A 54699-nucleotide genomic window follows, 5' to 3' on the forward strand; every position below is an offset into this window, starting at 1 on the left:
ATGGCCAAGTCCTCGATCTTCAAAAAGACCCGCAACATCGCCCTGGCGGTCGCCACGTCCACGACGGTTCTATGCTGGACGGCCAATGTTCAGGCTGACGTGAACTCCAGCATGAACGCCTATTGGTCGAGCTCTCTGGGATCTGCGAACATCACGGGCCCTACCGCCTACCAGGGGCAAAGTGCGGGCTATTACACCCTCGGCAACGCCGCTTTCCGTGGACCCCAGGAAACGTCGCAGATCGCGTCAATCCAAATGCCCTCCGTAAGGGCAGGGTGCGGCGGGATCGACATATTCAGCGGCGGGTTCAGCTTCATCAACTCTGACCAGATCGTCGCACAGATGAAGGCGATCGCTTCCAACGCAATCTCCTATGCCTTCATGCTGGCGCTCAAGACGCTTTCTCCGATCGTCGCTGACCAGATCGAGAGCCTATCGAAGCTCGCGAATGACGTGAACCAGTTCAACATGAACAGCTGCCAGCAGGCCCAGACGCTTGTCGGCGGCCTGTGGGGTCGTTCGGACACAGCGTCCAACCAGATCTGTCAGGACCTCTCGACGCACAGGGGTTATTTTTCGGACCGGGTTGCCGCAAAGCACGGCTGCGGAAAAAACCTGACGCAGAACCTGAATCAACTGCCAGACGCCGATAAGGCAGTCCTGCCGATCAACAAGAACCTGGCGTGGGAAGCCTCAAAGCAGCACCCCCTCCTCAAGAGTGACCGTGGCCTTGCAGAGCTCTTCATGACGCTGACCGGCACGATCATCTATCGGTGCCCTAACGACAACGGTTGCATCGTGGACGTGCTGCCTGGTGTCGGATCGGATGACGGCGTCATCACAAAACTGCTCGATGGCGGACCGTTGCGTCTTCACCAATGCAACGAACTCGAAGCCTGCCTCCAGCCGGTGAAGTTTGGAAAGACCGAAACGGTTTCTCAGTCTGCAGCCCTGCGTCGCCGGGTTGAGGTCATGCTGCGTTCGATCACGACCAAGATCCAGGCTCGACAAGCGCTATCGGCTGAAGAGCAAGACTTCCTGAACATGGTCACGCTGCCGGTCTATAAGATGGCCAGCGTCTTCGTTGCGCATGAACGATCGCTGGCCGGCAACACAATGGCTCAGTATTCGGACATCATCGCGCTCGATCTGACAATCACATGGATTGAGCGGTCGGTGTCGCAGCTCGAAGCTGGATCCCGCAATCTGCAGGGCATCGACCAGGAGCAGCTTCGCGACTGGCGAGCGAGCATCGACCAGCTGCGCAGCCAACTGACAGAAAAGCAGATGTTGCTTCGCGGACAGACGACTTCGGTCGAGGCGATGATTGCCCGATCGCAGGCGGCCGAACGCGTGATCGCCGCGCGTGTCGGTAGCCGGATCGCTGATAGCGTCACCTTCGCCTCAAACCTTGTCCCGGCTGGATAAGACAGATGCACGAGATCGTTGTTTACGGCGGCGGCGCCATCTACCGCGATGTCCTCCAGGGCGTCGCGCTTATGTCGGGCGCCAATGGCCTCTCGACGCTGCTTCGCATTGCGATGCTGCTCGGGCTGATCATCACCATTTTCAAAATGGCCTTCGACCTCGACGTGAAGTCGGCGTTCAAGTGGTTCCTGACCTCTATGGTGATCTTCAACCTGATGTGGGTGCCGAAGGCGCAGGTCCACATTACGGATCGCTTCGACCCATCTTTGACGGGCGCGGATGTGGCGAATGTGCCGATTGCCCTGGCCGTCGTCAGCAGCATCACGTTCAAGGTGGGCGACCGGGTGACGAAGCTCGCGGAGCAGGCCTACTCGCAGCCTGCAGACGTGGCCTATACGAAGACAGGAATGATCTTCGGCGCGAAGGTGTTCGAACGTCTGCGGACGGCTCAGATCTCAGATCCGCGCTTTGACCAAAACCTTCGTAGCTTCGTCAAAGGCTGCATCTATTACGACCTTCTGGAGGGGCATTACACAGCCGGGGAGCTGGCGAGACAGAACGACCTTTGGACCTACGTGACAGTCACAAGAGGCACGAACCCTGGCCGCTCGCTGGAATACGTGAACACCTCGGGAAGCTCGGATATCATCAGCTGCACCACGGCGGCCCAACGTCTGAACTCCGAATGGAGCGCTACGCTTTCGAGCTCCATCAGCCTGTTCCAAAAGCGGCTTCGGCCGGAACTGCCCGAGTCTCAGCTTCAGAGTGCATTTCTTCAGGAAATGGGCGCCCTGCACCCAATGATGGTCGGGGCATCCCGCGACGCCACCAACACCTTCCAGCAGGTCTTGATGATCAATGCAGTGCGGCGCGGCGTGCCAGGTTTCTCGGCGGAGGCCGGTAACGACGCGATGGGAGTCTTTGCGGAAACGCAGGCTGAGCTTCACACCCGCAACCAGCAACGCCTTATGGGCGGCGTCGCAGAAAAAGCCGTGCCGCTTCTGAAGATTCTTACAGAGTTGCTCATCCTCGGGATCTTCCCGGTGATCTTCCCGGCCATGCTCCTGCCAGGCATGACGATGCGGATCATGCAGGGCTATTTCGGCGGGTTCCTATACCTGCAGCTCTGGGGTCCGATGTACGTGATCCTCCACACGATCATGATGTGGAAATCGGCCGTCGATACCGCGGCTGCAACATACATTCCCGGCGCGACGGCGGGGCTGAAACTTGCGAACCTGGAGGCCGTTAGCGGGCTGAATGCGGAGATCGCATCGCTTGCTGGCTATCTGTCTCTCTCGATCCCTGTCTTGGCTTCGACCATTGCATTTGCCGGCGCTGCAGCTGTCGGCAAGGGCGGTGAATCCTTCATGGCGAGCTTCAGGGGCGGCGCCGAGGCGGCGGCGGGAACAGCCACCACTGGCAATGTCAGCATCGGCAACACGGCCTATGCGAACCATTCGTTCAACAACCTGTCTGGGATGCGCCAGAGCACGTCGGCCGAGCTCGACTTTGGCCGTACCGGCTATGTCGATAGTGGGCTGAACCGGATCGAAACCAACGCCGACGGATCTGTCAGCGTGACGAAGGCTGCACAGTCTCAAACGGCGGTGAATGTCCGACATAGCGAGGGAATATCCGCAGCCGCGGTCCAGGCCGCGTCTGAACGGCGGCAAGAGTCGGTCGATATTCAGCACTCATATTCCGAAGCAAGGACCAGAGCCGGATCGGAGCTAACCGAGTTCACGCAAAACTGGGCGAAGGGAACCTCGTCAACCTGGACACAGGGCCGAGATAACCGGGAAAGCTGGGGTGCAACGGAACAGCAGATGGATAGCCAGGCTCAAACTCTATCCAGAAACTTCGGCATCCAACACCAAGACGCCAAAGCCATCGTCGCAGCAACCGCCCTTGAAGCGTATGGGCAAGCCGGGCTCAGCTCCGGGATCTTCAAGCAGGCTGGTATCGACGTGTCGGCTGGCGGTAAGCTGAGCATGAGCGCCAGCGGTTCCAGGTCATCGACAGCCTCAGAAACCGACGCGCTCAATGCGGCTCGTGCCTCGTTGTCTAGCCAATCCTTCACTGACCGCTTTGACCAATCAACGGCCAACTACGCCTCAGAGGCCTTTTCTAGAACGCAAAGTGCCTCAACGTCTGAAGCGCTTAAGCGAACTGACACATTCACCTCCTCGCGCTCAGTAACGGACGCTATTAGTCGTGCTGAGGGGCTGGCCCGTGCATATGAGGAACGAGCAGATCTAACCCGGAGCCAAGGGGCCTCGGCCGAGATCAATTATGCCAATGCGTTTGAAGGCTACGCGATCAACCAACTGGTCGGCCGCCGAGACGCCTACGGTGCCGAAATCGACGCAGACAGGGCGAGAGGTATCCTTGCAGGCCATTCCATGGCCGATATGAACCTGGTTCACGAGGTCACAGGCAGTTTCCACAGGGACATGGCGACCCGCATCGACACGCCCGAACTGATCGAACGCAATCAGAACCTTGCTCAGAAGGCAGAAGCTGCCGATCCCGGACCTGTTCGTGTTCTTCAGGAGGTGACCGGCGCAGACCTGAAGGCCGGCCTTGGGCGCGGATCAGAAGGCCGTCCTGGCGAAAGCTTCCGAATGGACGAACCAGCACAGGCGACGTCAAACACAACGCCATCTCAATCAACAGCGAGACCGTCTGGAAGCGGGCTGAGAAGCATGGAAATTCAACCGCCCGAGGCTGCAGCACCCGGACCAGGATGGGCGGGTCCCTCAGCCCTTCAGCCCGGTTTCTCGTCTCCGCTCCGGGACAGCATCCGTGGTGACACCGCTGCTGTAGGAGAGGCACTGGCTGCACGGCGGACGCCTGACTTCGCCAAAGGCGGCGGCCGTGCATTGGGTGAAGTATTTAGCGATGTCGATCCTAAGACTCGTGTGCTCGCCAACGCGACCGGCGCGCTGTTTGACCGCGAAGGAGCGCACCCCCAAGGCCACCAGGCCGCCCAAAATGCTGGTGGGCGATTGGGTCGGCGTTACCGTGGACAATGAAAAGGGGGCGCTGCGTGAGCAGCGCCCCCCTCAGGCCTTGCGAAGAGCTAAGTCTATTTTGGCAACGCCTTCATAATCCGCAGCAACCTGAAGACGATGAAAATCGGGATCCCGGCGAAAATGCCGGGAAAGAGGAAGAACGATAGCCCAACAAGGCCGGCGACCCAGCCGCCGCCCAGGAAACCAATCACTGTCGCGCCAAGTCCGATCAGAAAGAAAATCGAGATGAAGACACTGCAGATGCAGATGCCGACTATGCAGTTGGTGCGATGGATCTTTGGGTCAAGAACCACGCCTGCCAGGGCATTCATCGTCGCCTGAGCACGGGGGTCGAGCTGCATTCCAGGACTCGTATTCATGTCAGCTCCTCCTTGAGCAATGTTCTCCGAATGTTCTGACACAGTTTCTCAACCCCCGCTAGTCAGCGCAACCCGAAATCACACGCGATGAAATCTGCAGCCGCAACCTAGAACCCGCATATGTCGGGCATGTATTACAGCTAAGCATAGCAGGAGATGCACATGAAGAACTCCCTTAAAGCCCTGGCCCTGGCCGCCGTCGTCGGCGTCGGCATGGCCTCGGCCGCCGAAGCGCAAAACAGAAGCCGCTCGTATCAGGCCTACGCGGTGATCGACCTGCAGACCGATGCCCCAAAGGCTCGCCTTATCGACGCTGCAGAGCGTGCCCTGAGCGGATATGCCTCCGACTTGAATACCTCGCGCCCGATCGCCGTCCAGACGCCGGAACGCCCTGGCCGCTTTAAGCTCGAAAATCCGCTGGGAGAGAATAGCCGTCTCGGCGCGCTGGCGGCCCTGGGAGGCGTCAGCGCCCAGTCGTTTATGATCGCGACGTGCGACGGCGCCGTGTGGGTCGCCAACCTGACGAGATCTATTTCAGGGAGCCAGCAGATGCGGGCGACGCTCTGCCTCTTCCCCTATGCGAATGATCAACGCCAAGGCTACCACCTCAATCTGTTCGTCAATGACACGGCTGAATCTGGCGGCGGGCTGTCCCAGCGCTTTGGACGTGCGGTCGCAGGCCGTCTGGTCGGCACCCCACAGGAGTTTACCGAACGGATGCTGAAGGACACCGTTTTTGCGATGGAAGGGGCTTCAGGAGCCTCTGCCGTGCTGATCGAGGGTGAACCTGAAATCCCCGGCCTCGCCTGGAAGCGGTAAACCCGATTGGACAAAGGGGGGGGGCGGCTGATCCGGTTCAGTCGCCCTTTTGAATTCAGCGACAAACCGAGGGCGCGATGACCGAAACTCTATACTACATCGACAGATATTCCGACGAGGTGGTGCCCTGTGATTGCCGACTGCAGTCCTGGGCGGAATGGCTTTCCAAGCCTGATGAACAGTGGGAACGCCCCGAAGCTGCAGCAGACGGTGAGACGTTTAGCGCCTCATCGCTCACGGTCCTGGGTGACGTGCGAGTGGAATGGATCGACGGAGCATGGCGAGCTGCTGGCCCGATCCCTGAAGGCACCGACAGCTACCATCTTCGACCCTACGAGGGCTCTAAAGGCTGGAACGCCGACTTCGCGGGCCCAACCATTGCTGATGCGACGGATTGCATCGAGCCCGATGAAGGCCCCCTCTGGTTCGCCTGCACGCGAACCGATCCCGACGTAGTCCTGATCTATCGCGCGGACGGCCCCGCACTCAGCATCGCTGAACGGAACTGAAACAAAACCGATTCTGAATTAGAGCAGGCCAACCGCTCCCTGAGCGGTGGCGGCGAGAAAAAACCTACCGAGAGGAAGGCTCAAGGGCAGTGAAGGGAAGGGGCCTGGCTGCAGCCGCAGGCGAAGGCGGGAAGGGCCCCTGCACTGCGCCGCAGGCGTCCCCTTGAACCATTCCTAGTCTCCTGCGGGCCTTGGCCCGGCGCCCACAGATACCCCGGCTTGAATCTCTTCAAGGCTTTGCCGAAGTGCAGCCAGAAGCCCAATGGCTCGCGGATCTGGGATGCCAGCAAGAATGCTCGCCCGCACCCGTTTGCATGTCCTGGGCGCGATCCCAGTTAAATCGGACAGGGGGATAGCCCAATGTTCGCCCCACAGCCGACTGCAGGCGCCCTGCAGCGCGAGTTCCTCTGCAGAACTGTCGGGTTGAATATCCGCCATAGAGGCTGACCCTATCAATGAAATCGCTTCGTCAGGACTTCTGGCGAAGAGACGCCCTGCGGGCAATGTCCTTCAGGAGTGGCCGCAGCTTCTCGATGTCATAAGGATCGCAACCCGCCGCTCTCATCTCGGCTGCTGTCGTAAGCCCTGCTTCTTCGAGCACCTCTGCAGCCAGGGTGTCGTCATGATCAACAATCTGAGCTGCAGCCACGACCATGCCAACGGGTATTCCCTTTTTGGCTTCGTCTGACAGGGGCATCATGAACCTCTCACTGGAATTGTGACGATGCAGGTGTTGATGTTCGTGCCGACGCTCGCGAACGATCGAGCGGGTAGATCACGGATCCGTCCACCCGATGCCTCGATCAACGAGCGCAACTCGACATAGTCAGCGTCTTCCTTGAAGACGATCCCGGCTGACATGATGGCCACGAGGCGCCCACCTGGTGCGACAAAACGCAGGGCGTGCCTAACGTGGTCAACGTCTCGGCCGTCGCAGAATGGTGGGTTCATGATGACGCGGTCGAACCGCCCGATCACTGACGGATCCTGAGCGAGGAAATCATCATGGATCACCCGAACGACGCCGGCGAGATCCTGCAGCTTCCCGATGTGTTGTTGATCGAGCTCCACGACCGTCACCTGCGCGCCGGCGTCGATGGCACGGCGGGCGAGATTACCGCACCCAGCGCTGGGCTCGAGCACGCTCATGCCGTCTTTGATCATAGCCGCATCCATGACCTCGGCCGCGGGGGCATCGGGTGTCGGGAAGTAGCTGAAATGGCGTGCGGGAGCGCGCTGCTCTGGTGCGGCTGCTTTCTTCTGACGGCTATCAGCGAGTACGGCGCCGTAGTAGTCGGCCAGGAGCTCGTTGACCTTCAGTAAGAGGTCATCCCGCTTGAACCACACATGAAGGTTCCCGTTTTTGAAGACGCGCACCCGAAAATAATCGTCCTCGGCCGCGAAAGCGCTAGCGTGCAAGCTGCTCGGCCGAGCAGCGTCGATCACACCCAAGATTCCGTCGCCGCGATCAGGATGTTGTTTCCTATCGAGCACGTAGAAGGTCCGCTCGACGTCCCGGAACTTTGCCTCAGCTCCATATCCGTAGGCCCAGGAGCCGTGTTCGTTGAATGCACGAGTGAGCACGATCCGCGACCCAATCTTAAAGCCATCGTGAGACTTGAACCTGCGGTCGAGGCTTGAAAAGGATTCAGCGATCCCGCGCTTGAAGATGGTGGGCGCATCCGCGAAGAGCCCCCCCATCGTAGCGCGGCATGTGTCAGCCGAAACTTCTGGGGGATCGTCCCGGAGCTGGGCCTCAAACTGCTTCTTGGTCGTCTGGTCCATGAGCCGCTCCATGCCGCTGACAGACAGAAGATGACGCCATGCCGCCCGATCGAGGTCCTGCCGCGTCTCCTTCAGGAATCGCGCCCGGCCCTGCGGCCCTCGTTCAGAAAGGCGCTGGCCAGTGCCACGAAAATAGGGGGTGGGCTGTGAAGGCGCTGCCTTTGCCATGTGTTCAAGGGCAAGCTCGATCATGTCGAATGCCTCGCCGAAGAGGCGCAGGCTTTCGTTACGGTGGCCCTCGATCAGTTCGAGGGGCGCAGCGAGCACCAGGTCGGATCCGGGCGTCATTGCGCCACCTTTGCGATCTTCGGCCTGTCGAAGTAAGTCTGGCCATCCAGCTCAGCGCCGCCTTTGTCAGCACCCCGGCCGCCGTTCTGCTTGAAGTTGAACACGCGTCCAAGGTCTAGGCACTGGCCGCGCATCGAGCGCGGCCAGGCGGGATCCATCCGCCTCGCATTCGGTCCGCTTTCGCCGCCGACGATAATCCAGTCAGGGGCGTTCCGATCGAGGACCACAGGGCCAAGCAACGGCTCGAAACTGGCAAACGTGAAAAGCGGTGATCGCTGGGCGGCCACGGCCACAAGCTTGAGCCGGTCGCGGTCGTATTCAGCCTGGTTCGCCATTGTCGCGCCGATAGCGACGTTGCGAGGTAGGGCGTGCCCACCTCGTGCGGGATCGGTCATCTTGAGGACGTTGCCAATCCGCTTCGTGAGCAGCAGCCACACCAGATTCGGCGTCGCCTCGATCAGGTCGAAGAGATCCTTACGCCAAGCTGGGTCAACCTCGTTGTCGAAAACATCGGCCAGGGAAGCGCAGAACACGAACGGACGGTTGTCGTCCTGGGCTGCGGCTCGGTCCCATTTGCGCGGGTCTTTCCAGTTATTGTCGCTTGTGCGAACACGCGCCGCGCCGGGGCCCCAGCTGACCCGCTTAAGCCGATGGTCCATCCGCTGTTCTGCATAGCAGTGATCGCAAGCCGGACTGACCTTTGTGCATCCCATCCACGGATTGAACGTGTGGTCGCACCATTCGATTGTAGAAAACTGACCCATCAGTGAATATCCGCCGGATAGGCGCGAACGGTCTTTGCCCGTCCAGCCAGACGCGCAGCGTGCGTCAAAGGAAAAACATAGACGTGGTTGCCCGGGTGCCTGCGGCGTCCGAGGAAGCCACTGGCAATCAGGCCCGCGTACCACTCTCGCAAGTCGTCGGCCGAGGGGGGCGCTGGTGCGCCCGCCCGAACAAGTTGGTCGACAGCGTATCGGTAACCCTGCTCTCGGTTCTGGATCTTCGACGCCGCCCGCCCGGAAAATATCTGCCCGGAAGGCAATACGTGGTGGGTGCGCGGACCTGCGCGCCCTCGATATTGCGCGGACATTGCCTGATAGACCCGCCCTATGTGACCCGGCTTGATGACCTGGCCAGAAGCGTCACGGCGCTCGATGGGATCAGCGTATGATACAACGCTAATAATCTCGGGCTTGGTCTGCCGGAGAAGCCTATTGGCACGCGATAGGAAAAAGGTTTCGCCGTTCCCTGCCACGTCGTCCAAAAGCACAAAGCGCCCCAGCTCGGCCCCGGCGTTTGCGTCAACGCCTGTATGGACGGGGACAACCTTGTTGTTCATTGGAACGGAGTAGGTGGCAACACCTACAAGACGAGCCTTCCGGCCGGTCTGGTCGAACAAGCCGACCGACAAGCGCGAGGCCGGAAAGCTGCTAGAGTAATGGTGAGCCTCCACAAAAGGCCTCGCCTGACGGTCGCAGTCGATCAAATCAACGGCGTAATCCGAAACACGAATAGTCGAACTAGCTTGAACGAAACGGGTGCGTCGTTCGCGCCAGCGCTGAGAGCGGGAAGTAAGCATTACGACTAACCGTCAGTGCAGTTCGAGAACAGTTACGTCGTCCTCGTCATCCGCCCCGGCGTCTTCGTCTTCCGCTTCCGCAGTTCCGGCCCCCAGGTCGAAAACCTCTGCGATTTCGTCAGAGCTCCAGCCAGCGTCGACGCAATAGCCGATCCAGACGGAGCGTCGGGGATGGGGGCTCAAGGCATTGGTCATTCTGTTCGGTCCTTCCGAAGGCCGCGCGGCAAAGGCCACTTGGCGCTGTGAAAACGATGGGTTCAGAGTGGCGCTAGCTGGCCAGCGCACCAGTTGGGATCAGCGCAACAAGAGTTCGGTATTCTGGAAGCCGCTGGGCCGATATTCGCTGTCGGGTGGCAGTGGCGCCTTCGTTGCCGCCCCAAGCCAGCCGCCATAGCGTCCTGTCGCCTGCTGGCTTGGCTGAAGCATAGAACCGCCCTTTGCGCCCATCACGTAGATCGACCTGGATCTCTGCCCGTCGCCATACAGGGTCGCCCGCAAGCGCAATCCGCGCCTTCAGCCCGGCCCCGCGCAGCGCCCGATAGACATTAGGGATCGAGTGCGGATCTGCGATCACCTTGGCGGGGACAATGGTACGACGCCGCCTAACAGCCGGATCGGGGTCGAAGTCCTGGGGACGGGGGCGAGCCATAAACGACGGCGACGCCACGTCGGCTTGCCACAGATCCTTCAAGGAAGGCGGAGCATTGGAAGTTAGCGACCAGCGGCCTTCAGCCCTGACCCATGCCCTTTTGCCGCTGGCCAGAGAGATGCGGTCTGCAAGATCATCGAACTGCCGCACGAGCTGCGCCTTGCGCTCGATGTTCACCTCGGAGCCTATCGCGCGGGCCAACCGCTGCAGCCGGTATTCGAAATCCATAGCTGTTACTGGCTCAGATCCAGGAAATCTCTCGCCCCTGGAATGGTGGTGCCGTTCGGATGATATCGAGGCCCATGTTTTGATGACCTCGACTGAATCCACCAGGTCGGCAGTCAGTGGGCCAATCGTGGTGTCCAGGAGATCGCCGGGCACCCGAGTGAGAAGAAAGGCCATGCCGGCGACGCTCATATAAGCGCCGTCATGGACCAGGCCGTCACGCATCCGAACGCGAATGCGATCCCGAGTCTCAATGCCCGCAAAAGAAGGATGATACGCCGCGTTGGCGTCAATGTGCTGCACGTCCGCGAGCAGGCTCATGTTCGGTACTTCCAAATCACCGCGCGGCTCAAGCCACTTGGATAAGACCAGAACCTAACAAGAACACACATGAAATGCAACGGTGAAGCCTGAAGAAGAGCACCGCCCCCCTGATCCAAAATAAGAGCAGGCCAACCGCTCGCTGAGCGGTGGCGGCGAGAAAAACCTACCGAGAGGAAGGCTCAAGGGCAGTGAAGGGAAGGGGGCCTGGCTGCAGCCACAGGCGAAGGCGGGAAGGGCCCCTGCACTGCGCCGCAGGCGTTCCCTTGAACCTTTCTCTGCCTGGAGAACGGCGCCCGGTGCCATTTGAGTTGCGGAATGGTGCGAAAATATTGCGCAAACGGCCATAATCATTGCGCGGACCCATTCGAGGCCAGCGAGACGATCAGATCTGCCCTCCAGAACAAACGCGGAACAAACCGCTTGAACTCCGTGTTTGGACGCCGTAGAGCGCCGCCCCTGATGGACGCGGAACGGAGCTGAAGAATGAGCGCCCCTGCTGCACCCCTGATCCCGTTGATGGGCGCCCACGTTTGTGCGGGGTTCCCGTCGCCTGCAGACGACTATGTGGAAGAAGCGCTGGACCCTGCTTCGTTGATCGTTACGAACCCGATCAGCACCTTCATGTGGCGCGTGGCCGGTGAAAGTATGATTTCCGCCGGCATCCTGGATGGAGATTACATCGTGGTCGACCGCAGCCTGAAGCCGAGAGACAAGGATGCGGTCGTAGCGATCATTGACGGCCAACCAAGCGTCAAACGCGTGGTGAAGCGAGGCCGAGGGCTGGCCCTGGAATTCGCCAATCCTGCGATGGTGCCACTCGAATTGGACGAGACCTCGGAGGCAAGCATCTGGGGGGTGGTGACCTGGTCATTGACCCCGCACCGCCCGTTGTCACGATGAAGGTCTATGCCCTGTCAGACGGCAACAGCTTCTATTGCAGCTGTGAACGGGTATTCGATCCACGCCTTGAAGGGCGACCAGTGATCGTCCTTTCGAACAATGATGGCTGCGCGGTAGCCCTGACGCCCGAAGCCAAAGCGCTCGGACTGAAGATGGGAGACCCGTGGTTCCAGATCAGAGACCAGTGCTCCGCCCAGGGCGTCGAGGCCCGATCTTCGAACTACGTCCTCTATGGCGACATGAGCCGCAGAGTGAACGAGATTTATCGCCAGTTCTCCGACGAGGTTGAGGTGTATTCGATAGACGAGTCCTTTCTTGATTTTTCGTCGGTCGCCGACCCGGTCGTCCTTTCGAAGGAGATGAAGGCACGTGTGCTGCGCTGGACGGGCATACCGACGCGGATTGGGCTGGGCCCGACGCGAGTGCTGGCCAAGGCCGCAAATCACCTCGCCAAGAAGCGCGCCGAACTCGAGGGCATCTGCGACCTGACCACGGCGGCGGCTCGCAATCGCTATCTTCGGCTGCTGCCGATCGAGGATGTCTGGGGCGTCGGCCGAGCGTCAACGACCAAGCTGAAGAAGTTGGGCCTGACGACTGCCGCAGACCTGAGGGACATGGACCCTCGCCATGCCCGAGCTGTTCTGAGCCTGACCGGCGAGCGCCTGGTGCGCGAGCTGAACGCCGTTCATTGCTCAGACCTGGAGTTGGAGCCGCCGACGCGAAAAGGGATCGCTGTTACGCGTTCATTCGGCAAGCCAATCACGACCCTGGATGAAATGCTGCAGGCGACGGCCTTCTATGCCACCCGAGCCGGGGAGAAGCTGAGAATGCACGGTGTGCAGACGACCCATGTGCAGGTCTTCATGCACACGAGCCGGTTTTCAGATGGCCCGGCGCGATCCGTGTCAGGGATCGCGCGAACCGTGGCGCCGACGGCGGACACGCTTGAACTAGTGCGTGCTTCAGGAGAGGCGACGCGCAGGCTGTGGGCGCCTGGCTATCGCTACGCCAAAGCGGGAATTCTGCTCAATGACCTCGTGCCGGCCGCCGATGTATCTGGGACGTTATTCGACCGGCCGGACCCGCGCCGCGAAGCATTGATGGTGGCGATCGACGACGTGAACCGTCGGTTCGGACGCGGATCAGTTTCACCAGCAAGGGGCGGCCTATCGCGGCGCTGGGCACTCAAAGCCGAAATGAAAAGCCCAGCCTATACAACCCGCCTTTCGGAAACACCGATAGCAAGGGCCTAGCCGTAAGGGACTGCGTCACTCGGAAGCCCATTGTCCACGGCCAAGATTACGATCTCTCCAATACTGCAATAGAGTAATGTTACGATACCATACTGAGCCTATCTCATCAGCGACATGAGACGGCGTTCCTATCCCGTAATGGCCGCCAAAAAAATGTCTGAGTTGTTCCATTCGCTGCATTCCAATGGGGTCGGCTGTATATTCCTCGACCCCCCATCGAAAGAAATCGCGACACACAATAAAGTCGTGACGCTGACGCATCCAACGAGTAAGGCCCGCGACCAAATCACGGGGCCGACGAGGACAACTATCAAGCGCCATGTCTAATACATCGTCCCCATTGTCTATAGGGCGAAGAAAAAGGTCAAAAAGCGCTGCAGCCTGCCATGCCCTGGGCGAAGGGACGAAGCCAATAATCCCGTCAGGAGTGATCCCGATGAAACGGCCGAGCTGCTCTCCATCTACGATTGATACGGCCTGGCATAAAGGCTCAGCCTGCCAGCGAGTTTTGGCATTTGTCTGGTAGTCCGAGAGGACCTGGTGAGCCTCGGCCTTCAAACCCTCGCGTCTAACGTCAGCTTCGGCTTGCTCCGCGGCCAACTGGCGCTGTCTTATCTCTGCGCTTTTACGTCTCTGATCTAACTCCGCCCACTGTCGCCTCCTTACGTCGGCTCTATTTGCAAGTTCAGCGTTGATGTCCCTGGTGGACCGCGCCCGCGCGTCCGCCTGCGCGCGAAGCCTGCGCCGTTGTTCTTTGACGAAGACCTTCCTGGCATTGCGAAAGGCGGGGCGCGCCTTTGCGCGCGCTAAGCGGGCATATCTGTCACCCGTCGGATCACTAATCCACCGACGACCTGCGGTCATACAAAGATAGTCCCTGGCTTCCTCATAAGTCATAAGGGCCAGTCGGGACGAAACGTGAAGTTCTATCGCATGGTAGCCGTGGTGCCGCAGGGCCGCTCCTTTAGGGTTGTCGGTTTTATGTGCGACATGGATTTCGATGGCGAGCGCGTGGGGGGAGCGATTGGCTCTCCGTGCAGTGGTCATTACGTCCACGCGGTGACCGCTCCCTATAGTAACCTCCTGGCGGCCCTGCTGAAGAGTGACGTAGGCAGGTGCCGCAAGCGTCTCAGTAGTAAGGCTTCCGTTTGTATTGGGCCAACGGCGGCAAATCCGCGCTGGCAAAAGCAGCGTCAGCCCCTCCGATAGAATCTGCTTGGCAACACGATGTGCGACGGACTCTAAGCCGCCGCCACAGTTAAGGTCGACAGAATGCCGGAAATGCTTCGCTCGTATGTCTGGAAGCACTGGTACGATCGCGTTTAGGCATTCAGGACACCGCAGCCCGCGCAACACGGTCAAATCACCTGAGGTAATACAGTGAAGCTGGCGCGTAACCGGGTGTTCACCCCAAGCGAAACGGACCGTCATGTGACGGCGCCCCATTCGCGATCTTCGGCCTCGTTGCCGATAGCCTCGATCCAGCGCCTGCAGTTCTCGATAGTAAAGTCTAAAAACGCCACGTCGATTCCGTAGGGATTTGTGACCCATAGCAGGTTGTCGGGAGCTAGGCCGAAGACATAGCCGTCAACTTCGGCTCTCCGATCCTCTCTTAACAGTCCGTAGAGCGCCTCTGCCGGCAACTGCGATCTGATTGACAGCGTCGTCACTGTTGCAGTGCCCGATCTCTTTGCTAAGGTCGCGTGCCGCCAATCAGGCGGTAACACGACATCCTCCACTGGAAGGGCTCGCGCCTAAATGCGCGGGCCCTTTTCAGCCAGATCGCGAGCCAATCGCGGCAAGTTTTGTTGTCGAGAGGTTCTGACCGGCCTTGCTAGACACCGTGTCCGAACGATCCGACAGGACGCCGATAAGCGCCTGGGCCAAAAGGCCAAGGATGATCAATAGAAGGAGGATCACCGTGAACCACGCCGAAGGGCAGGTATCATTGTCGGGAACTCCATTTCCTCGTTGATTATTGTTTATCGCCGTCAAATCCCTGCGCTCCCTGCACCTTGGCCGGATCTCTCAGGATTGCAGACATGTCGGCTCACACCTTCAGCGTCCGGCGCCGTGCGTGGGGTGAGCACCCCACCCTTCATCGCGAGCCACTCACAACCATTCCTGTTGTCGAGATAGATCGCAACGTCCGATGTCCCACGGTCAATTCGTGTGAAGCCGTTGACTGCATCATCAGCGATCCGCGCAGAGTAGGCCGCCTTCTCAGCGGCCTGGCGAACGAGATCAGCCTTCGTCATCGTGTGGATATAAAGAAAAGAACCAGCAAAGAGAACGACTACCAGGACAGAGACCTGGAAGGCGTAGTTGGTAAGTATTCGAACTAATGAAGCCCTGAACGTTCTCGTTCGCGCGACTGGACGTTCACGGCTCACGCGGCCATCCCCTCGACGAGGGTTAGTAGCGCCGCCTGCTTATCTCTCGAGAGGATACTGTAACCGGCTAATAACCTCGCCGCCCCAGGCTGTGCGATCATGGCCGAAGGGCCGTTTGCGTGCTCCAGTTCGCCCAAGAGATCTGAGCCAGTAGTTTTCAGGACCGCTGCAATACGAAGCAGGCGAGCCGACGAGATACGGTTGTTGCCGCGCTCGTATTTCTGGACCTGTTGGAACGTGACGCCGACGCCATTGGCTAGTTGCGCCTGGGTTATTCTTAAGGCCTCACGCCGGGCTCGAACTCGACCGCCGATTTCAATGTCGACTGGGTCAACTAGCGCCTGGGAGGGGATTGCTGGTCTAGAACGGGCCATCAGTAAGTCCTATTACTTCGCACGGCAGATCGGGTTGCCATTTCCATCCAAATGCTGAGACAGTGAGCGGATACTCTGACCGCTCCACTCGCATCCGGTCGCTGTATTCAAATAGATGCCGATCGGATCGTCGGTCGAGTTAAGGCGTTCCAGACCATTCGGAACCTGGGAGGAGGGGAACAACTTACCCCCGAAGTCCGCACTGGCGACCACCACAGCTAGCACCGCCGCCAGAATGGCAAGCCAAATGGGAATCTGAGTATCCAACTTTAATCTCCAAGTGGTCATAAGAATGCGCAGGCATAACCGTAACTATGCAATCATCACACGCGCTAGTGGAGTGATACCAGACTGAATCCCTAAGCGCATATTGGGCGCATTTTTACGCCACGCATCGTTACAGCGGGCTTGAGCAAGCCTCTTAAGCGTCCAGATCGACGGGAACGGGCCTGACTTCATCATGAAAACGATCGAGCATCGCCACCCTTAATCGTCCGTCGCTCAGGCCCGCGAAAGAAGCCTGCAGCTGGTCGTTCAAATCCATCCCAGATGGCGGAATGGCAAAGGCGCAACCCGTGCAACCGGCGCTCAACCAAGCATCAGCCGATAGGATGGCGCAGATAGCGGCCCTGGATCTCCCGTCCAGCTTCATCAGCGTAAAATCTGAGCCCGTATGCGTTCGCGCCTTCACCTGGATCTCGTTGTTGTCCATGTCGAGGCATATGATCGGGCCGTCCCACGGGTTGTCGGGCGGACTCGGCCAGACAAACGCGGGGTACGCCGGGTTCGACCGAAGATCCGAGAGATCGACCCGTCCTAGATCGTCAGCGAGCCAGAGGCCCTGCAAGGCCTTCAGCCCCAGGGTGGCGACGGGTCGGGCAGGGGCGCCATACATGATGGCGGCGGATCCAACCGTCTCGATGCCTTCGCCGACAATCAGCTGACCTGGGCCGTTGGGTGGAGCGAGCCACACGCCGCCATATCGCAAGACACCGTTTGGATCCGCGCGGCGCTCTGGCCCCCAAACCTTCTTTTGAGGAACAAGGTCGGACTTACCCTGACCATCCTTCGCAAGGTAGGTGACCGCTACGCCCCCGGTGGGGCCCCAGGGCGTCATGATCAATCCGATCAGCGCCGGCGCATATCGTTTTTCCTTGCCACGACCGGAGTGATAGGCGGCCGGATGAAAACGCAGCACTGAAAGGGCGTTCTGCAGGACTAGGCCCCGGAAGCCCCGAAACCGTAGATAGACCTCCGCCAAGGTCCCGGCCGCGCCAGTCGCGTCCCGCCACAGGCGGACGGCTTGCTCGTTTTTGAAAGCCTGTAACGCGGCGTTGGCCTTCAAAGTCCTGTCGAGGTCAACGTGCTTCCTGTCCGTCTCGGAAATATCCATGTTGAGGAGGCGCATGGCGGCGTCCCTTGCCGTCTGGCCTTCCTTGCCGCGAAGAGCGTGTTCGAGGTCGATCACGTCTCCGCTGTTGGGATGGCACGAATGACAGCGCCACCGCGTGTCATCCTTCTCGACCTGGAAGGCGCCAGCCCATTTCTCGCCAGCCTTGTAGCGCGCCAATGAGGCCGCGCAGATCGGGCAAGGGCCGCGGAGTCCCTTTCCCTCACGATGAAGGAGCTGGACCCCGAGAACCTGCGAGATCGCGACCCGGCGCCGCGCATCGGCAAAGAGGGTCGAATCCGACATCTTAGGCGACCTGGGGGAGTTGCCAGTCTCTAGGCAAGCGGAGCGTCAGTCCATCGTCTGTCGAATGGACGTCCAGGTTGACGCCTTTTTCCTGATCGGCCGTCGGCCGCGTCGGCCGCAACTCCAGTGAGGAGAGAACCAGGCTCTTGCCACGCGACACCAACCGATAGTCGCCGTCTTTCGTGGACTCGATACGAATATAGGTGTGCCTGCCATCAACGGCGGTCAGGACGCTGACCTTACCAGCTTCCAGACCACACTTTCCCAGCAACTGCTCAGGCAGGGTGAGCGTAGCGACCTTGGCCTTTGCGGCGAGCCTCGGCGCGACATTTGAGCCGAAACGGGGGAGGGGCTTAAATTCCATTTTTGTAGGCCTTCTATTGATTGGAGAGCGATGAACGGGACGGGGTGATTTCCTGGTCGGCCCAGCGAGACATGACCTCAAGCAATCGCTCCGATGCTGGGAGGCTGACTGCGGGCGGGTATTTCGCACGCCAGACCGACAGGATGTGGTCGACTTCGGGACGCTGCGGCGCACTGCTGCACATCTCGTCGTCACCGAACCGGAGACGAGTGTGCAGGCTGTGCGCGGCCATTGCCGCCTCAAGCGGATCGCGCTTGGCCCATTGGCGGATGATGGAAGCTTCTAATGCGTCAGGCCGGGCCTGCAGGGCTTCAAACAGCACAACGGGCATGGCGCAATTGTCGTTTGCGGGCATTGAAACAGTGGTCCTGGAAAGAAACTCAAGCATCGAAAAGCGAGGCCGCCCATTCGTCGCAGGCGCTTAGTTGCGCCTCGGGCGCCATAGGCTGGCCTGCAGGCTCGCGCAGTGCCTTCCAGTCCCTGAAGGCTTGCTTCTGGGCGCGCTGCGCCGCCATACGATCAGTGTCGCCCTGGTCGCTATCCTGTAAAGCTCGCAGAAGAACGTCCGCCTCCTGAGCGGCTGTTACTGGATCAAGGGCCTGAAGCTCGCGAATGATAGCCGCGACTTCAGATGGCGTCCTTTGATCCCGAAGGAACGCATTCAAACGAGGTCGATTAAGCGACTTCATTGCCATGGCCCGCTGTAGTCGCGAGTAGCGACCATACGCTTGACGCGCAAAAACATTACCACAACAACTGCGGCCGTTATTACCTGATTGACTAGAACGACAAGCGCGAGCCGGTAAGCCAGCTCAACCGTAGCGGGATTCTTGGTAAGAAAACCAGCTATGGACATTGCACCGAATAGAAAACAGACAAACCAAAGAGTGGTGCTCGCCCAATAACCCAAAACCCGATCATGCAACCTATTCGAGACCAAAGAGGTCAGCCCGCAAGCCGTAAGAGCCATAATCGTCAATGACGGCACATGCACTGCAATACCTAAAGCCAGCATCATTGAACTGATAACAAAGCCCAACCCCGATGCCCGAAGTCCATTATGGTCGCTAACTTGTACTCTGCTATTCATTCTGAAGGTCCTCGAGGTCATTCATAAACGCCTTGCCGAAGGGTAACCCCTTGATGTTCAAGGGAAATATCCTCTAATTATGATTATACGAAACCGGGACTGTTCCAGTTAGAACGGGTTTCCGAGTTTGATCTGCAGTAGCCCCAACAGGCCCAGGCAGACGGGAAAGCCGATTAGCGCCACCCGCAGTACAGGGCGCGGATACAAGAATGGGATCGCTCGACCGGCCCAGGTCGCCATTACGGTCAGCAACCAAACGGTGCCGAAGAGAACACCGACATAGGCCCTGACAGCCGGATCGTCGGTGCGGGCGATTAAGGCCCCAACGAGCACGTAAGCACCGGCCTGAGCTGCGAGGATCACGAGGTGGATTGGCCGCAGCGCCAACCTCTCCCTGAGCGTCGGGCCTGGTCCGAAAGCACGGGCACGGCTCGCAGCCTTGCTCTGCCACTCGATCATGACAGCGCTCCGTCCGCTGGCAATTCGAGATTGTAGTCGCTGAGCACCTCCGCGCCGCGATCAAGGAAATCGGCGGTCGCTTCGGGGTGCTCGATCAGGAAGAACAAAAACGTGCCCGCAAACAGAGAGCTCGTGACGCTACTTCCAGCCGCAAGATCGGTCGCGACTGATGCAATCTTACTCATCAAATGGTCAGGCATAGCTTGGGTCGTCGTCATGTAATGAACCAGTCCAGGTGAAAGCCGAGGCGAATACGACTGATAAAAGAGGTCAGCCGCGAGCTGATAGTCGGGGGGTTACAAACTGTAGTCGTTGCCCTTCTCGGGCTCCTTGGTCCGGGCGAGCTCAGGTGTTTTCTGTGGCGCCAACTCAAGCGACCGCTCCGGCTGTTGCTTCGGTGCGCCGTCCTTGGACAAGTCTGGCGTCTCTGGCGTTTTGGGCGATTGCTGACCGGGCGCGGGCGAGAGCGTGGCGTCTTTTGCAAGCGCGGGCTGCTGGCCAGCCTGGTCTTGGGCGATAGCCTGCACAACGGACGAGAGCTCGCGACTGGCGATCAGGTTGAGGCCGTCCTGCTTGTTCAGCCGCATCGTGAGACGCTGAACATCATCGGTGATCAGGCGGAACCCCTCGGCAGTACGGGAAAGCTGCACATAGAGGCGGCTGGCCGTAGCCGCCTCGCCGTGGTTTGAGCCCAGCGCGGCGATCACGTCCCGATACGTCTTGCCCTGGGAACGGTCTGCAGTTTCGGCGTAGCCGTAGCTCACAAACTTCAGCGCCGGGTCGTCAGCGCGGAGAACGTGCTGTTTTCCGTCTTCATCGCGGATCGTCCATTTGTCGTCACGGACCCCTTCAACGGTGAAGCGCTGGCCGACCTTGAACTCACGTTCAACGGCGCCGGTCTTCTTGTCCTTGGACTGGCTATGACGATCCCAGACCATCTGGTCGCCCTGACGGACCTCCAGGTCTTTCTTCAGATAGGGCTCAAAGTAGGAATTACGTGACGCCTCCATCGCGCCCAGGTCGACGTTGAACCCCTTCCCCGCCTTGTCCTGAAGGAGCAGGACGTTGTTTCGCAAATCACGACCGACAACGGTCACATGCGCGTCGCGCTTGACGCCGCTGGCCGTATGGGCGCGATGGAAAACGAGAATGTGGCCTTCTCTGTAGTTTTCGGCGCGGTGCTTAGCCGCTCCTGACATTCGTGCAGATCGGAGCGCGTCATGCTGCTGGCCATCACCCAGCACGCCCTCCTCGATCAGGGTCTTTCGCACCTCGGCGGCCACCGCCCCGCGCAATGCGTTGGTCGGGACGATTATGCGCGGATCCTTGCCCTCGGCTCGACCAGCGGACCAGGCCGCATGAATGGCCTTTGCATAGTCGCGGTCACCAACATTGAGGCCGATCGCTGAGATGTGCCGCTGAATGCCTCGAACGGCCGGCGACACATTGCCCTTCGAAAGGTGCTTCACGGCTTCCAGCAGAACGGGATCCTTCTGGCGCCGAATATTGTCCATGACGGTATGCTGAAGACCGTTGGCCAGGGCGTGACGGAAAGGCGCGCCCGCTTCAGGCGACCCGAGTTGTCGTTCGTCGCCGACAAAGATGGCGCGCTTGATATTCGTGACCTCGACCGCACGCTGCAGCCGGTCCATCTGGGAATTGCTCTGCATGGACGATTCATCGACCAGCAGCGTCTTTGAACTGTACGAGGCCCTCATTTTCTCCAGACCGACGCCGCCACGCGCAACCGTCCGTTCGACGTTGAGGAGGAACGATTCAATCGTGCGGCTCTCGATGCCAGCTTCTTTGAAGAGCACCTGGGCGGCGTCGTGCTGGGCGGCGAGCCCTATGAATTCGTCGTTCTTGGCGGCGACCTTGAGCACCTTGAACATGGTGGTCTTGCCGACGCCGGCCGACCCCTGAACGCCCACATAGCGATCGGCGCTGGTGAGCACTGCGATGGCGGCCGAGCGTTGGCTGTCATCTAGCTTGATGCCTACGGACGGATCATTCTCGGCACGAGCAATCTGAACAGGGGCCGTCGCCTCGGTGAACGACGGGGTAACGTGACCCTTGGTCGCCTCGATCCGCGAGATGACCTGTCTTTCGAGAGCGAGCGCATTTTTGGTTGTAAGGCCATCCAGAACGGTCTTGTCCGCCTTTTGCAGACGCCCATCGCCCTGCAGGGCATGACGGGAGGCTAGAATCTGACCGGCCGTGATCCCCGCTGGAGCAATTCGAATAGCCTCGGCCAGGACCTCATGTTTCGAGAATACGGTTTTGGACTGCTCGAAAACGCGCACGGCATAGCTGAAGGCACGAGCTGCGCCTTTGCGTTGAGGTGCCTGGCTGTTGGGATTGGAGTATTGGTCATCCCCTGAAGGCGAGTACCCAGCCGATGCGCGCTGCTGAGCAACCCTGACAGAAACCTCGTCGGAGGCGATGCCAGAGGTTTGCGGCGTCAGATCATGTCCCTGCGACTTGCCTTGGGCGTTACCGACGATGGATCCGAGGTCCAGCCCGACTTGCTTGGCTGTCTCTTGCCAGCGCGCCTCCAACTCCTGGCGCGGATGATCGAGTTTCTTGGGCCTGTCCTTCAGCACCATCACTTCACGCTCAGAGGGCGTCAGAGGCCGACCCTTTTCGCGTTCCGCGGTCTTAATCTTGGCCTCGATGTCGAGATGCCGCTGGGAGAAAGCCTCAACCTTAGCGCGGTTGACGCCCGCGATCTCGAACGTGCCCTCCCTATCCTTCACAACGTCGTAGCCCAGCGCCATGACGCGGCTGGCCAATGACGCCTGATAGACAAGGCCAGGGGTCTTGAAATTCTTGTAGAGGTGCGATGTTTCGAGCGCGCGCCAGGTCTTGGTGTCGCTGTCGTAGGTCCGATTTGCCACGACGTTGTGAGAGTGAACCTGCGGGTCGCCTGCACGCGAGGTTTGGTGTTCGGTTGTGGCGAACACGAGATTGCCAGTCCGAACCTCCTTGACCGTGCCATCGCCTTGGCGGACGCGGGTGATCGAGAAATCCTTTTCGACGTACCCCATGGCATCTTTGACAGCCTCGCGATGGGCCTCAAGCAAGCGTCTATCGCCGCCGACAAGGGCCATGACAGACACGGTCTTGGGTGCGCTAAAAGTGAGATCCCATCCGGGCCGGTGGCGATCGTTGACCTTGCCAACTTCACCGTCGTTGAAAGCCGGGTGGCTCCCATTGAGGACAGACCGAAACTGTTCCGGGCTGGACAACCCGGAAAGGCCCGCGGTTTCGGAGCCCTTGCCACCCCACGTAAGTCCGGGGCTGTCGGCCTCTCCGGTGACGTAATAGTCGTCTTTGCCGTAATAGTTAGCGGCGCCGCCTGCGGACTTGATGCTGCTGATGCTGAGCATGATCAGAGCCCGTCGATGATCATGTCATCGAGATCGAGGCCCTTGGTCCCCCGTCCCGTCCGGTCCTGCTTAGGCTGGTCGTCATCTGCGGTGACCTCAGCGTCACGCTTTTCCGCAACAAGAGCCTCCAGGGCCTCCGACACTGACAGCTCCGAACCCTGTTCGGCCTGATCGGCTTTCGTCCCTAGGGTGGTGACCTTTGATGCAGGATCCGGAGCCTTGTCGAGGTTCTGAGATGAAGCCCCCTCCCCCTTTCCACTGGCGCCGACGTTCTTGCCGTCGTTGTCCACCACCAATGTCAATGACGCCTGGCGTCCACCGCCAGAGGTCTGCGCAGCGGAGCCCTCGGAGGAGTCCACCTCTGAAGCGCCAGCATTCAACGCCTTGGCATGGGTTGCTGCTGCAGCTGCTCCCCTCGTCGTTTGCGCACCGTCGGAGCGACGGACGTTTCGGTTCATGAAGCGGTCCACAACGCTAGGGCCAGTGAGTGCGATGAAGGGTTCAGCCAATGGTGGAAGCGGCAGAGGCGTGAACTTCACCGTCGCGATTGGGAAGGGTCGCGAAGGGCGTCGGTTGCTGAGCTTCACGACGCCCTGGAGGGCCGGGAAGTTCATGATCTGAGTTGGCGAGAAGACGGGCTCCTTCTCTTCCTTAGGCGTGATGCCGACGCCGTCGCGGACGGTATTGGCGCCGTAGGTGGTAGCCTCCGTGACGCGGTGCATGACGCGCTCGCCAAGCATCAGGCTCATCGTCTTTGCGGTGTCAGGATCGTTCGCGCGAAGGACAAGCTTATTGGTGCATTGACCGATGATGGTGAGCGCTCTTTCGGTGCCGTAGATGTCTTTGAGCTGCGAAACCTGTTGCAGCCCGAAGAGCATCGCGCCGCCGTGTTTGCGGAGACGAGCCGGACCCTCAGCAAGTGAATCGACCCGGCCAAGGGTCGGGAACTCGTCAAGGATGATGTGGGTAGGAATAGGCGGAACACCTGTCGCCATCCTGGTCAGGATGGAACTGATGGCGATGTCCGACCAGAAGCCCAGCAGGGGACGCATAGTGGCGATGTGAGACTCGGGCGCGGATAGGAAAAGGAAGCCCGGTCGGCGTTCGGGGTAGTTGATCCATTTCTTGATCGAGAAGGGCTCGCGTTGAGTGAGCAGATAGACGAGCGGGGTAGTCCCCTGGGTCAACATCGACTCTAGGGAGGAGGTGCGCTGGCCAGCGCCCTCAAGGTGTTTCGCTGCGGGGGTGTCCCCTAGAATAGCCTTGAGGTTGTCCGAGGGGCCGAAGAATAGGTTCAGGGCATCATGGAGTGTGGCGTTCGGCCAGCGTTTCTGAAGAGCGTAACTGGTCCACGAAAAAAGGTCGCGAGCGACTTGGGTCCAGTAGGGATCACCGCTCTTCGGATCCTTGAAAATGCCGTGCGCAAGACGATCCCATTCGACCTGTTCCGTCGCATCGAAGAAAGGCGACCAACTGGGCGATCTGTCGTCGAAGGGATTTAGGATGACGTCAATCGAGGGGTCGTAGAAGTCGCGAATGTACTCGCCCTCGGGATCATAGATGATGGCCCGGTCGCCGCGTTCGCGAAGCGAAGCCAGATAACGTTTAATGGCGACGGACTTACCGGAGCCGATGCCTCCGGTGATCATCGTATGTTCGAACTCTCCGTCGTGAGGATAGTCGAGGCCGACAAGGCTTAGTGGCTTAGCCGGGGGAAGCCCCTTCTCCTTGGCCACGTCCGCATTGAAATCACGGACCTCGCTTAGCAGCTTGGTAGCCGACACGACTTCCTGCCCCTTGACCTGTCGGGTCTTCAGCTTTGCCTTGCCCGAGGTGGTGAAGAGGAAGGCCTGCAAGGAGATCAGGCTGGTGGCGGCAAAGAACCAGACGACGAAGACAAGTTTGAACTTGGAGAAATAAGCGTCGGCCAGCGGACGAACGAAGGGGAGATGGGGGATATCGGAGACGTGATAGATTTCACGATTGCTCCCCGGAACCGGCACAGAAAGCTCGTCAGGTGCGGGTGATCCGAACCATTCGAAGAGACGCGCCTGAAGGACTGTGAAGCCGTATTGAAGTTCTAGATCGGTGGCCCAGAACTGCAGCCAGATATAGCAGCAGATGGCGGGGATAAGGAGCCATTTGCCGATGAAAAGGAAAACACCATGCACCATCGCAACGGTGTGACCGAAGGTCTGTCCACCACGGAGCCATGCGGCGAAAGTTGTGTTGTTCGGGCGAGCCAAAACCAGTCTCCAAGGTGGAGCTGGTGCAGAAGCAAGATGGGAAGGGGCAAACCCCTCCTACACGTGGCTGAGGGCCTCGTGAAGAGCCTTGATGCTTTCGAGTGCGGCCAGATCTTCCGGTAGGTCGAAAGGCCGTGGCGGCAAAGGCCCGAACGCCCCGGCGCCTAACTGTGAGGCAATCGCACGGATCCGAACGAATTCTTCTTCGCTGACTTCCGACTTCAGCATGGCCGTCATCATGACAGACACGATCATCAATCGGTGGCCGATGAGCTTGACCATGTAGTCCTGGTGTCCGTCGAGGTCGGCCCGAACCAGGTCGGCCAGATAGTCGGAGACGGTTTTGCCGTTGGCCTTCGCCTTGGCTTTGGCCCGCTCAAAGACGGCTGGTGGAACTCGTGTTTGGAGCCGGGATAATGCAGAAGGCATGACAGAAGCCGCTATTTTGGGGGTCCGAAGTGCGGCACCTTAACCCATTGTAATAACGGCGTAAATATTGAAAATAACGCCGGGGGTCCGAAGTGCGGCACCTTTCGTAGATTTTTTTGTCTGCAAAAACAATGCGATAACCCCCCGCAGGTGTGCGTAATGTGTGCCGCATCTCTTCGATGCGTTCCTGAATGACCCACGAGTGGGCCATTCGCCATTCTTCATGCGAGTGGCCCTCCGTATCCGGCGAGGTCTTCCCTCACTTGTGAGGGGACCGAGCGCCCGGCGCAGTAGAGGCCCTCGGCCTCTATCCACTGCCGGGCCGGATGAAGATGACGAAGCGCTGCGCGCTTCTCCGCTACGCCTGGCCGCCGAAGGCAACGGGTCGTGAGCAGCGCTTGACCGAGACGGCTCAGCCGCCAGGGCAACGCAATCCCGACCCGAAAATTCGCAGCACCATGTGCCAGTGAGTCAAAGGGTGTGGCCGACAAGAGGCCACGGCCGACGCGGACCGGGGGAAGGAACCGGAGGCCTCTAGGACGTTGCTCGTTCGCGCCAGCTCCCCACACGCGCCCTCTTAGCGCCGCAGGCAATCATTCAATCGCCCAACCCGCCCGCCAGCCTGGAGGGTCGCACAAACGAAAAAGGGAACGCCGAGTGCGCTCCCTTTTCCAACACGCCTGAGATTTCGAGCCTGTCCTGGTGCTCCTCAGAAACCCGGTCGGTTCACCGAACTGGCGGCCTCGGACGCCAGCACCAACCGTCTGAAATTGTCGCCTGATCTAGGTTCGGCGTTTCATCCTCTAGGCCGATCCAGACCCATCGGCGCGACAGGTCAATATTCCAAGCGACAGCCGCAGGCTCGTCGTCACAGTGGTTGAGACTGAGCACCTCGAACCGGAACCGAGAGCCCAGCGCTTCGAAAACCCCGGAGCGGCGTTCGCCGCTCGGATCGCAGTTGTGGTTGAAATCCTCAAAGGCCCGAACCCGGTCAAAAAGGATCGACCATCGACCGCGCGAAGTGTGCAGATATAGATGCGGCTCGGACGCATCTTCTGTTGGCTGAAACCCCGGCGCTAGGAAGGCCATCGCACCCGGCGAATATGCATACCGGGCGCGCACCTGAGCTGCGTCCAGACCTCCGCGTCTGGCCATATCGTTGAAGCGCTGGCACTCTGCCAAACGCCCCGCCGCATCCATTGCCGGCATGTCCTCGGGTCGAACCGAAACAGCGCGCAATTCCGACCACAGGAGCGCGTAGAGGATACGCGCCTCTCGGGGAAACCATCGAGAAGAATGATAGCGGTCGACGACCGCTTTCCGGGCATAGTCGGGGAGATCGAAGAGCCGTCTGCGGACGGCTCGCCAATCGCTTGCGATCTGACGGCGGCGGCTCGCCTCCCATTCCAAAGACGCAACGCGGCGGCGCTCAAACTCTTCTTCTACAGGCCGCTGCTTTTCCGCGATCAGTGGCGCCAACAACGGCAACGCATCTTGTTTCCTCTGACAGGAGCGGCGGTAGGCCGACTCCTTGCGCGTAGTTGACTGCCATTCCGGGTGTCGAACTGTTCTCTTGAACTGCATGGCTCTATCCCCGACGACGCTTCATGCGTCGTTCGATCCGACGAGCCTGATTGCGGATGAAACGCGGCCCAGGAATGGAACCATCGACCAGATAGCCCAGCGCCACGCGAGCCGCGAGACGATCCCAGATTCCGTCGCAAGCCTCAGCATATCGCAGGGCCTCGCACACCAAGCGGGCTTCAGCCCGCCGCCCAAGGTGGAAACGCGCAGCGGCAAACGATGCGGCCTCTTCAGCAGCAGCAAAGGAACAGACCGACAGTGCCGCTGCATAGACCCGCGCCCGTTGGTGCCGGGTGACCTGTGGTGTTGAAATCATAACCCTCCCCTTTCCGACCCAGGCACGGCGAGCAGAGGTTCGCGCCCAGGGCTAAATCCTAGTTGAAGTGCGCCCGCGCTTTCCGAAGCGTGGGCGGCACAGCCGCTCGCGGACGGGGGAGTGAAACGATCATAGGTCGTGCGTCGGAGGGGTATCACCCGGCCTGCAAACGGCGTCGCCGTGAAGGCCGGGGAAACCGACGCTAAGCCGCGTCAGCGGTCGCCTTGATCGGCGAACGGGGGCAGAGCCCCCCGACATGAAATGGACTACGAATGAGAACGACAGGCGTAGGAGCCAGCGAGGCCGGCAGGCCACCGCAAGGCGACCGAGCCCGGAGTGGGCCACAAAAAGGGGGAGGCCTAAGCCTCCCCTTCCTCAGCCGAAATCGCCATCGCCCGACTTCTCTCCGAACGATCACAATGCTCCAGGTAGAGCGGATGCGCGGGTGAAACATCGTCCTGCGCCACGATCGCTAGAACATCGAGATACATGCGCCGAAACTGATCCGGCTGGGCGAAGAACCAACGCCGGAAATGTCTGTCAGCCGCATCGTAATACCGGGCGCGGATCGGTCGAACACGACCGGGATCTATCGAAGCGTGAGCTTCGATCAGTGCTGGCCATTCGTCTTGCCCGATCCCGTCAAAGTGCTCGCTCGGGTTCAGTCGCGGTGTGTCGAACACGAAACAGGCGATCCGGGCAGTCAGGGTCTCGATCATGATATCACTCCATGCAGCCACCCGATGCGAGCGGCATTGGAGCCTCGGACCTCGCGTGGGTGCCCGGCAGTCACCGGCCTAGTCGAGCGCAGCGACGACCAGGCCGGGGAAAGGCGCAGCCTTTGACTTCCGGGCTCGCGAGATACGATGCGAAGATGACGTGCGCCCTCTCTCAGTCGGGCAGGCCGTCGTCGCCCCCCATTTAGGGGCGACGCGCGCAGCGAGGCCGTCAGCCCGCCGCACCGGATGAATTGCGACAGGCGCAAGCGACAGCGGGGCCGTCAGGCCATCGCGCGTCGCAAAGCCCAGAGCGGGCCCAGCTGGTCGGGTAGGCAGGCCGTCACGTCGCCCTGGTGGGCGGCGTGGCCGAAGGCAGGCCGTCGCCGGATCCTGCTCGATGACGCGAGCGAGCGAGGCGGCCGAGGCCGAAGGCCAGGACGGTGAGATTGAGCGCTGCGGCCCCCTGCTCTGCAGTCGCCGGGTCACCGCGCGCCTTGGGCGCTGCGGTCGGCGCCGCACCTGGTCCCCGCGCGCAAAAAGGGGCCGAAGCCCCTGGGTCATGCGGGACAGCCCAGCATCAAGTCCGCCGCTTCCGGTGTGAAACGGTTCCAAAACTCTTCTTCGCCGGGATCGTTCGCACGAATGCAACGATCTTCCCAGGTATCGGAGGCCGCCACATGCTTCAGGTCTTCAAGATACTCCGCCAGCGCTGCGGCATCCTCTTCAGGGAACGGCGACCCGCCGTCCCAGAACAGGGGGTTGAGATAGAGATAGTAGGGGTTCCAACCCGACATTCCTTCGTCCACGTCCCGGCTGAACTTCTCCCAAGCCGCGTGTTGATCTGCAGCATTCAGAGCTTCAAAGGCGGCTTTGGCTTCTGCGGCGGTGTCGAACATGAAAGGCTCCTGTTGTTGTGGCCCCGAGGCGGGACGCGATGCACCCAGACAGGCACGGGTGGGCGCCCGGCTGTCACCGGAGGCGTCGGCAACGCCGGCGTCGGAGGGGAACGGCCGCCAGGCCGTTGACTGCGGGGCTCCCGTGACAGGATGGGAAGTCGCGCGCGCCCTCTCTCAGTCGGGCAGGCCGTCGTCGCCCCCCATTTAGGGGCGACGCGCGCAGCGAGGCCGTCAGCCCGCCGCACCGGATGAAGAGCGACAGGCGCAAGCGACAGCGTGGCCGTCAGGCCATCGCGCGTCGCAAAGCCCAGAGCGGGCCCAGCTGGTCGGGTAGGCAGGCCGTCACGTCGCCCTGGTGGGCGGCGTGGCCGAAGGCAGGCCGTCGCCGGATCCTGCTCGATGACGCGAGCGAGCGAGGCGGCCGAGGCCGAAGGCCAGGACGGTGAGATTGAGCGCTGCGGCCCCCTGCTTTGCAGTCGCCGGGTTACCGCGCGCCCTGGGCGCTGCGGTCGGCGTCGCAGATGGTCATGAGCGCCAAAAAAGGGGCCGAAGCCCCCGGTTAGAAGGCAAAGGCTCCCTGACCAGAAGGAGTTTCCACGAACACCGCACCAGGACCTTGCTCATATCGCGAGCGGCCGAGTTCGGACCAACCAATGAACCCGCACGCGCGAAACTTCAGCCAACCCGCTTCAATCGCCAGGATAATGCCCCATGCGCGGTCCTGCGGCGAACCCGAACCTCTGTTGACGGGCCAGCTCGTCACCCCGTCGCATACGACTTCTTGCGGTTCGGCGAACTTGCAGAGCAATGCCAGTGCATCTTCCGAGGTTTCCACCCCAACGGCACGCATCACAGATCTCGCTGTCAGAGGGGTTATGCGGTTGCCGCTCAACGCGAGCTCGACAGCCCGAATGATATCATCGTCAGTGGTGAACTGGCGTGTTTCCAGCAGATCCTTCCAGTGTTGCTCTGACATCAGATCCACCGCGTGCCACCAGGTCGCAATCCGGCATTTGGAGTATCCGGCGAGGTTCGGTGCTCCGACTTCCGAAATGGACAGCCCCATGAGGTCTTCCACATGGCGGATATAGGGGTGGGTCCGCATTCCAGGATGCATCAACCCAATCCGGCGCTGGCCGTTGCAGTCCAGCTCTCCGACCTCGATTGGAAACTGAAAGAGGCGAGAAGGGAGATTCCATGGGGCTGATACCCGAAATTCAGCCGGGACCGTGAGGCCGCGGTTCAGATCAAGGTGGTAACTATTCGGCACAAGACCCAAGGCCACGAGTTGTTCGCAGACTGGATCGGGAATGATCTCGACTACCGGAGCTTCGACTTTGGTTTTGGCTTTGGCCATGATGTTTCTCCTTCAGCCGGTCCCAGCGACCGGCGATGGAGCTTCGAGGCATGGGTGGCGCTTGGCGGTCACCGGAGACGGCGGCAGTGCCGTCGTCGGAGGGAAACGGCCTTCAGGCCGTTGACGGCCAGGCTCCCATGACACGATGCGAAAACGACGGCGCCCCCTCTCTCAGTCGGGCAGGCCGTCGTCGCGACCCATGGGGAGCGGCGCGCGCAGCGAGGCCGTCAGCCCGCCGCACCGGATGAAGAGCGACAGGCGCAAGCGACAGCGAGGCCGTTAGGCCATCGCGCGTCGCCAAGCCCAGAGCGGGCCCAGCTGGTCGAGTAGGCAGGCCGTCACGTCGCCCTGGTGGGCGGCGTGGCCGAAGGCAGGCCGTCGCCGAATCCTGCTCGATGACGCGAGCGATCGAGGCGGCCGAGGCCGAAGGCCAGGACGGTGAGATTGAGCGCTGCGGCCCCCTGCCCTGCAGTCGCCGGGTCACCGCGCGCCCTGGGCGCTGCGGTCGGCGTGCCCCGATCGTCAGGCTTCACTTTCGAGCCAGGTTCGCAGCTGGGCCCGCATATAGCCGATCTGGTCGTTGATAATCGTGACGGGTGCATATGCTTCAATCAGGCCCTCGTCGCGCATTTCGGCAATGAAGGCTTTGGCGACGCGGACATAGTCTTTGCCGCCACAGACTGCGACGCTCCTGAAGGGACGCCCCGCGTCCCGCCTCATGCGGCAGATTTCATTGCCGCCTGTCTGCAGAGGGCCTCGACCGGCGAGGTGGGCCAAACGCCCACGCTCTGTCCTGAAGGTCGGCTTCGAATAGGGGTAGTATCCTGCAAGGCCCCGCTCAATCATCAGACCCGCGCCCTGGCGTGACAGCAGATTATTGTAGTCAGGCAGGGGCGACCTTGCGTCGCCCAGGCCGAACCGTGCCGATAGATATGCGACAGCGGCCATTGTTTCGTCAGGGTCGACAGCCTTGAGGGTCTGCCATAGCGGCCCGACATACCGCTGGCGGGCCGTCAGGCCCTCGCCAGGGGCCTTTGTCGCGCTGCAGGCCATGATGAGCAGCCGGGAGGGCAAAGAGGCTTCTGGGATGACGACAGGGGCCTCGAAATCGAGATCGTATTGACGAAGGCTTTCGGTGAGGCTGGTGTTTCGCATGACGGCTCCTTGATCCGCGCCGCCCTGGATGGGCGGTGTTGACCAGATCCGTGCGCGAGGTGCCGGCCCGTCACCGAAGGCTGCAGAGCAGCCGAGGAACACGGCGCAGCCGTTGACGGGATAACCGGCGGAGCCCTTGCAGTAGGATTGGACGACACCGCGCTTACCGCCGTGTCACCAAGTAGGTTCGTCGCGCGAGCGGCGGACCTGTGGCCGCTGCGTCAGAGGATTTTCCTCTGGCGCAGGGGACGCCCCCAATGGATGCCGCGCTCTTTCCCCTGAAGATCAGCCTTCGGTTATCAACTGGCCTGAGGCAAAGGCCTTAGCCGCTTGGGCCATTTCAGTGCTCACGGGACGCTGCCCGTTCATCATTTGCCGAAGTCGCGTTCCTCCGGCCTCATGCTTGCCGATCGCTCTAAGCCAGGCAGCATCGGACAGACCGGATTGGCTAACTATCTTCTTGAGCGCGTCGGCCGACATCGCGGGGTCCTGGTTCCAGTCTCGTAGTTCCCTGCTATGGACACTCCAAGACGGCGCGCGAGGCCCGGTTTTCTTGACGAGGGTTATCACCCCATCGTCGCCGCGCTGGATGTATTGATGCGCCTCAAGAGCTGCGATGTAGGATCGGAGCCCGTCTGCACTACATCCAAGAACGTCCGCCAAGGCACGGACACTCTCAAAAGGTTTATGCTTCAAGGCGTCCCAGGCTGCTTGGCGATATCCCGTGGATCGAAGCCGGACCTTCACTAACAGGCCCTCTTGTATCCTACCGCACCGGCTGACGCGTCAGCCGACAGGGTGCAAATAATCAATCCGTCTTGGTCAGAATAGTACGCGCGGCCATCAGACTTGATCTTTTGGGCGCAGCGCTCGGCGTTCGATGCGATAATGCCGATCCAACGGACGCGCTTGGCTTCAGAGTTGATGGCCTTGTGATCTCGCCCGTTCAGATCCTCATAAGCCGCCAAGCGTGTCAGAGCGTATTCGCGCGCTGCTTCAGCGCCCTTGTTCACGATCTGCATGGCGAGTGTGAAAGTGGCTTCGGCGCGGGCGATGTCAGCTGAAGTGTGCATTCTAGTCATCCTCTATATGGGCGGCCCGTGGGGCCTGTTGACCGGGTTAAAATAGCAGAACAGAAACCGGATTACACGAGTTTACTGGGGGCCAAGTTTTCGAGCTTCCATGAGGACCAGCTCTGCAAGGCAGTAGTTAGAACCCGGAACCACCACATAGCCGCGACCATAGGTTTCCGGCGTGGGCTTCTCGATCCCGTCAAGATCGCCGTTCTTTTCAAAAACCGCGTCGATTGCCCTTTGAAGATGCGCGGAGGAATAGTCGCGCCCGGTGTTTAGGTAGTCCACCCCGCCAAAAACCATATGCCACGGCCCAACCTTGTTGCTGTGCAGGTCTTCGTGCGGGTCGTAATAGCCGGATTTGTACTTTCCAGTGATTGCGTCGACCTGATCTACCGTAGGCCCATCGGTCCACTTGACCGAAACGGACCCATAGTGGCGCTTCGTCACTGAAAATTTCATGCCGGGGAACGCGGCTTTCAGTTCTTGCCTGATGTTCTTTGCGGCCAGCTTGCCCGAATAGAAGTCTTCGCCCTGGACAAGTTTGCTGTGCGTCGGGTCTGCTTTCAGCGCGGCGACCTCGGCGGCGATCCGAACGGCCTTCATCTCCTCGGCGCTGGCTTTCGAAGCTTTGACGCAGGCGGCGTTGGCCAAGGCTGCGGCGATTTCCTCGGCGTCCGCGACACCTTCCCGGATCGACCATTGAACGCCAAGTATGACCGCTTCGGACACGTCCCGAGCCACGGCGCCATTCGCGAACACGACAGAATAACGCGCGTTTCCGCCTGTCGTCACAGCGCCGCCCGCCAGCTCTCGCACCGTGGCCGGTGCCGGGACGCCAGCGGCGTCATAGACGATGCCCTCCCCAAAATAGTGAAGCACGCAGGTTACGCGGGTTCCGATGGTGATTTTCATTTCGGCTTCCTTTTCAGGCCTGGGTTTGCTGCTCGCCTGCAAACCTTGGCCCTCGCCGAGAGCGGGGGGTGACACGTCAGAATCCGAGCCTTGCGCAGGAAGGCTCGCCTCGCGCCAGCGGGGTTGATTTGACGTGGAGGGGGGCAGAGCCGCCCTGAGACACGGCCAAAGGCCGCAACCATCATGAGGGCGCAAAAAGGGGGCACTGCCCCCTAGATAAGCCCCTTCACCTTGAAGCTGCAGAAGGTTCCACGGCTGACAATGATGTGGTCGTGAACCTTGATGTCGAACACGGCTGCAGCCTTGATGATCTGCTTCGTCATCTTGATATCGGCTTCGCTTGGCGTGCAATCGCCCGACGGATGGTTATGGGAGACTACGATTGCATTGGACCCAAGCTCGATAGCCCGACGAATGATTTCGCGCGGGTACACGGGGCAATGATCGACAGTCCCGGTCCACATCGGATTGTCTTCGATCAGATGGTTCTTGCGATCGAGGAAGAGGACGCGGAACTGCTCGATAGGGAGATGCCCCATACGAACCTGTAGGTAGTCCTGAACGACGGTGAAGCTGCTCAGGGCTTGCCTATCGAACGATGAACGCGAGACCCGCGCCCCGATCTCATGGGCCAACTGAAGCAGATCGTGGACGTGATGGTCTATTCCAGTCCGGGCCACAAACTCCGCCCTTGAGGAGGTCGCGGCCTCCGCGATTGTCGGGAAGGCATAGAGCACGGCAGAGGCCGCCACTTCGGCCCCGACGCTGGCCAGCATTCGTGAGAGCACCTCGTGATCGTTGAGGCACTCAAGATCCAGAGGCGCGGCGGTTACCGCCCTGGACGGCCAGTCGATCTGATCCGCTGGCTGAAAAACGGCCGAGGCCTCACGCAGGGCGAGTGACAGTTGCTTGCTCATCGTTCAGCCCTCCACCTGTTGGGCTGTCACCCAAGCGAGCGGAACACCTTCAAAATCCGCCACGATGCGGCAGGCGGCCTGCGGGGACTGCGCCCAGGTGATGAAGGACTTCTTGTTGGCCACAAGCAGCTGATATTTGTGGATCGTGAGGCCATTCAGCAGGGTCATTTCGAAACTCCTCTAGGCCGGTCCCAGCGACCGGCGATGGAGCTTCGAGGCATGGGTGGCGCTTGGCGGTCACCGGAGACGACGGCCGTGCCGGCGTCGGAGGGAAACGGCCTTCAGGCCGTTGACGGCCAGGCTCCCATGACACGATGCGAAAACGACGGCGCCCCCTCTCTCAGTCGGGCAGGCCGTCGTCGCCCCCCATTTAGGGGCGACGCGCGCAGCGAGGCCGTCAGCCCGCCGCACCGGATGAATTGCGACAGGCGCAAGCGACAGCGGGGCCGTCAGGCCATCGCGCGTCGCAAAGCCCAGAGCGGGCCCAGCTGGTCGGGTAGGCAGGCCGTCGCCGGATCCTGCTCGATGACGCGAGCGAGCGAGGCGGCCGAGGCCGAAGGCGAGGACGGTTTGCGGCGCCGCAGCCCCGCATCCGATCCCTCAACCGGCAAGGGCCTGACGCCGCACCCGTCCAGTGGGGACGTTGGGCTCGTGATCCTTTGCGACCTTGCCTTTAAGGGTTAGCGCTACAGTCGGGCGATCGGGAAAATCGACGGTCAGTCGCAGCTTTCCGCCCAGACCTGCGATATGCCGGGCTAAGGCCTCGATATTCATGTTCTCAGCGTTTTCGGCGCGCGAAACCCGTGCTTGGGTCGATCCTGTGGCCGTCGCAAGCTGCTGCTGCGAAATCTTCACGGCCTCGCGGATTTGGCGAAGGGTGAACTCGCGCACGATCTGTTCGGCCCCGTCACGGATCGCCGCCTGAGCCTCGGGCGTTTGCCGGGCCATCATTTCAGAAAGGGGAACGGGCTTTTTCATCATTTGTAGCCTTTCAGATGGGTTCCATACCGCTTTTCAGCGGTTGCTATGAGGGTGTCGTAAAACAGCACCTGGCTCATGCCGGATTTGCTGCCACCGCACAGAAGGATGCCTTTGCGGCTCGGGTCGAAGATGTAAGCGACCCGCCATTCGGAGCGCCCCTCCTTGAACCTCAGTTCTTTGAGGTTCTTCAATTTCGACCCGCTCAAGGTGTCCGCATGGGGACGGCCGAGGCGGGGGCCGGTTGTTTCCAAAGCAGTCGCCAGCTTCAGAATCTCAGCCTGAACGTGAACAGAGTAATCGTCGAACTCGGGTACGAACTCAGGGTGAAATTCAATCGTCCAGGTCATGTGGCTTTATACCCGATTTGACATATGCTTGAAAGTGCATAATTGGCCAGTCCTCCAAAACATCAGTCACCGCGACTGACGATGGCCGCCTCGGGCATGGGTGGCGCTCGGCAGTCACCGGAAAGAGCGGCGATGCCGCGATTGGAGGGGAACGGCGGAGCCGTTGACTTCCGGGCTCCCATGACACGATGCGAAATCGTCGTCGCCTAACCTCTCATTCGGGCAGGCCGTCGTCGCCCCCCATTTAGGGGCGACGCGCGCAGCGAGGCCGTCAGCCCGCCGCACCGGATGAAGAGCGACAGGCGCAAGCGACAGCGAGGCCGTCAGGCCATCGCGCGTCGCCAAGCCCTGAGCGGGCCCAGCTGGTCGGGTAGGCAGGCCGTCGCGTCGCCCTGGTGGGCGGCGCGGCCGAAGGCAGGCCGTCGCCGGATCCTGCTCGATGACGCGAGCGAGCGAGGCGGCCGAGGCCGAAGGCCAGGACGGTGAGATTGAGCGCTGCGGCCCCCTGCCCTGCAGTCGCCGGGTCACCGCGCGCCCTGGGCGCTGCGGTCGGCGTCGCACCTGGCCATGAGCGACAGGCGCAAGCGACTGCGAGGCCGCAAGGTCATCGCGGGTCGCCAAGCCCGGAGCGGCCACAGCATGACCGCTCCGGGCGAGGTTCCATCAGCTGGCGGAAGCGCTGTTCCCGGCCGCCGTGAGATAGGCCTCAGCGCTGACGACGCTTGCCTGATACTGGCAATCATCGGGTATCTTTTCGCTGGGGCAGTAGATGTGGGAGTCAATCGCCTCTTCGATCAGTCCGGACATGGATTTGATCAGTGCCAGACCGACATTGTCGATCGCGTCAGCCGTGGCCGTGCGCGCCACCTGGGCGCGGGCCTGAGTGATTAGGCCGTCCAGAATGGCGATAGCATCGGCGCCTGAAGCGTGGCCGTCCTGCTCTTCGCCTGTTTCAAGATTGGCGATCTGTGCGATCAGTTGGAAATACTCGATCATGGTGTCCCTGCTTTGGTCCGCGAACCGAGGCGGCTGGCGGTAAAGCCCATCTGCGCGGGGTGCGATGGTGTCACCCGCCTTGGCGGGGAAACGGCTCGCCGTTGACATCGAGGAGCCCGCGCGACGATGGCTTGTACGCCACCGCCGCGCGGACCTGGGGTCACCACTCGTTGTAGGGCAACCCAGATTCGACCGGATCTAGACCGTCGGCGTCGGAGTCGAACAGCACGTAGTGGAAGCCGTGCTTCACCGCGAGCTGAAGGACGCGCCAGAGGTCATCGAAGCCGCCCTCTTCGCGCTCCTCGTGGCAATAGACGAAGAAGCCGTGGACGGCGGGAATAGTCGTCGCCCAAGGGATCTGTTTGGCCATCGCCGCATCACAGGTCGCCTGTGAGATATGCGCAGTCGAGACGTTGAGAAGCTTCGATGTGGCTTCAGCGATGCTGCTCATGCGAGGGCTCCCTGCAGGACGCTGCAGAGATCGACGCGCAGGCCGGAAATGCTGCCGAGATCGTTGGCCAGGTCCCAGGCCTCGGTGAGGGTGGCGCCATCGGGCGTGTCGGTGATGACTTCGACCTCGCCGTACAGGTTCACGCCATAGACTGAGAAGAACTGCGCGTTCGCGAGGGTCTGGCCGGACGTGCAGCCTTCGTCGGTTTCGCAAACCGCCGAAAGGAAGAGGTGGGTGAAGTCGCTCCAATCGGGGGGAGCGAGGTCGGTGCAGCATCCGAAGAGCCGCAGTTTTTCGTCATAGTTCATGCTGGCCTGAGCCATTTCAGTTCTCCCTTTTCAGTCGCGGCTCGCCGCGACCGCGCCAATCAGGGAGGGATTGCCGAGAACGCACCCGCAGGGCTGGAACGCAGTGGAAGACGGCGCAGCCGTTGCGGCCGAGAAGCGCCCTCCCCTGCTGGGCGTGATCTGTGCGGCGACGCGCCGGGAGAAGTGCTGGCCTAGCCGAGATAGCGATAGACGGTCGCGCGACTGACGCCATGCCGAGCCGCCGCTTCGTTGGCAGAGATCTTCCTTTCGCGAAGGGCGACCTTGGTCTGCTCCCATTCGGTTGTCTCGTGGAAGGGAACGGATCTGTTTTCGGCGCTGAGGGCGGCGCCGAAGATGCGGGCGGCCTGGGCCAGCGACAGAGGCGTGTGACTGTTCACGTCCTGATCGAGGACGACGAGCCGCGCGCCGATCTGGTCGACCTGGGCGATGACCGCGAACACGTCGCGAAGATCTGCGCCGATAGCGGAGAGGGAAACGATCGCCAGGGTGTCGCCGGGGGCGAGGCCCTGAAGTGCGGCATCAAGGATCGGGGTCAGAGCGGCCCCGATGCGGCGTTCTTCAGCGAGGATGTGACTGGCGCCTGCTGACTGGAGCCGTCGAGTCTGTTCGGCGATCATCCGTGGATCGTCAGAGCGTGCATAGCCGATCATGAAAAAAGCCCCCGTCTCAATCTCACGCAAGTTGAGACTGAGACAGAGGCTTTCGTCTAGGACGCTACCGCAGAATTGCGATTTCGCAATATGCGGCGACCTCATGCGTTGAGGTGACGCAACAACGAGAGCTGCAGACCGGCTGTGTAGGCGCCGGGGTTCACCTGAAGCTGGGCGGCGCGAAGCGAAGCGGCGTCCGCCAGCTGGTCGATGACCTCCGCCAGCGCAGAACGGTCGAGGACCTGGACGGCACGCGCGAGTTTCAAAGCGGCCTGGGCGACGAGGCCTGCGCTCTCGCCAGATCCGTGTGTCTTGAGGAGGAATGTCAGGTTCGACATTTGACGCCAGGCGCGACGGCGCGCGTCATCGCTGATGTTGAGCGTCAGGGCGCAACTGATCAGGATTGCGGGGCCAAAGCGCGGATCCTTCCGCTGCGCCTGGTCGTGAGCACCATCTGCATCGGTCTGGATCAGCTGCACCACGTCGAAGAGATGACGGGCGACGGTCATGAAGGCGTTGGAGACGCTCAAGCCTGTGAGCCTCGCCTTGACGATCTCGGGAGAGCAGAGGCCGGGAAGAGTTAGAAGGGTCATGATGAAGCTCCTGAACCGCCGTGGATCGGCGGCCCGACCGCGCCACGCGGGCCAGTGACGGGAGGCAAGGGTTTAAGCGGAGCGTCCCTTGCCGCCCGAAGAACGGCCCGCGCACGCTGGGCAGGCCGTTGATCGAGGAAGGCAGGGACGGCCTAGAACAGGAAGGCCATTTGTCCGCCCTTGTCCTGGAACACCTCTGGGGCCGCCATGTCGGCGGGGCTCAACCAGGGGAACTCCTCGGTCGGGTCTTTCCTGTGCTTGGCGTTGATGAAGACGGCCGGTTGCTTGTGGAGCAGAGCGTCGATCCACTCTGCAGCGGCTTCATCTAGCGAGGTGCCGTAGATCGGCTGAACGCCACTCAGGGAACGGTAGCCTGTCTCGGAGACGAACGGCCCTGTCTTGGTCGCTGCGTGTAGGCTGGCCCCCATGAAGGATTCGAGGCCAGAGTAGCAAACGACCGCCTTGATGCCGTTGTGCTCTACGAGAAACTCGCCCGTCTGGCCCCAATGAGGAACCTCGCCCGGCTTTGCCCGCAGCGCTGCGCGGATCCGAGGCCCTGGAGCCGAAGGACCGTCCTCGGAGGCGAACGGATCTCCGCCGTTTGCCTGAATGACGCAGGCCTTGAAGCCTGCCATCGCGGCCAGCATCATGTCGGGATCGGCGTAGAGGATTGCGCGGTCATATTCGCGAGCGTGGACGCCCGCGATCTTCACCAGAGCGTCGAAGTCAGTCGGCAGACCGGGCATATATCCGTTTCGGCATTGACCCCAGACATAGCCCCAGTCGCGACCCCGCTCCGCGGGGACGAAAGCGGCTTTGTAGTCGAGGCCGTAGATCTCTTCGGAATGAACTGTGTTCGCCATGTGTATCTCCATTTGCCTGAAGGGCTGATGGAGAAGGCTTGGCGCGAGGTGCCGGCCCGTCACCGACCAGAGCGACAGCGGCGGGAGGGGAACGGCTTCAGCCGTTGACGGGATAACCGGCGGAGACCTTGCGGCAAACTTGGACGATCAGCCAGGAGACAACCAGAACTGCAAAAGGCCCCGGCAAGCAGGAACCGGGGCCTTCGCAACAGCAGGAGGGCGGCGCTGTCATCGCCGGTCTGGAGAAAGGGGGAAAAACCAGACAAGGACTTGATAGGCGGTCAAGCCCCACTGCCGCTAGTCCAGCGCCGCAATATCGGAGCGGCGCTGGCCAGGCAGACGAAGCCGGTGAAACGGCGAAAAGACGCGGCCCCTATTCGGGGTCCGCGTCGTCGCTTTCATCCGGCGAGCAGCTTGTGCCGCAGCTGGGGCAGTCATCGTCAACCGTGGACGAATGCCGATCCTCCCACGCGGTGCCGCAAGGGCATTCGTAGTAGTTGATGAACATCGACGCCTCCGTCATCCGACACACCAAGCCATCAAGGACGTGAAGACCGCTGCCGCGCCGGACGACACGATCTGGTCGATGTAGCTCGTCCAGGGCAGACGATGCGTGAATGTCTGCACGGTGCGGAGGATGGCGATGACAGCGAAGCCAGCCGCCACGACGAGGAAACCGGCTGCGATCATTGCCCGCCCTCGCCTTCGACTGGCCAATGGTCCTTGCCGTCGTCTTCCCAAGGGGGAATGTAGCCGTTCAAATGCTGTCTCATGACCGCCTCCGGTGCTGTGGTTCAAACAGCAAAAGGCCCCCCGTTTCCGGGGGGCCTGGCCGTCAGGTCAGTACGGGATGTCGTCGTTCTGATCGTGATCGGGCTCCTGCTGGCGGCGGGGAGAGCCGAGGAACTCCAGCTGGTCATTCTGGCCGACCGCGATCTCGTATCCGTAGCGGGTTTGGCCGTCGACTTCCCAGCTCGTGTTCCGCAGCGAGCCTTCAATGTAGATCTTGTCGCCCTTGCCGCTGTATTTCTCGATCAGACCAACCAGACCTTGATTGTAGATCGAGATATTGTGGAACTCGGTGTACTTCTTGCCCTTGCGGCGGGTCTCAGTGCAGAGGCGGATCGAGGCCACGCGCTTGTCGTTCGACATTTCGCGGAACTCAGGATCTTTAACCAGATTACCGATCAGTTGGACCTTGTTCATCAGACTAACCCTTTTTGCAGACCGACCGGGTCATCCCGGCCGGCTCGCGGACTTGCCGCGATCACGAGACCGCTTAGGGCGTGGCCATAAGGCGCTGACCGAAATCCGAGGGAGGGGAAGAAACCGGCTGCACAAGCGCAGCGCGGAAGCCGGAGTGTCTGACCTCCCTCGCCCTGCAAGGGTCGATTTCGGGGAAGCGACGGCCATGCCCAGGTTCATCGTGATCAATCGCGGTTGTTCCGCAGTCAAACGGGTGTCCCCCCGCTAATTTGCAAACGGGTCTGTCTCTGAACGCATCCAACGACGGTGATTTCTCGAAAGGACGATTGTTCCCCGAAGCCGAAGAAGATCTCAGCGCTGAACTGTGATGACGCTTTCACGCCCTGCCCCGCCCAGGACAACAAACCGGGTCCGCATCCCTAGATCGCAACCAGGCTGTGCGAATGGCGACAGTCGGCGCCAGGCGACGTCCGATCGTTGAAGGTGAGCGTGAACGTCCGGGAAGAGGCCTCCAACGCAGCGAGATTGGGGGTGCGCCGTGCGCTATGACGGGCGTTCCGCCCGTCCCGGCCAGCAGGGTCGATGATCCTTGACACCGTGCCGTCTCCGCCCGCGCGGCGGGCTCCGTCGGTAGGGGTGGCCGCTAGTCGCGGCCACAGGCCCTGTGCGCGTCATGTTCGCATCGTGCCACGGCATCCCGGAAGTCAACGGCTGCGCCGTTTCCCTCCGAGCACGGCTGGGCCGCGCTCTCCGGTGACTGCCGGGAACCCTGCCGTGTCTCGAAGCTCCATTGCCGCCGCCCGGGCGGTCTCATTGGAGCTGAAGAACATGAACCAGAGCGTCAAACAGGCTGAAGCCAACCATATGCAGGTCGTCATCGAGCAGTTGATGACCGAGGCGATGAAACAGGCCGAAGAGTGGAATGCACTCAGCCTGAAGGCCCGTATTGAGGCCTGGGGTGAGTGGGCTGAAACCAAGCCTGAAGACCGGCGCCTTCTCCGGTTCGACCGGATCATCCAGGCAGTCGAGGAGGTGCATTAAGGGGGGGCTTCCCCCCTTTTGCGCCAGGTCCTCGGTTCTTTCGTGAGGAAAAAACTAGGCCTTGCGAAGGATATGGGCCTGTCCAGATCGTGCCATCACCGCCCACACTGAACCCGCGTCAGGGATCGTCACCCGAATGGGACGAAACTCGCTTGCGAGGTTCGGTTCGTAGCGCAGCGGAGAATAGAGCCCGCCCCCCGCTTGCGGGGGAGACGCCCACCCTCTTTCCTTTCTAGCCACTCGACAAGCGAGCTTTACCGTGCCATTTCAACGGCACAGGCAAGACCGATCGCACCCGTGATTACCCCACACAGGTGCTTTCATGACTATCATCTCACTCAATCCAGTTCTCGAAATTGGTTTAGAGAATATCGCAGGTATCGTAGCGGTATCTGCAGGCGGGCTTTTGGCCTGGCGACTTCTGCGCCGAGCGAAACCCACCCGTTCCCAGCGACGCCACCTCTGGAATCAAAAACGGTCGTACAAAGACCTCTCCAAGATCCGAGAAATCGGGCCAAGGCAGAACCCCGGACGGGTTTTCAACTGGCTTCGAAAAGTCGATCCCTACCGCTTCGAAGACATCTGCCTAAGCGAACTTGACCGACGCAAGGTCAAGATCATGCGCGGAACCTCCTATTCAGGAGACGGCGGCATTGATGGACGTTTCATTCTGAACGAAGAGCTCTGGCTCGTTCAGTGCAAACGTTACTCGGGACACATCAAGACGGATCACGTCTATGATTTCGACCTCGTATGTCGAGAACACAACGCCAAAGGTCTGTTCATTCATACCGGACGGACACCGGCAGAACTCAACGTGGTGAAGCGGCAATACGGTGTCGTGAAAATCATCTCAGGCGACGACCTGATGGGGTTTTTCGCGGGCGAGAAGATCCGTTTTTCTTTGCGGCCGCAGACAGTGATTTCCCGAGAGGCGCTCGCGTCTCGACCTGGATCCATGTCGATGCCGATCCCGGCCCAAGGGGTGGCCCCGGCAGAAGACCGCATGAGCGGGATTCTGCGCGGGAGGCCTGATGGCATGTCCGCAACCGGCGCCGTCGCGCACGGCGAAGCCCAGGGAGCGACGATATGACGACGGTTGCCATGCCGCAGGCCGACGTGGATTGGCTGGCCGAGGCCAGAGGTCGAGGCCTGACAAGCCGGGGTCACTTCGACGCAGGCCCCTACTCGCTCGACCTGGCCTTTTCGCCTTCAGCGGATTTGGACAGCACCTTTGAAGCGGTCTGCCTGGACACAGGCGAGACGCTTAAGGTGCGTGGCTGGTTGTTCACGCACGAGATCGAAGCATGAGGCGAGGCGCGAAGGCGCCGACGGTTAAGGCGGCGCCTGAGACCCCGAGGCTATGCGGCGAGCCGGTTTACCGTGTGTTGGCCGCCCACGAGGCCAAGGATGTAGTCGGTTGCCGCCTGCGCCTTCGAAGCTGCCTGCAGGATGGCGCGGCTGTCAGCGCGAAGAACCTTGATCCAATGGCTGAGGTAGGCCGCGTGATCTTCGATGTGATCGGGGCGGAAACCCAAGCGGCTTCCGAGGAAGGCCGCGCCCATTTCCGCCACGAGCTCCTCACGCGCGTAGGCGGCCCGGTCATTGCCGAAGTCACGCTTCAGGCGATGCGCCGCGCCGGTCCAATGCACGAGTTCATGGCACAGGGTGCTGTAGGCCTGCTCCGCGTCAGCGAAGAGGTGGCGGTCGGGCATTCGAATGTGGTCCTGTGCGGGCGCGTAATAGGCGGAAGCGCCAGACCAGGAAATGTCGGCGCCGGTCCGTGCGAGATCCTGTTCAAGACGTTCGTTCCAATCGACGCCGGGCACGCCCTCGTGGGTGCTGGCCAGCGGGTAGAATTCGCCGGGCAGGTTGTCGATCTGGTCCGTGTTGAAGACGGTGTAGCCGCGCAGCCATCCGCGTGTGCGCTTCTGGCTGTCGTCATCTGGCTTCGACTGATCGGCCTCGATGACGGTCTGTCCGTATTTGACGATGTAGGTGCCGGTCTGGCCGCCGCGCACCTGGCCGCCGAGGGCCTTGGCTTGCTGGTAGGTCATCCAGCGGTTGGACGTAAAGCTGCGTGCGGCGCCGCTCATCCAGAGCAGCAGGACGTTGACGCCACGATACGCCTCGCCGTTGGATCGGATCGGCATATCGCTGGAGCCTCCGGCCCACGGCTGGACCCACGGGCGCACGCCGTTTTCGAGATGCTCGAGGATCTGCGCGGTCACGCGCGCCTCTGGGGAAACCTTGTCGGCCATATTTCTCTCGCCTGTCGCCCGCGACCGTCGCGGGGCGTTCCGAGAGCGCCGGCACGGCGGCGAAGCGTTCGCCGCACCCGTAGGGCCGAAACGCAGTGCAGGACGGCTTCAGCCGTTGCGGAGGGCGCGCGTCGTGCCTTCTCGCGAGGAAACACCGCCCGAAAAGCAGCGGGCAACTACAGGCAAGGAGAGTAGCGTTGGCATTGGCCTGCAGAAAAGGTGACATGGCGCTTTCGGCCTGGTCGATGGAGGGGCTGCAGCTCGTCCTCGAATGTGCGAGCGACGGCGGCCCGCCCGAACGTGTGATGGCCGCACGAGTTTTCATCGAAAAGTGGGCGGGAGAAGCAGCGCGGGCGGCGGTTCCCCCGGCCTGTCTCCTGAAGGCTGACGGCGGCTTGTTGTGGTCGCTGTCCAAGAGCGAACGGATCCTCGGTTTCGAGAAAAAGTCCGTCGTCACGACAGGAACCGAAGGGGTTCGCGCCTACGGCTTCTTGCCTTGCGGGACTGCGTATCAACTGAAGCCCAGGACTGCAGCTCGTCGCATTGCTGCGGTTCTGGATCGTCATCTTGTCGCTACGGGGGGCATCTGATGAAGCATGATGACCTGGTGCGTCTTCTGAAATCAGAACAGCCCGAAGCCGGGTTCTTCGAACCAGATGGCGATGAATGGGGCGGGCTGCTGGATCTGGTCGCGATCGAGGACGGGCGGATTATCGGATACGTCCAGGTTCTCAATCGGCTTGACCTGGATTGTTTCAGCGAGAGTGCGTTCAGGCTGTCGCAGGTATTCACGGAAGCCTGGGTGTTCACGACGCCGGAGCTCGCTGCCGGCGTCAAGAAATCAGCGCCGCTTGCCTTCGGGATTCGGATCCTGGTGGGTGGCGGCCGTGTTGGGATAGGTCGGCCGGCAACGGTGAGCGTCGGCCAGACGCTTTCGTGGCTGGCTCGCCTTACGCCGATTGAACGACTGAGGATCGCGGCCGAGATCGGGTCCACGTCCACGACCCAGGACGTCTATCGACGCGGCCTGGGTGTTCTAGGCGAGGACGGCTTGCGGCGCCGCATTGTCCGAGAGTTCGGGACGCGCTGCGCCTCCCCTCCCCCGCCATTGGGAGAGATCGACAACGTCACCATCCTGGCGGCGGTTCGCCGCCGCCTGTCTTCTGAGCCCGTGGCGCCGATATGAGAAAGCTGATCGTCCGAACCGGCCTGGTTCATGCCGTCCTGGCGCTGGCGACGGGCGCCGCCAGTGCGGAAACGAGGATCCAGGATGTCTATGAGGGTCGTGCGACGGTCATTGATGCGGATGGCCTTCGCATCAGGGGAAACAACATTCGTCTCTGGGGCGTCGACGGGCCAGAGTACGACCAGGTCTGCCTAAAGGATCGACAGGCCTTCCAATGCGGTCGCGACGTGAGCCAGCATCTTCGAACGCTGATAGGCCGCTCGGTTGTCCGCTGCGAGTATCGAGACTGGAACGAAGGCCAGCTTGGGCTTTACGCGCCGCGAGCGGTCGCCAGATGTACGGTCCGAGGCATCGACATAGCAGACTGGCTTGTGAGCCGGGGCTATGCCGTCCCCTTCTATGTCCCGCAGTACGTTAATGCTGGCCGCCAAGCCTGCAACGCAGGGCTTGGCTTGTGGTCAGGGGCATGGTCTGAGCCTTCGGCGTGGCGGATCCGGCGAGAAGGCGCAGGGATGGGTCTAGGGCGCCAAAGCGGGCGGTCGTGCCAGCAGGCCTTCCGCGAGATGCAGTCTCGAATGGACCGCTACAACCGTCACCGGCCGCGTGGCCTATAGATCGGGCTCAACTCCGGTCTGGCGCCGCCCGCGTGTCAGCTCGACGGTATAGAACACTCCTCCCAGGACCAGACCGAAGGCGTGGACTGGCTCTCCGCGTGGCCCCTCCTGAACGAACTCGCGAAGACTGATTTCCGGCTTCCCCTCAAGGTGGGTCTGAAGGTGATCAGCAAGCGTGAGCCGAATGGCATCCGTGATCGCGTAAGGGTCGGCGGCACTGAACAAAGTCGGCGGCACTGAATCACGTTCATCGGACATGAACGCCCCCCTCTTCCAAGTAGCGCCGCACCGCCAACAGTGCGTCATATGCGAGATCGGCTTCGGCCGTGTCGGCTGCGAAAGGCGCCAAGCCTTCAGCGCTGATGCGCTTGATGACGTGTGCAAGGGCAATCGCCATGTCTGGCGACAGCTGCAGTTGGTCACCGGAAGCTTCAGCGCCCTCCCCTTCCCGGTCCAGGGCGTCGAGGCTCTTTTCCAGAAGTTGCCAGCGTGACGGCTCGCCACGATTGCGCAACGTCTGCGCAAAGCGCGAGATCAGATCCGCAGGCGCGATGAAGTTCAGCTGGGCCTTCAGCCCGTCAATCTTCCCTTCCTCGCCCAGCAGGTCGGAGATCTTGACCCTTCCCTGGTTCCGGGGCGGTTTAGGAGTTTCCGGCGTGGGTTGCGATTGAGGGACCTCCTGGCGTGCAGCGGGCCCTCGGCGAGAATGATATCCCTTCTGCTCGGACAACTCCGCCGCGGCCTGGGCCGCAGTCTTGTCGATCTTCCTCGGCTGAGGAGCGGCGAAACTGAGATCCAAGGGATCTTCATCAAGATTGTCGAATTGATTGAAGCTCATGCTGCAACCTGCTGGGCTTTAGTTTTAAGGATGCCGATCACCTCGGCCGCGAACGCCTTCGAGTTTTCCCGCGCGCGCTGAAGCCCTCCCGCGTCGGCCTCGTCCAGCTCGCTCAGCATCTTGTTATGTTTGAAGACGCCCCGGAATGCCGGTCGATCCGCCAGGGCGACGGTCAACATCGGCGTGTTGTTTTTGGTGAGAGCGTCTCTGAGCTCATTTTCATCGCGGGTTCGCACCGCTCCATTGCTCGCCTTGGTGAGCATGACGCGATAGTCGATCTTGCGTCCTGACATTCGCTCGGTCTGCTTCAGAGACTTAATCGTAGCCTGCACCTGGTCCGCATCGAGTGTGGTCGGCGCGAATGGGATAAGAACCATGTCTGCTTGGGACACGGCCAGCTGAAGCCACTGGTTAGGCGATCCTTCAGGGTCACATATCAGGAACTGGCAATGCTCAGCTGCAGCCTCGATCCAGTCGAGAACTGATCCCTCATCGCCGTCGGTTGTGATGACTAAGAGCCGATTTCCGTTCATTGCGTCTGCAATGGCGAGAGAAGCTTCTTCAGTGTTGGAAATGCTTGTCTTCGGCCCCTCGATCACAGGGAAACCGCGTTTCTCAGCCCAACGCGCATGTGGGCGGTTTGGGTCGCCCTCAAGAATGATGATGCTCCCGCCAGAAGCATAGATTTCGCTTCCAAGCAGGTTGGCGGTCGTTGTTTTGCCGCTTCCGCCTTTGTTGTTGGCGATGGTGATATTGAACACTTGCCTCTCCGTATCTGACGGCGAGAACGGCCCATACGGTCATGCCGTCTGACACGGCGACACTAGCCATTCCGTCTAACCTAGTGACAACGTGTAATCCGGCACGTCCGGTTTGTCTAGTGCAGCAACACGCACCGTAGGCGACGGCTGCAAAGTACAAGCCGGATCATACGGAAAAGACGGCTTGTGCGGCTCTCACGGCAGATGCGGCAACACCGGACGAACCGGACAAACCGGCACGCACGGCGGTAACGGCTGCACCGGAGCGGCAAGGGCCTACGTACAAGCCGGAACATACGGCGACGCCGGATAAACCGGCGAATACGGGAGGGACGACGACGACGGACGGAACGGTCTATCCGTCTGCACTAGTGCAGCTAGTGCAGACAATCACTCAGGCCGCCAGAACCGAACACCTACGACCCAGCCCTGGGCTACAGGTTGGCGGAAAGCGCGACCGGACGCAAACAGAGGCCCGAACAGGTCATCTAGGGTGTCCAGGGTCGCAAATGTCTCGGGAAGGGGCTCTGCGGCGAAAAAAACGGGTCTCCCGGCAACCCGAGAAGCGTCAGAGACAGTCCGGAACACAGGGAGGTCAAGGCCGATAGCCTCAATAGGGGAAGACGCACACGGAAAAGACACCATTTTCGATCCTATCGGTAGCGCGGCGGCGGGGGAGGGGAGCCCGTCAAATAGTGTCGCGTTAAACGGCCCCAGCTCATTGCAAGGTCAACCTTCATCCATCCTGAGCCCAACTTGTAAAGAATTCCTTCAAGATAAGATTTGGGGTTCTCGACACTTTGAGTTCCCTCAGTCAAAAGGGCCGCAATTGCGAACCGTATACCGTGCTGGCTAGAATATCGTCTTATGGCCGATTGATCTAAACCAATACGATGGCCCGCCGCCTGACCATAGGCCAAAACTAGACTTTCATCGTCCCTGAACCGGGGGTCGCGGTAGAAACTATAACCAAGTCGATCCATCAGTTTTGGAAGAAGCCTGATCACAGCCGAAAGCTCAGGGCAGGTGACGCGCTGGACAGGCTGTCGTGGCGGCGCAGAGGCATCGAGAGTAAATTCGAATAGAATGCGGCCCTCGTTCGCCACATCGTCGGATACAATGTCGTCCTGGTGAACATAGGAAGCCAAAGAGCCGTTTTCGACGGTCTTAACACTGATCGGTGTTGACGCATCGGTGTCGTTAGACGTGAGGGCAGGGGCCCTAAACCAAGTACCTTCCTCGCCAAGCCCTTCTTCACTTATAGATTCAGGTCGGAGACTAGGTGGTAATTGGGTGTCCAGACTGTCAGGCGCCCCCGACACATCTGGCTCCAACAAAACGTCGTTCATCATCCGATCAAACGAGGCCTCGAGGGAGGCAACAGCTTCATTCGCGTGCTGAAGGCCCAGCTGCACCGCATCAATGTTTTTGCGGCGGCGCACAGCCTCGACAACCTTGAGCGCCTGGTCCGCAATCAGATGGTCAGAGGGTTCAATCATGAGCGCCTTCAGCTCGCGCAACCGATTGCGCGCCCTGGAAAGCGAACGGCGTATGCCGACGGACTCCGATTTGACCTGACGCAGGCCGTCACGAATGGCGCAAAGCTCTGAATACCTTGCGACTAAGGGCTTGAGATCAACCCCGTAAGCGTCGTCTGGGGCGTCACGATCCTTACCGAAGAAAGCTCGCGAGCGATCCGGTGAATCTCGAAAGGCTATGAGACCAGCTGCGGCCAGGTCGCTACGGTAGCGGGCGAGGGATCTTGATGACCTGTCGAGATCTTCGCCAAGCACATCATCCGACCAGGTCGAGATAAGTGCGAGCCCCGCCGTCGTCAGATCCCGGCCGTGAAGCTCAGACTGAGTCAGGAAACAAGCCTGGGGCTGACGCTTCACTAGGCGGTGCAAAAACTGCCACGCCTTAACAGGTACACCGAAGCGAGAAGCCGGAATGTCCTCAAGCAATTGTAGAAGCTGAGATTTCGATGCTCCATCGGGAAGTCCGCACCAGAGGTCGGCCCATTTCTCAGCAGTCCGCAAGCCTGGGGTTATTAACCGAAGGCCTGTCGTTCCTTGTGTCGATTGTGGCTGCATAATCTCCCCCTAAGGAGAGGATTTCAGGCAAAGCTTCGCCGTCGCACCGAAGAGCGTTTTTTGTTGACGTTCGGCTTGGGGGATTGCATAAGGGTCAGGACATTTGAACTTGGTGGTTTGCCCACTCGTTGGCTGACCTTGTAATCCCCCGCCGGCTCCTATGGGTCGGCGGTTTTTCTTTGTCTGCATCCTCCTGCAGTTGAACAAGTTTCGCCTCGATAATCCGAGTCGGGCGCCTGCCTCCACACGTTTTATGTGAGCCATAAAAACTGTGTGGCGGACGGATCCAAAAAAAACCCTCAGGCCGCGAACGGTGAGGGGCTTCGATGGAAGGCGCCAAGCCTAGAAATCGCGGTAAAACCGTTAATCAACAGTTAATTATCTGGCATATAGACGCGCAGAAGAGTCAGGCCGGATCAAACGACCTGAGCAAAATCAAAGGGCTGCGTGCATTCCGGGGTTATAAACCGGCTGTGCGGGACGCTGCGCCTGGGCCGATCCACGCATCAAGGAGAACACCACATCCGTGAGATTGGCGTCCATTTCCTTCGATAGATGTTTGAGGCGTTCGACCAGGTCGGCATCGAGCGAGAGGCAGACACGAGGTGTCTTCCGCGGCGCGCGTTGAACGATAGGGTGGCCCTTTGACAGTTCCTCGCGAACCTGACGTTCCACGATGGAGGTCAAGGAACCATCATGGCGTGAGCGTAGGGCGCGCCGACCTTCCGTGGAAAGCGGCACGTTGACGTTGACATAATTTTTGGCGCTTGAAGACGCGTCCATGTCAAGGCTCCTTACCCCTCTACTATGAGGCGTTTGCCCGTCATCTTCAAGTGCAACAGGTGAACGTAGAGTGAGGAAATGGCGTATTTTTACGCCCTCTGACGCATAAAAACGACAGAGACAGGCCTTTAGGGGGGCATTGCGGGTCTTGATCACCACATCAGTGCCGAAACCCGAAACCTCAATGCTATGCTAATACAAACGCTTATGGCCGCGACATGAGGCATTAGGTTAAACTAAGCCGTTCCTTTTCTCTCCAAGATCGCCGTTACGGCATAGACGTTCCTGGGGCGCCCGAACCCGTCGTAGAAGATGCTCTTATTTGCAGCTGCAGCACGAGGAAATAGATCGGCTGCGATTGCGTTTGGCCGCTGGCGACTGGCCGAGTAGAGGCGAATGGCGCCGTCAGCGCCCATGAAATGCGCCACATAGAGCTCGCCGTCATTCGGCGCCCGACCGAGAAAACCCATGAGACGGTCGCGATTGTCTCGAGTGAACTCGGCGCCCATCAAAGCCGATAGAACAGGGTCCTTGCGAGCGGAGAGGATTTCAAAACGTGCATTGGCGTCGTTGACCCGAGGGGATCCATCGCGTCCGAGCGAGATCATGGAGGCATAGCCAGCATACCCGTGCTGAGCTCCATGACGGTGCAGGGTTGTGAGCCAGGTGTCGTCCAAAAACTGATATAGGCCCAAGGCGCTGCTCGTCCGAGCCCTCGCCAGTGGGTCAAAGGAAGATTCACGACGCGCAGCGCGCAGCAAATAGCCCGACGATATTCCGGTCTTTCGAGCCGCGTGCTCGATGGCCGATGCGACAACGGGGGAGGGGTGGGTGCGTCGGCGGCCGGGTGACGAAGGCCGCATAATCCTAGAAGCGGCCAAGGCATAGGCAGATTGTCGGGAAGGTTGGACCTTTCTGGTTTCACCATCAAGGATCAGAAGGGCTCGCGATACCCGGCTGGACACCAGGGGGGAAAGGCTCTCGACCTGGACAGCCTGGATATTCCTCGCATCAGCGTTCCTGAGCCTGATGGCCTCGCCTTCGGCCTTGCCGGCGCGAACCAACGGATCGACGGCCAGCAGGGCGAATGTTGTCGTCGGATCGGTGAGCGGATCTGCGTAGGCGTAGTCGGAGGCGGCGTCGAAAGCCTCACGAACGAACATGCCATGCTGCACAGCACTGATCTGCGTCAGGGAAGCGGCCGCTGCGAGTAGGGAAGGAATGTGCGCGGACCATCGCCGCGCCTTAAATCTCGGCATAAAGCCTCCAGTTGGGAGGCTAGATGGGAAGGGGTATCGCCTTGATGGGACAAACCCCTGTCGGAGGCAAGAAAAAAAGGGCAGCTTGGAGCTGCCCCGAGGTGGCCCGGATAACCGAGCAGATGCAACCTGGTGGACTGGGGCGACTTGACGTCGCCCCAATCAGATCATGCAGCAGGCTCTTCCTCGGTTCGACCGAGAGCTGCCAGCATAGGAGGAACCCAATTCTTCGTCTTGACGAGCCGGGCGACGATTTCAACAAGAGCGCCCTTCTTTTCCTTGGCATAGGGCGTCGGATCGGAGCCGACCGAACGAACAACCTCAATCAGGTTCGCCTTGCCGCTGTTTGACAGGAAGTCTTCTTCCGGCACCCATTGCTCACTGACATTCAGCGAAATCCGCTGTGCCATGAGGTTCAACTGCGACCATGCACCAACACGCCTATTGTCTGCTCGCGGTTCAACAGCCTGGACCTGAAGCGATGTGCAGAGCGCCAGAAGGGCCAGCTTGTCGTCCTGGGATAGGCCCTGCACAAAGGTGAACACCTCGGGCAGGGTGTCAGGCAGAATCTCGTCCCAACGGGCGTAGGTATCTTCGTAGGCGCGATCGCTCTTGAGAGACACGCCCTCGCACTCGATGTTGACCTGACGCTGAACGGGAAGGGCGCTTTCACTGCTATAGGGCGATGTACGCAAGCAGCAGAAGGCGGAGTGAGCCACAAGGCAATCCAATGCAGCTGCAGGATCAACCGCCAGGCCATTCCGAACCGCAGTCGTGGCGATCCTGGTCATCCGTTCATGGCCAGCGTGACCAAAGGGTGCCGACACGGCCTTTGGCTGGGTCGTATTGGTAGAGACAGCCGGGCCGCCTTCATCATCGGCAACGGCGGGGATAGGGGAGGCGAAGGTAACCTCTGGTGCGCCATGGAGGACCCGAACGACAGCAACGCCATCCGCCATTTGTTCTGGCGTGAAGCATGACAAGCTGGCCTCGATCTCGTCAATGACGGCGTAGGCCTGGATGACCTCGGGCGCATCCTCGTCCTCAGACGCCCCGATCAACGACATTGCAGCGTCGTAGCGTTCCTGCTCAGCTGCAGTCATTTCGCGGGTCGTCGGATAGATCCGACGATACCCCGAAGGAACCGCCCCAAAACAATCAGTGCGGACCTCAGACCAACCCATTGCCGTGTAAGAGGCAACAATGGTCGCAAGACGTTCGTCGTAAAGACGGTCGACTATAGCGGTATCCAGAAGGTAGGTTGCATCCTCAAAAAGGTCACGGGTGTATCGCCCGCCCGCCTCTTTATAGCTTTCAAAGCCGACGAACCTTACGCGATAGTCCGTCAGACGAATGGTGTCATCCGTAAGCGCAGCGCGAATAGCCCGCGCGTTTGTGCAACCCGCTTCCAGGACCTCAATCTGTCTAGTCTGATCGGTCGAGGCGGCAAAAGCCTGCAAAGCGTCGAGGGAGAGTTCTTGTCGGTCAAAGGCGTCCAGGACCACTGGAGCCACCTCTGTCAGCCGGAGCATCTGTGTCACATGGCGTTCACGGGCGCCGGTCATCCGCGCAATGTCTTCGGGCTCATAGCCTTTCGACGCCAGCAGACGGAAGCCCTTGAGCTCATGAACAGGGGGTCGTTTGCGGGAGAGGGCGAAATCCTACGCTAAGGCTTTGGCCAACGATATTCTCCGGTAAGATTGATGTGTTCCGAGGGGATAGGAGAAGTCGCTTGATATCTAGTATGACGTCTGTCGCACCTGCTTGATCGCGGCCGCGATAGCTAGATCGCGTTGCTCCTCTTCTCCATCCGCGTTCCAAGCTGCGGAAAGGCACCCATAAGCGTACGCCTGGTCGAGCAGGCGACGCGGATCGACGTCCAGCGCACGAGAGAATGCGTCCGCCATCTGTGCAATGCGTCTGGGATCGAGACAAAGGTCGTCTCTGTCAGCCGGATCGTAGAACATATTGGCGGCGCCAAAGCCCACTTCACCGACCAGACCGACGGGATCTATCACCAGCCAGCCGCGACTGGAGAACATGATGTTTTCATGATGCAGATCGCCATGTAGCCCACGCAGTTCCGAGGCATTGCTCATCATTTGATCGGCTATAATCGCCGCGTGGACGTAGTCAGTTTGACAACCTGCGTTTTGATCATCGCGCGCCCGCTGAAACAAAGCTGCAAAGCGATCCCGGATCGGGAGAAGGGCAGAAGGCAGGGGTTCCTCAGATGCGGCATACAGCTTCGCCATTAGTTCCGCTGCAATTTCGGTCGCCTGGTAGTCGCCGTGCTCGGCAACGATGTGAGAGAGCATTCGCTCCCCGGCATATTCGAGCAACATCAGATTGTTCTCACGACCGAGCAACCGGACTGCTCACCTCCCATTGCGCCATACCAGATAGTCGGCCCCGCGCAGTTCATCAGCAATGTCTTCTATAGGTTTCAATCCCTTGACGATTGCAGGAGTCCCGTCTGGCAATGAAACTTTCCAAACGAGGCTGGAAAAGGTGTCCGCAATGAGAACAGGTTGCGAAACGTGCCAATGAGCAGGAAAAACAGGCGGCATGAACATCAACCCCAAGTCAGAGGGTCCAATCGCAGATAGAAGGCAAGGCGTTCGCGGTCGGGGGCTTCGATCCCCAATACATTGAATAGGACAGCGAAGGCGCGCTCTGCTTCATCTGGCGCTGCCCAGTTCTCTTCGGCGTTAGCAATCATGAGTGCCAAATCGGCATAGCGATCTGCTGTTCCGAGCCGCCCAAGGTCGATCAGACCCGTGCATTGAAGAGTTTTAGGGTCCACCATGAAGTTCGGCATGCAGGGATCACCATGGCAAACAACCATATCGGTGCGCTCTTGGTCGAGCCGCACCGGTAGCTCTCGTTCGACACGAGCCAAAAGATCGAGCTGCGGCG

At 60.5% G+C, this 54699-nt stretch carries 61 protein-coding genes and 1 pseudogene (1 of these 62 only partly in view); 11 read left to right on the plus strand and 51 right to left on the minus strand.

Annotated elements, in window-relative coordinates; genetic code table 11:
* Both KWG56_RS18240 and KWG56_RS18245 read left to right on the plus strand, forming a co-directional pair.
* Window positions 1–1428: a conjugal transfer protein TraH gene (locus tag KWG56_RS18240; protein ID WP_201101124.1), complete on the plus strand. Its 1428-nt coding sequence runs from the start codon at window positions 1–3 to the stop codon at window positions 1426–1428.
* Window positions 1429–1433: 5 nt separating this feature from the next.
* Complete coding sequence (locus KWG56_RS18245) at window positions 1434–4466, plus strand: conjugal transfer protein TraG N-terminal domain-containing protein (protein ID WP_219373706.1); 3033 nt, start codon at window positions 1434–1436, stop codon at window positions 4464–4466.
* A 53-nt stretch (window positions 4467–4519) separates the two neighbouring features.
* On the opposite strand, the gene KWG56_RS18250 is transcribed toward KWG56_RS18245, so the two are convergent.
* Window positions 4520–4825, minus strand: a complete 306-nt coding sequence (locus KWG56_RS18250; RefSeq protein ID WP_219373707.1) for a hypothetical protein — start codon at window positions 4823–4825, stop codon at window positions 4520–4522.
* A 162-nt stretch (window positions 4826–4987) separates the two neighbouring features.
* Here KWG56_RS18250 and KWG56_RS18255 point away from each other — a divergent pair, with 162 nt between their 5' ends.
* Window positions 4988–5644, plus strand: a complete 657-nt coding sequence (locus KWG56_RS18255) for a hypothetical protein (protein ID WP_219373708.1) — start codon at window positions 4988–4990, stop codon at window positions 5642–5644.
* 77 nt (window positions 5645–5721) lie between these two features.
* Complete coding sequence (locus tag KWG56_RS18260) at window positions 5722–6153, plus strand: hypothetical protein (protein WP_201101119.1); 432 nt, start codon at window positions 5722–5724, stop codon at window positions 6151–6153.
* Between the two features lie 469 nt (window positions 6154–6622).
* Here the strand turns inward: KWG56_RS18260 and KWG56_RS18265 are convergent, their stop codons facing one another.
* The 6 genes from KWG56_RS18265 to KWG56_RS18290 form a co-directional block, all read right to left on the minus strand.
* A complete protein-coding gene (locus tag KWG56_RS18265) occupies window positions 6623–6853 on the minus strand; it encodes a hypothetical protein (RefSeq protein ID WP_201101118.1) in 231 nt (76 codons plus the stop codon).
* Window positions 6850–8226: a DUF4942 domain-containing protein gene (locus tag KWG56_RS18270; protein ID WP_219373709.1), complete on the minus strand. Its 1377-nt coding sequence runs from the start codon at window positions 8224–8226 to the stop codon at window positions 6850–6852. Before KWG56_RS18270 ends, KWG56_RS18265 begins: the two co-directional genes overlap by 4 nt.
* On the minus strand, window positions 8223–8990 hold the full coding sequence (locus KWG56_RS18275; RefSeq protein WP_219373710.1) for a DUF5131 family protein: 768 nt from the start codon (window positions 8988–8990) through the stop codon (window positions 8223–8225). Before KWG56_RS18275 ends, KWG56_RS18270 begins: the two co-directional genes overlap by 4 nt.
* A complete protein-coding gene (locus KWG56_RS18280; protein WP_201101115.1) occupies window positions 8990–9805 on the minus strand; it encodes a Mom family adenine methylcarbamoylation protein in 816 nt (271 codons plus the stop codon). The genes KWG56_RS18275 and KWG56_RS18280 overlap by 1 nt, the downstream gene beginning before the upstream one ends.
* Before the next feature lie 12 nt (window positions 9806–9817).
* Window positions 9818–10000 (minus strand): hypothetical protein, encoded by a 183-nt coding sequence (locus tag KWG56_RS18285; RefSeq protein ID WP_201101114.1) that lies wholly within the window; start codon window positions 9998–10000, stop codon window positions 9818–9820.
* Window positions 10001–10073: 73 nt separating this feature from the next.
* Window positions 10074–11000 (minus strand): hypothetical protein, encoded by a 927-nt coding sequence (locus KWG56_RS18290; protein ID WP_219373711.1) that lies wholly within the window; start codon window positions 10998–11000, stop codon window positions 10074–10076.
* A 486-nt stretch (window positions 11001–11486) separates the two neighbouring features.
* On the opposite strand from KWG56_RS18290, the gene KWG56_RS18295 reads away from it, so the two are divergent.
* Together KWG56_RS18295 and KWG56_RS18300 are read left to right on the plus strand one after the other, a co-directional pair.
* The gene (locus KWG56_RS18295; protein WP_201101112.1) at window positions 11487–11903 is read left to right on the plus strand and encodes a LexA family protein; all 417 of its coding nucleotides are present in this window, start codon (window positions 11487–11489) and stop codon (window positions 11901–11903) included.
* Window positions 11900–13156 (plus strand): Y-family DNA polymerase, encoded by a 1257-nt coding sequence (locus KWG56_RS18300; RefSeq protein WP_219373712.1) that lies wholly within the window; start codon window positions 11900–11902, stop codon window positions 13154–13156. The genes KWG56_RS18295 and KWG56_RS18300 overlap by 4 nt, the downstream gene beginning before the upstream one ends.
* A 1427-nt stretch (window positions 13157–14583) precedes the next feature.
* On the opposite strand, the gene KWG56_RS18305 is transcribed toward KWG56_RS18300, so the two are convergent.
* The 34 genes from KWG56_RS18305 to KWG56_RS18470 form a co-directional block, all read right to left on the minus strand.
* Entirely contained in the window at window positions 14584–14883 is a 300-nt protein-coding gene (locus KWG56_RS18305) for a hypothetical protein (protein WP_219373713.1), read from the minus strand.
* Window positions 14884–15147: 264 nt separating this feature from the next.
* Entirely contained in the window at window positions 15148–15549 is a 402-nt protein-coding gene (locus KWG56_RS18310; RefSeq protein WP_219373714.1) for a hypothetical protein, read from the minus strand.
* On the minus strand, window positions 15546–15923 hold the full coding sequence (locus KWG56_RS18315; RefSeq protein WP_219373715.1) for a helix-turn-helix domain-containing protein: 378 nt from the start codon (window positions 15921–15923) through the stop codon (window positions 15546–15548). The genes KWG56_RS18310 and KWG56_RS18315 overlap by 4 nt, the downstream gene beginning before the upstream one ends.
* A gap of 12 nt (window positions 15924–15935) precedes the next feature.
* Window positions 15936–16190 carry a hypothetical protein gene (locus KWG56_RS18320; RefSeq protein ID WP_219373716.1) on the minus strand — a complete coding sequence of 85 codons (255 nt, stop codon included), beginning with the start codon at window positions 16188–16190 and terminating at the stop codon, window positions 15936–15938.
* Window positions 16191–16344: 154 nt separating this feature from the next.
* Window positions 16345–17619: a DUF7146 domain-containing protein gene (locus tag KWG56_RS18325; protein ID WP_219373717.1), complete on the minus strand. Its 1275-nt coding sequence runs from the start codon at window positions 17617–17619 to the stop codon at window positions 16345–16347.
* 1 nt (window position 17620) lies between these two features.
* Window positions 17621–17983, minus strand: coding sequence for a hypothetical protein (locus tag KWG56_RS18330; protein ID WP_219373718.1), 363 nt, complete (start codon window positions 17981–17983; stop codon window positions 17621–17623).
* A gap of 13 nt (window positions 17984–17996) precedes the next feature.
* Window positions 17997–18338, minus strand: a complete 342-nt coding sequence (locus KWG56_RS18335; RefSeq protein WP_219373719.1) for a hypothetical protein — start codon at window positions 18336–18338, stop codon at window positions 17997–17999.
* A 25-nt stretch (window positions 18339–18363) separates the two neighbouring features.
* Window positions 18364–18672 (minus strand): hypothetical protein, encoded by a 309-nt coding sequence (locus KWG56_RS18340; RefSeq protein ID WP_219373720.1) that lies wholly within the window; start codon window positions 18670–18672, stop codon window positions 18364–18366.
* Window positions 18669–19073, minus strand: coding sequence for a hypothetical protein (locus tag KWG56_RS18345; protein ID WP_219373721.1), 405 nt, complete (start codon window positions 19071–19073; stop codon window positions 18669–18671). Before KWG56_RS18345 ends, KWG56_RS18340 begins: the two co-directional genes overlap by 4 nt.
* A gap of 108 nt (window positions 19074–19181) precedes the next feature.
* Window positions 19182–19532, minus strand: coding sequence for a hypothetical protein (locus KWG56_RS18350; RefSeq protein WP_201101103.1), 351 nt, complete (start codon window positions 19530–19532; stop codon window positions 19182–19184).
* Window positions 19529–19750: a hypothetical protein gene (locus KWG56_RS18355; RefSeq protein ID WP_201101102.1), complete on the minus strand. Its 222-nt coding sequence runs from the start codon at window positions 19748–19750 to the stop codon at window positions 19529–19531. The genes KWG56_RS18350 and KWG56_RS18355 overlap by 4 nt, the downstream gene beginning before the upstream one ends.
* A 78-nt stretch (window positions 19751–19828) precedes the next feature.
* Window positions 19829–22921 (minus strand): MobF family relaxase, encoded by a 3093-nt coding sequence (mobF, locus tag KWG56_RS18360; protein ID WP_219373722.1) that lies wholly within the window; start codon window positions 22919–22921, stop codon window positions 19829–19831.
* 2 nt (window positions 22922–22923) lie between these two features.
* Entirely contained in the window at window positions 22924–25167 is a 2244-nt protein-coding gene (locus KWG56_RS18365; RefSeq protein ID WP_201101100.1) for a type IV secretion system DNA-binding domain-containing protein, read from the minus strand.
* Window positions 25168–25224: 57 nt separating this feature from the next.
* Window positions 25225–25596, minus strand: coding sequence for a hypothetical protein (locus tag KWG56_RS18370; protein WP_201101099.1), 372 nt, complete (start codon window positions 25594–25596; stop codon window positions 25225–25227).
* A 726-nt stretch (window positions 25597–26322) separates the two neighbouring features.
* On the minus strand, window positions 26323–27180 hold the full coding sequence (locus tag KWG56_RS18375) for a hypothetical protein (RefSeq protein ID WP_219373723.1): 858 nt from the start codon (window positions 27178–27180) through the stop codon (window positions 26323–26325).
* A 675-nt stretch (window positions 27181–27855) separates the two neighbouring features.
* Window positions 27856–28215, minus strand: a complete 360-nt coding sequence (locus KWG56_RS18380) for a hypothetical protein (RefSeq protein ID WP_201101256.1) — start codon at window positions 28213–28215, stop codon at window positions 27856–27858.
* 557 nt (window positions 28216–28772) lie between these two features.
* Complete coding sequence (locus KWG56_RS18385) at window positions 28773–29111, minus strand: hypothetical protein (protein ID WP_201101254.1); 339 nt, start codon at window positions 29109–29111, stop codon at window positions 28773–28775.
* Window positions 29112–29670: 559 nt separating this feature from the next.
* Window positions 29671–30468, minus strand: coding sequence for a hypothetical protein (locus KWG56_RS18390; RefSeq protein WP_219373724.1), 798 nt, complete (start codon window positions 30466–30468; stop codon window positions 29671–29673).
* A gap of 522 nt (window positions 30469–30990) precedes the next feature.
* The gene (locus KWG56_RS18395) at window positions 30991–31623 is read right to left on the minus strand and encodes a hypothetical protein (RefSeq protein WP_219373725.1); all 633 of its coding nucleotides are present in this window, start codon (window positions 31621–31623) and stop codon (window positions 30991–30993) included.
* A 285-nt stretch (window positions 31624–31908) separates the two neighbouring features.
* Window positions 31909–32103, minus strand: coding sequence for a hypothetical protein (locus KWG56_RS18400; protein ID WP_219373726.1), 195 nt, complete (start codon window positions 32101–32103; stop codon window positions 31909–31911).
* Window positions 32104–32369: 266 nt separating this feature from the next.
* Window positions 32370–32696: a hypothetical protein gene (locus KWG56_RS18405; protein WP_201101250.1), complete on the minus strand. Its 327-nt coding sequence runs from the start codon at window positions 32694–32696 to the stop codon at window positions 32370–32372.
* 81 nt (window positions 32697–32777) lie between these two features.
* Window positions 32778–33611, minus strand: coding sequence for an LPD29 domain-containing protein (locus KWG56_RS18410; RefSeq protein WP_219373727.1), 834 nt, complete (start codon window positions 33609–33611; stop codon window positions 32778–32780).
* A 212-nt stretch (window positions 33612–33823) separates the two neighbouring features.
* Window positions 33824–34528, minus strand: coding sequence for a JAB domain-containing protein (locus KWG56_RS18415; protein WP_219373728.1), 705 nt, complete (start codon window positions 34526–34528; stop codon window positions 33824–33826).
* Between the two features lie 3 nt (window positions 34529–34531).
* Window positions 34532–34696, minus strand: coding sequence for a hypothetical protein (locus KWG56_RS18420; RefSeq protein ID WP_201101247.1), 165 nt, complete (start codon window positions 34694–34696; stop codon window positions 34532–34534).
* A 432-nt stretch (window positions 34697–35128) separates the two neighbouring features.
* The gene (locus KWG56_RS18425; RefSeq protein WP_201101246.1) at window positions 35129–35506 is read right to left on the minus strand and encodes a helix-turn-helix domain-containing protein; all 378 of its coding nucleotides are present in this window, start codon (window positions 35504–35506) and stop codon (window positions 35129–35131) included.
* Entirely contained in the window at window positions 35506–35856 is a 351-nt protein-coding gene (locus KWG56_RS18430) for a type II toxin-antitoxin system RelE/ParE family toxin (RefSeq protein WP_219373729.1), read from the minus strand. The genes KWG56_RS18425 and KWG56_RS18430 overlap by 1 nt, the downstream gene beginning before the upstream one ends.
* Window positions 35857–36519: 663 nt before the next feature.
* A complete protein-coding gene (locus KWG56_RS18435) occupies window positions 36520–36852 on the minus strand; it encodes a hypothetical protein (protein ID WP_219373730.1) in 333 nt (110 codons plus the stop codon).
* Window positions 36853–37012: 160 nt separating this feature from the next.
* A complete protein-coding gene (locus KWG56_RS18440) occupies window positions 37013–37303 on the minus strand; it encodes a DUF5983 family protein (RefSeq protein WP_201101161.1) in 291 nt (96 codons plus the stop codon).
* Window positions 37300–37626, minus strand: coding sequence for a hypothetical protein (locus tag KWG56_RS18445; protein WP_201101160.1), 327 nt, complete (start codon window positions 37624–37626; stop codon window positions 37300–37302). Before KWG56_RS18445 ends, KWG56_RS18440 begins: the two co-directional genes overlap by 4 nt.
* A 176-nt stretch (window positions 37627–37802) precedes the next feature.
* The gene (locus KWG56_RS18450) at window positions 37803–38387 is read right to left on the minus strand and encodes a recombinase family protein (protein ID WP_342393762.1); all 585 of its coding nucleotides are present in this window, start codon (window positions 38385–38387) and stop codon (window positions 37803–37805) included.
* Entirely contained in the window at window positions 38384–38812 is a 429-nt protein-coding gene (locus tag KWG56_RS18455) for a hypothetical protein (protein WP_201101158.1), read from the minus strand. Before KWG56_RS18455 ends, KWG56_RS18450 begins: the two co-directional genes overlap by 4 nt.
* 215 nt (window positions 38813–39027) lie before the next feature.
* Window positions 39028–39738: a hypothetical protein gene (locus KWG56_RS18460; RefSeq protein WP_219373685.1), complete on the minus strand. Its 711-nt coding sequence runs from the start codon at window positions 39736–39738 to the stop codon at window positions 39028–39030.
* 519 nt (window positions 39739–40257) lie between these two features.
* Window positions 40258–40428, minus strand: a complete 171-nt coding sequence (locus KWG56_RS18465; protein WP_201101155.1) for a hypothetical protein — start codon at window positions 40426–40428, stop codon at window positions 40258–40260.
* 150 nt (window positions 40429–40578) lie between these two features.
* Window positions 40579–40944 (minus strand): single-stranded DNA-binding protein, encoded by a 366-nt coding sequence (locus KWG56_RS18470; protein ID WP_219373686.1) that lies wholly within the window; start codon window positions 40942–40944, stop codon window positions 40579–40581.
* 828 nt (window positions 40945–41772) lie between these two features.
* On the opposite strand from KWG56_RS18470, the gene KWG56_RS18475 reads away from it, so the two are divergent.
* The 3 genes from KWG56_RS18475 (at window position 41773) to KWG56_RS18485 (ending at window position 43296) form a co-directional block, all read left to right on the plus strand.
* On the plus strand, window positions 41773–41985 hold the full coding sequence (locus tag KWG56_RS18475; RefSeq protein WP_219373687.1) for a hypothetical protein: 213 nt from the start codon (window positions 41773–41775) through the stop codon (window positions 41983–41985).
* 322 nt (window positions 41986–42307) lie between these two features.
* Complete coding sequence (locus tag KWG56_RS18480; protein ID WP_201101152.1) at window positions 42308–43078, plus strand: restriction endonuclease; 771 nt, start codon at window positions 42308–42310, stop codon at window positions 43076–43078.
* Window positions 43075–43296: a hypothetical protein gene (locus KWG56_RS18485; RefSeq protein ID WP_219373688.1), complete on the plus strand. Its 222-nt coding sequence runs from the start codon at window positions 43075–43077 to the stop codon at window positions 43294–43296. Before KWG56_RS18480 ends, KWG56_RS18485 begins: the two co-directional genes overlap by 4 nt.
* A 50-nt stretch (window positions 43297–43346) precedes the next feature.
* Here the strand turns inward: KWG56_RS18485 and KWG56_RS18490 are convergent, their stop codons facing one another.
* Window positions 43347–44246 carry an ArdC family protein gene (locus KWG56_RS18490; protein ID WP_201101150.1) on the minus strand — a complete coding sequence of 300 codons (900 nt, stop codon included), beginning with the start codon at window positions 44244–44246 and terminating at the stop codon, window positions 43347–43349.
* A gap of 224 nt (window positions 44247–44470) precedes the next feature.
* On the opposite strand from KWG56_RS18490, the gene KWG56_RS18495 reads away from it, so the two are divergent.
* Together KWG56_RS18495 and KWG56_RS18500 are read left to right on the plus strand one after the other, a co-directional pair.
* On the plus strand, window positions 44471–44836 hold the full coding sequence (locus KWG56_RS18495) for a hypothetical protein (protein ID WP_201101149.1): 366 nt from the start codon (window positions 44471–44473) through the stop codon (window positions 44834–44836).
* On the plus strand, window positions 44836–45432 hold the full coding sequence (locus tag KWG56_RS18500; protein ID WP_201101148.1) for a hypothetical protein: 597 nt from the start codon (window positions 44836–44838) through the stop codon (window positions 45430–45432). Before KWG56_RS18495 ends, KWG56_RS18500 begins: the two co-directional genes overlap by 1 nt.
* 608 nt (window positions 45433–46040) lie before the next feature.
* On the opposite strand, the gene KWG56_RS18510 is transcribed toward KWG56_RS18500, so the two are convergent.
* The 9 genes and pseudogenes from KWG56_RS18510 to aph(3'')-Ib all read right to left on the minus strand — a co-directional run.
* The gene (locus KWG56_RS18510) at window positions 46041–46304 is read right to left on the minus strand and encodes a hypothetical protein (RefSeq protein WP_219373690.1); all 264 of its coding nucleotides are present in this window, start codon (window positions 46302–46304) and stop codon (window positions 46041–46043) included.
* Window positions 46294–46884 (minus strand): hypothetical protein, encoded by a 591-nt coding sequence (locus tag KWG56_RS18515; RefSeq protein WP_201101145.1) that lies wholly within the window; start codon window positions 46882–46884, stop codon window positions 46294–46296. The genes KWG56_RS18510 and KWG56_RS18515 overlap by 11 nt, the downstream gene beginning before the upstream one ends.
* Complete coding sequence (locus KWG56_RS18520) at window positions 46881–47645, minus strand: division plane positioning ATPase MipZ (protein WP_201101144.1); 765 nt, start codon at window positions 47643–47645, stop codon at window positions 46881–46883. Before KWG56_RS18520 ends, KWG56_RS18515 begins: the two co-directional genes overlap by 4 nt.
* 653 nt (window positions 47646–48298) lie before the next feature.
* Window positions 48299–49684, minus strand: a complete 1386-nt coding sequence (locus KWG56_RS18525) for a helix-turn-helix domain-containing protein (protein WP_219373691.1) — start codon at window positions 49682–49684, stop codon at window positions 48299–48301.
* Window positions 49685–50173: 489 nt separating this feature from the next.
* Window positions 50174–50521 carry a hypothetical protein gene (locus KWG56_RS18530; protein ID WP_201101142.1) on the minus strand — a complete coding sequence of 116 codons (348 nt, stop codon included), beginning with the start codon at window positions 50519–50521 and terminating at the stop codon, window positions 50174–50176.
* A gap of 236 nt (window positions 50522–50757) precedes the next feature.
* The gene (locus tag KWG56_RS18535; protein WP_201101141.1) at window positions 50758–51684 is read right to left on the minus strand and encodes a lysozyme family protein; all 927 of its coding nucleotides are present in this window, start codon (window positions 51682–51684) and stop codon (window positions 50758–50760) included.
* A gap of 263 nt (window positions 51685–51947) precedes the next feature.
* On the minus strand, window positions 51948–53387 hold the full coding sequence (locus KWG56_RS18540; RefSeq protein ID WP_483413687.1) for a ParB/RepB/Spo0J family partition protein: 1440 nt from the start codon (window positions 53385–53387) through the stop codon (window positions 51948–51950).
* Between the two features lie 132 nt (window positions 53388–53519).
* Window positions 53520–54356, minus strand: a pseudogene (locus tag KWG56_RS18545) (APH(6)-I family aminoglycoside O-phosphotransferase).
* Window positions 54356–54699: the final stretch of an aminoglycoside O-phosphotransferase APH(3'')-Ib gene (gene aph(3'')-Ib, locus KWG56_RS18550; RefSeq protein WP_010794532.1), read on the minus strand. 460 nt of this gene lie beyond the right edge of the window; only the last 344 of its 804 coding nucleotides appear in the window; the start codon falls outside the window, past its right edge — the gene reads right to left on this strand; it ends in the stop codon at window positions 54356–54358. The pseudogene KWG56_RS18545 and the gene aph(3'')-Ib overlap by 1 nt, the downstream one beginning before the upstream one ends.

The organism is Brevundimonas nasdae, from assembly GCF_019395145.1.
GTDB classification, from domain to species: Bacteria; Pseudomonadota; Alphaproteobacteria; order Caulobacterales; family Caulobacteraceae; genus Brevundimonas; species Brevundimonas nasdae.

What these genes read in the sequence shown, in the direction of transcription:
- KWG56_RS18240 (WP_201101124.1), top strand. Translation starts at nt 1, where the DNA reads ATGGCCAAGTCCTCGATCTTCAAAAAGACCCGCAACATCGCCCTGGCG.
- KWG56_RS18245 (WP_219373706.1), top strand. Translation starts at nt 1,434, where the DNA reads ATGCACGAGATCGTTGTTTACGGCGGCGGCGCCATCTACCGCGATGTC.
- KWG56_RS18400 (WP_219373726.1), bottom strand. Translation starts at nt 32,103, where the DNA reads ATGTCGGCCGACGCGCTCAAGAAGATAGTTAGCCAATCCGGTCTGTCC.
- KWG56_RS18390 (WP_219373724.1), bottom strand. Translation starts at nt 30,468, where the DNA reads ATGGCCAAAGCCAAAACCAAAGTCGAAGCTCCGGTAGTCGAGATCATT.
- KWG56_RS18290 (WP_219373711.1), bottom strand. Translation starts at nt 11,000, where the DNA reads ATGAGCCTGCTCGCGGACGTGCAGCACATTGACGCCAACGCGGCGTAT.
- KWG56_RS18445 (WP_201101160.1), bottom strand. Translation starts at nt 37,626, where the DNA reads ATGGCTCAGGCCAGCATGAACTATGACGAAAAACTGCGGCTCTTCGGA.
- KWG56_RS18315 (WP_219373715.1), bottom strand. Translation starts at nt 15,923, where the DNA reads ATGGCCCGTTCTAGACCAGCAATCCCCTCCCAGGCGCTAGTTGACCCA.
- KWG56_RS18535 (WP_201101141.1), bottom strand. Translation starts at nt 51,684, where the DNA reads ATGTTCGTTCGTGAGGCTTTCGACGCCGCCTCCGACTACGCCTACGCA.
- KWG56_RS18420 (WP_201101247.1), bottom strand. Translation starts at nt 34,696, where the DNA reads ATGACCCTGCTGAATGGCCTCACGATCCACAAATATCAGCTGCTTGTG.
- KWG56_RS18380 (WP_201101256.1), bottom strand. Translation starts at nt 28,215, where the DNA reads ATGATCGAGACCCTGACTGCCCGGATCGCCTGTTTCGTGTTCGACACA.
- KWG56_RS18430 (WP_219373729.1), bottom strand. Translation starts at nt 35,856, where the DNA reads ATGACCTGGACGATTGAATTTCACCCTGAGTTCGTACCCGAGTTCGAC.
- KWG56_RS18280 (WP_201101115.1), bottom strand. Translation starts at nt 9,805, where the DNA reads ATGCTTACTTCCCGCTCTCAGCGCTGGCGCGAACGACGCACCCGTTTC.
- KWG56_RS18470 (WP_219373686.1), bottom strand. Translation starts at nt 40,944, where the DNA reads ATGAACAAGGTCCAACTGATCGGTAATCTGGTTAAAGATCCTGAGTTC.
- KWG56_RS18440 (WP_201101161.1), bottom strand. Translation starts at nt 37,303, where the DNA reads ATGAGCAGCATCGCTGAAGCCACATCGAAGCTTCTCAACGTCTCGACT.
- KWG56_RS18395 (WP_219373725.1), bottom strand. Translation starts at nt 31,623, where the DNA reads ATGCGAAACACCAGCCTCACCGAAAGCCTTCGTCAATACGATCTCGAT.
- KWG56_RS18450 (WP_342393762.1), bottom strand. Translation starts at nt 38,387, where the DNA reads ATGAGGTCGCCGCATATTGCGAAATCGCAATTCTGCGGTAGCGTCCTA.
- KWG56_RS18500 (WP_201101148.1), top strand. Translation starts at nt 44,836, where the DNA reads ATGAAGCATGATGACCTGGTGCGTCTTCTGAAATCAGAACAGCCCGAA.
- KWG56_RS18530 (WP_201101142.1), bottom strand. Translation starts at nt 50,521, where the DNA reads ATGGACGCGTCTTCAAGCGCCAAAAATTATGTCAACGTCAACGTGCCG.
- KWG56_RS18270 (WP_219373709.1), bottom strand. Translation starts at nt 8,226, where the DNA reads ATGACGCCCGGATCCGACCTGGTGCTCGCTGCGCCCCTCGAACTGATC.
- KWG56_RS18375 (WP_219373723.1), bottom strand. Translation starts at nt 27,180, where the DNA reads ATGCAGTTCAAGAGAACAGTTCGACACCCGGAATGGCAGTCAACTACG.
- KWG56_RS18250 (WP_219373707.1), bottom strand. Translation starts at nt 4,825, where the DNA reads ATGAATACGAGTCCTGGAATGCAGCTCGACCCCCGTGCTCAGGCGACG.
- KWG56_RS18475 (WP_219373687.1), top strand. Translation starts at nt 41,773, where the DNA reads ATGAACCAGAGCGTCAAACAGGCTGAAGCCAACCATATGCAGGTCGTC.
- KWG56_RS18345 (WP_219373721.1), bottom strand. Translation starts at nt 19,073, where the DNA reads ATGAATAGCAGAGTACAAGTTAGCGACCATAATGGACTTCGGGCATCG.
- KWG56_RS18325 (WP_219373717.1), bottom strand. Translation starts at nt 17,619, where the DNA reads ATGTCGGATTCGACCCTCTTTGCCGATGCGCGGCGCCGGGTCGCGATC.
- KWG56_RS18425 (WP_201101246.1), bottom strand. Translation starts at nt 35,506, where the DNA reads ATGAAAAAGCCCGTTCCCCTTTCTGAAATGATGGCCCGGCAAACGCCC.
- KWG56_RS18480 (WP_201101152.1), top strand. Translation starts at nt 42,308, where the DNA reads ATGACTATCATCTCACTCAATCCAGTTCTCGAAATTGGTTTAGAGAAT.
- KWG56_RS18465 (WP_201101155.1), bottom strand. Translation starts at nt 40,428, where the DNA reads ATGATCGCAGCCGGTTTCCTCGTCGTGGCGGCTGGCTTCGCTGTCATC.
- KWG56_RS18370 (WP_201101099.1), bottom strand. Translation starts at nt 25,596, where the DNA reads ATGCCTTCTGCATTATCCCGGCTCCAAACACGAGTTCCACCAGCCGTC.
- KWG56_RS18335 (WP_219373719.1), bottom strand. Translation starts at nt 18,338, where the DNA reads ATGCCCGCAAACGACAATTGCGCCATGCCCGTTGTGCTGTTTGAAGCC.
- KWG56_RS18485 (WP_219373688.1), top strand. Translation starts at nt 43,075, where the DNA reads ATGACGACGGTTGCCATGCCGCAGGCCGACGTGGATTGGCTGGCCGAG.
- KWG56_RS18285 (WP_201101114.1), bottom strand. Translation starts at nt 10,000, where the DNA reads ATGACCAATGCCTTGAGCCCCCATCCCCGACGCTCCGTCTGGATCGGC.
- KWG56_RS18515 (WP_201101145.1), bottom strand. Translation starts at nt 46,884, where the DNA reads ATGAGCTTCAATCAATTCGACAATCTTGATGAAGATCCCTTGGATCTC.
- KWG56_RS18495 (WP_201101149.1), top strand. Translation starts at nt 44,471, where the DNA reads ATGGCGCTTTCGGCCTGGTCGATGGAGGGGCTGCAGCTCGTCCTCGAA.
- mobF (WP_219373722.1), bottom strand. Translation starts at nt 22,921, where the DNA reads ATGCTCAGCATCAGCAGCATCAAGTCCGCAGGCGGCGCCGCTAACTAT.
- KWG56_RS18415 (WP_219373728.1), bottom strand. Translation starts at nt 34,528, where the DNA reads ATGAGCAAGCAACTGTCACTCGCCCTGCGTGAGGCCTCGGCCGTTTTT.
- KWG56_RS18340 (WP_219373720.1), bottom strand. Translation starts at nt 18,672, where the DNA reads ATGAAGTCGCTTAATCGACCTCGTTTGAATGCGTTCCTTCGGGATCAA.
- KWG56_RS18350 (WP_201101103.1), bottom strand. Translation starts at nt 19,532, where the DNA reads ATGATCGAGTGGCAGAGCAAGGCTGCGAGCCGTGCCCGTGCTTTCGGA.
- KWG56_RS18490 (WP_201101150.1), bottom strand. Translation starts at nt 44,246, where the DNA reads ATGGCCGACAAGGTTTCCCCAGAGGCGCGCGTGACCGCGCAGATCCTC.
- KWG56_RS18330 (WP_219373718.1), bottom strand. Translation starts at nt 17,983, where the DNA reads ATGGAATTTAAGCCCCTCCCCCGTTTCGGCTCAAATGTCGCGCCGAGG.
- KWG56_RS18260 (WP_201101119.1), top strand. Translation starts at nt 5,722, where the DNA reads ATGACCGAAACTCTATACTACATCGACAGATATTCCGACGAGGTGGTG.
- KWG56_RS18295 (WP_201101112.1), top strand. Translation starts at nt 11,487, where the DNA reads ATGAGCGCCCCTGCTGCACCCCTGATCCCGTTGATGGGCGCCCACGTT.
- KWG56_RS18355 (WP_201101102.1), bottom strand. Translation starts at nt 19,750, where the DNA reads ATGACGACGACCCAAGCTATGCCTGACCATTTGATGAGTAAGATTGCA.
- KWG56_RS18385 (WP_201101254.1), bottom strand. Translation starts at nt 29,111, where the DNA reads ATGTTCGACACCGCCGCAGAAGCCAAAGCCGCCTTTGAAGCTCTGAAT.
- KWG56_RS18265 (WP_201101118.1), bottom strand. Translation starts at nt 6,853, where the DNA reads ATGATGCCCCTGTCAGACGAAGCCAAAAAGGGAATACCCGTTGGCATG.
- KWG56_RS18510 (WP_219373690.1), bottom strand. Translation starts at nt 46,304, where the DNA reads ATGTCCGATGAACGTGATTCAGTGCCGCCGACTTTGTTCAGTGCCGCC.
- KWG56_RS18255 (WP_219373708.1), top strand. Translation starts at nt 4,988, where the DNA reads ATGAAGAACTCCCTTAAAGCCCTGGCCCTGGCCGCCGTCGTCGGCGTC.
- KWG56_RS18275 (WP_219373710.1), bottom strand. Translation starts at nt 8,990, where the DNA reads ATGGGTCAGTTTTCTACAATCGAATGGTGCGACCACACGTTCAATCCG.
- KWG56_RS18435 (WP_219373730.1), bottom strand. Translation starts at nt 36,852, where the DNA reads ATGATCGAGTATTTCCAACTGATCGCACAGATCGCCAATCTTGAAACA.
- KWG56_RS18410 (WP_219373727.1), bottom strand. Translation starts at nt 33,611, where the DNA reads ATGAAAATCACCATCGGAACCCGCGTAACCTGCGTGCTTCACTATTTT.
- KWG56_RS18405 (WP_201101250.1), bottom strand. Translation starts at nt 32,696, where the DNA reads ATGCACACTTCAGCTGACATCGCCCGCGCCGAAGCCACTTTCACACTC.
- KWG56_RS18460 (WP_219373685.1), bottom strand. Translation starts at nt 39,738, where the DNA reads ATGGCGAACACAGTTCATTCCGAAGAGATCTACGGCCTCGACTACAAA.
- KWG56_RS18300 (WP_219373712.1), top strand. Translation starts at nt 11,900, where the DNA reads ATGAAGGTCTATGCCCTGTCAGACGGCAACAGCTTCTATTGCAGCTGT.